Annotated in this window: 51 protein-coding genes and 3 pseudogenes (1 of these 54 running past the window's edge); 27 read left to right on the top strand and 27 right to left on the bottom strand. The window is 59.3% G+C overall.

Translation table 11 applies throughout. The annotated features are described in order from the left end of the window. On the top strand, window positions 1–47 hold the end of the coding sequence (locus GNZ12_RS30715; RefSeq protein WP_172315889.1) for an FAD-dependent oxidoreductase. Its footprint begins 1,714 nt before the window's first position; the window shows 47 of its 1,761 coding nt (coding positions 1,715–1,761); its start codon lies off the left edge, out of view; its stop codon occupies window positions 45–47. 73 nt (window positions 48–120) lie between these two features. Here GNZ12_RS30715 and GNZ12_RS30710 read toward each other — a convergent pair whose 3' ends face one another. The 6 genes from GNZ12_RS30710 to GNZ12_RS30685 form a co-directional block, all read right to left on the bottom strand. Continuing rightward, entirely contained in the window at window positions 121–1,038 is a 918-nt protein-coding gene (locus GNZ12_RS30710; protein WP_172315888.1) for a glyoxalase, read from the bottom strand. A gap of 23 nt (window positions 1,039–1,061) precedes the next feature. Further along, on the bottom strand, window positions 1,062–1,208 hold the full coding sequence (locus tag GNZ12_RS30705; protein ID WP_172315887.1) for a hypothetical protein: 147 nt from the start codon (window positions 1,206–1,208) through the stop codon (window positions 1,062–1,064). Window position 1,209: 1 nt separating this feature from the next. Then, window positions 1,210–3,102 carry an amidohydrolase gene (locus GNZ12_RS30700; RefSeq protein ID WP_172315886.1) on the bottom strand — a complete coding sequence of 631 codons (1,893 nt, stop codon included), beginning with the start codon at window positions 3,100–3,102 and terminating at the stop codon, window positions 1,210–1,212. Then, on the bottom strand, window positions 3,099–3,389 hold the full coding sequence (locus GNZ12_RS30695) for a DUF1427 family protein (RefSeq protein ID WP_172315885.1): 291 nt from the start codon (window positions 3,387–3,389) through the stop codon (window positions 3,099–3,101). The genes GNZ12_RS30700 and GNZ12_RS30695 overlap by 4 nt, the downstream gene beginning before the upstream one ends. A gap of 192 nt (window positions 3,390–3,581) precedes the next feature. Continuing rightward, window positions 3,582–4,268, bottom strand: coding sequence for a hydrolase (locus GNZ12_RS30690; RefSeq protein WP_172315884.1), 687 nt, complete (start codon window positions 4,266–4,268; stop codon window positions 3,582–3,584). 29 nt (window positions 4,269–4,297) lie between these two features. Next, entirely contained in the window at window positions 4,298–4,639 is a 342-nt protein-coding gene (locus GNZ12_RS30685; RefSeq protein ID WP_172173804.1) for a carboxymuconolactone decarboxylase family protein, read from the bottom strand. Between the two features lie 296 nt (window positions 4,640–4,935). Here GNZ12_RS30685 and GNZ12_RS30680 point away from each other — a divergent pair, with 296 nt between their 5' ends. Continuing rightward, on the top strand, window positions 4,936–5,691 hold the full coding sequence (locus GNZ12_RS30680) for a TrmB family transcriptional regulator (RefSeq protein WP_172315883.1): 756 nt from the start codon (window positions 4,936–4,938) through the stop codon (window positions 5,689–5,691). Between the two features lie 95 nt (window positions 5,692–5,786). Here GNZ12_RS30680 and GNZ12_RS30675 read toward each other — a convergent pair whose 3' ends face one another. Next, window positions 5,787–7,148 (bottom strand): MFS transporter, encoded by a 1,362-nt coding sequence (locus GNZ12_RS30675; RefSeq protein WP_172315882.1) that lies wholly within the window; start codon window positions 7,146–7,148, stop codon window positions 5,787–5,789. Between the two features lie 141 nt (window positions 7,149–7,289). After that, window positions 7,290–8,153 carry a VOC family protein gene (locus GNZ12_RS30670; protein ID WP_172315881.1) on the bottom strand — a complete coding sequence of 288 codons (864 nt, stop codon included), beginning with the start codon at window positions 8,151–8,153 and terminating at the stop codon, window positions 7,290–7,292. 253 nt (window positions 8,154–8,406) lie between these two features. On the opposite strand from GNZ12_RS30670, the gene GNZ12_RS30665 reads away from it, so the two are divergent. Together GNZ12_RS30665 and GNZ12_RS30660 are read left to right on the top strand one after the other, a co-directional pair. Further along, window positions 8,407–9,051, top strand: a complete 645-nt coding sequence (locus GNZ12_RS30665) for a DUF1326 domain-containing protein (RefSeq protein ID WP_172315880.1) — start codon at window positions 8,407–8,409, stop codon at window positions 9,049–9,051. Beyond that, a complete protein-coding gene (locus GNZ12_RS30660) occupies window positions 9,048–9,839 on the top strand; it encodes a DUF2182 domain-containing protein (RefSeq protein ID WP_172315879.1) in 792 nt (263 codons plus the stop codon). The genes GNZ12_RS30665 and GNZ12_RS30660 overlap by 4 nt, the downstream gene beginning before the upstream one ends. An 83-nt stretch (window positions 9,840–9,922) precedes the next feature. Here the strand turns inward: GNZ12_RS30660 and GNZ12_RS30655 are convergent, their stop codons facing one another. Further along, on the bottom strand, window positions 9,923–10,378 hold the full coding sequence (locus GNZ12_RS30655; RefSeq protein WP_172315878.1) for a lipocalin-like domain-containing protein: 456 nt from the start codon (window positions 10,376–10,378) through the stop codon (window positions 9,923–9,925). 596 nt (window positions 10,379–10,974) lie between these two features. Here GNZ12_RS30655 and GNZ12_RS30650 point away from each other — a divergent pair. The 6 genes and pseudogenes from GNZ12_RS30650 to GNZ12_RS30625 all read left to right on the top strand — a co-directional run bounded on the left by GNZ12_RS30650 (window position 10,975) and on the right by GNZ12_RS30625 (window position 15,908). Further along, the gene (locus tag GNZ12_RS30650; protein ID WP_172315877.1) at window positions 10,975–12,645 is read left to right on the top strand and encodes an MASE1 domain-containing protein; all 1,671 of its coding nucleotides are present in this window, start codon (window positions 10,975–10,977) and stop codon (window positions 12,643–12,645) included. Then, the gene (locus tag GNZ12_RS30645) at window positions 12,626–13,291 is read left to right on the top strand and encodes a response regulator (protein ID WP_172315876.1); all 666 of its coding nucleotides are present in this window, start codon (window positions 12,626–12,628) and stop codon (window positions 13,289–13,291) included. Before GNZ12_RS30650 ends, GNZ12_RS30645 begins: the two co-directional genes overlap by 20 nt. A gap of 407 nt (window positions 13,292–13,698) precedes the next feature. Then, window positions 13,699–13,962 carry a DUF4148 domain-containing protein gene (locus GNZ12_RS30640; protein ID WP_172315875.1) on the top strand — a complete coding sequence of 88 codons (264 nt, stop codon included), beginning with the start codon at window positions 13,699–13,701 and terminating at the stop codon, window positions 13,960–13,962. A gap of 149 nt (window positions 13,963–14,111) precedes the next feature. Continuing rightward, a pseudogene (locus tag GNZ12_RS30635) lies at window positions 14,112–14,435 on the top strand (CidA/LrgA family protein); the annotation flags it as partial. Window positions 14,436–14,557: 122 nt separating this feature from the next. Beyond that, entirely contained in the window at window positions 14,558–15,292 is a 735-nt protein-coding gene (locus tag GNZ12_RS30630) for an LrgB family protein (RefSeq protein ID WP_172315873.1), read from the top strand. A gap of 67 nt (window positions 15,293–15,359) precedes the next feature. Then, window positions 15,360–15,908, top strand: coding sequence for a hypothetical protein (locus GNZ12_RS30625; RefSeq protein ID WP_235993932.1), 549 nt, complete (start codon window positions 15,360–15,362; stop codon window positions 15,906–15,908). Between the two features lie 67 nt (window positions 15,909–15,975). Here the strand turns inward: GNZ12_RS30625 and GNZ12_RS30620 are convergent, their stop codons facing one another. Next, on the bottom strand, window positions 15,976–16,680 hold the full coding sequence (locus GNZ12_RS30620) for an SH3 domain-containing protein (RefSeq protein WP_328806086.1): 705 nt from the start codon (window positions 16,678–16,680) through the stop codon (window positions 15,976–15,978). Window positions 16,681–17,340: 660 nt separating this feature from the next. Here GNZ12_RS30620 and GNZ12_RS30615 point away from each other — a divergent pair. The 4 genes from GNZ12_RS30615 to GNZ12_RS30600 all read left to right on the top strand — a co-directional run bounded on the left by GNZ12_RS30615 (window position 17,341) and on the right by GNZ12_RS30600 (window position 20,509). After that, entirely contained in the window at window positions 17,341–17,628 is a 288-nt protein-coding gene (locus GNZ12_RS30615) for a hypothetical protein (RefSeq protein WP_172315872.1), read from the top strand. Between the two features lie 150 nt (window positions 17,629–17,778). Next, window positions 17,779–18,177, top strand: coding sequence for a hypothetical protein (locus GNZ12_RS30610; protein ID WP_172315871.1), 399 nt, complete (start codon window positions 17,779–17,781; stop codon window positions 18,175–18,177). A 221-nt stretch (window positions 18,178–18,398) separates the two neighbouring features. Next, window positions 18,399–18,800 carry a hypothetical protein gene (locus GNZ12_RS30605; RefSeq protein ID WP_235993931.1) on the top strand — a complete coding sequence of 134 codons (402 nt, stop codon included), beginning with the start codon at window positions 18,399–18,401 and terminating at the stop codon, window positions 18,798–18,800. Window positions 18,801–19,522: 722 nt separating this feature from the next. Then, on the top strand, window positions 19,523–20,509 hold the full coding sequence (locus GNZ12_RS30600; RefSeq protein WP_172315870.1) for a hypothetical protein: 987 nt from the start codon (window positions 19,523–19,525) through the stop codon (window positions 20,507–20,509). Between the two features lie 173 nt (window positions 20,510–20,682). Here the strand turns inward: GNZ12_RS30600 and GNZ12_RS30595 are convergent, their stop codons facing one another. The 6 genes from GNZ12_RS30595 to GNZ12_RS30570 form a co-directional block, all read right to left on the bottom strand. Continuing rightward, window positions 20,683–21,528: an MBL fold metallo-hydrolase gene (locus GNZ12_RS30595; RefSeq protein WP_172315869.1), complete on the bottom strand. Its 846-nt coding sequence runs from the start codon at window positions 21,526–21,528 to the stop codon at window positions 20,683–20,685. A 245-nt stretch (window positions 21,529–21,773) separates the two neighbouring features. Next, window positions 21,774–22,112, bottom strand: a complete 339-nt coding sequence (locus GNZ12_RS30590) for an EamA family transporter (RefSeq protein WP_172315868.1) — start codon at window positions 22,110–22,112, stop codon at window positions 21,774–21,776. Continuing rightward, on the bottom strand, window positions 22,109–22,951 hold the full coding sequence (locus GNZ12_RS30585; protein ID WP_328806085.1) for a class I SAM-dependent methyltransferase: 843 nt from the start codon (window positions 22,949–22,951) through the stop codon (window positions 22,109–22,111). The genes GNZ12_RS30590 and GNZ12_RS30585 overlap by 4 nt, the downstream gene beginning before the upstream one ends. After that, the gene (locus GNZ12_RS30580) at window positions 22,936–24,501 is read right to left on the bottom strand and encodes a hypothetical protein (RefSeq protein ID WP_172315867.1); all 1,566 of its coding nucleotides are present in this window, start codon (window positions 24,499–24,501) and stop codon (window positions 22,936–22,938) included. The genes GNZ12_RS30585 and GNZ12_RS30580 overlap by 16 nt, the downstream gene beginning before the upstream one ends. Window positions 24,502–24,662: 161 nt before the next feature. Further along, window positions 24,663–25,718: a glycosyltransferase family 2 protein gene (locus tag GNZ12_RS30575; protein ID WP_172315866.1), complete on the bottom strand. Its 1,056-nt coding sequence runs from the start codon at window positions 25,716–25,718 to the stop codon at window positions 24,663–24,665. Window positions 25,719–26,179: 461 nt separating this feature from the next. Then, window positions 26,180–26,368 (bottom strand): hypothetical protein, encoded by a 189-nt coding sequence (locus GNZ12_RS30570; RefSeq protein WP_172315865.1) that lies wholly within the window; start codon window positions 26,366–26,368, stop codon window positions 26,180–26,182. A gap of 32 nt (window positions 26,369–26,400) precedes the next feature. Here GNZ12_RS30570 and GNZ12_RS30565 point away from each other — a divergent pair, with 32 nt between their 5' ends. Next, window positions 26,401–27,069, top strand: coding sequence for a methyltransferase family protein (locus GNZ12_RS30565; protein ID WP_216673429.1), 669 nt, complete (start codon window positions 26,401–26,403; stop codon window positions 27,067–27,069). A gap of 242 nt (window positions 27,070–27,311) precedes the next feature. On the opposite strand, the gene GNZ12_RS30560 is transcribed toward GNZ12_RS30565, so the two are convergent. The 3 genes from GNZ12_RS30560 to GNZ12_RS30550 form a co-directional block, all read right to left on the bottom strand. Next, window positions 27,312–28,472: a hypothetical protein gene (locus GNZ12_RS30560; RefSeq protein WP_172315863.1), complete on the bottom strand. Its 1,161-nt coding sequence runs from the start codon at window positions 28,470–28,472 to the stop codon at window positions 27,312–27,314. A 352-nt stretch (window positions 28,473–28,824) separates the two neighbouring features. Next, complete coding sequence (locus tag GNZ12_RS30555) at window positions 28,825–29,136, bottom strand: hypothetical protein (protein WP_172315862.1); 312 nt, start codon at window positions 29,134–29,136, stop codon at window positions 28,825–28,827. 890 nt (window positions 29,137–30,026) lie between these two features. Then, window positions 30,027–30,497: a hypothetical protein gene (locus GNZ12_RS30550; protein ID WP_172315861.1), complete on the bottom strand. Its 471-nt coding sequence runs from the start codon at window positions 30,495–30,497 to the stop codon at window positions 30,027–30,029. A gap of 836 nt (window positions 30,498–31,333) precedes the next feature. Here GNZ12_RS30550 and GNZ12_RS30545 point away from each other — a divergent pair. The 3 genes and pseudogenes from GNZ12_RS30545 to GNZ12_RS30535 all read left to right on the top strand — a co-directional run bounded on the left by GNZ12_RS30545 (window position 31,334) and on the right by GNZ12_RS30535 (window position 33,177). Continuing rightward, the gene (locus GNZ12_RS30545) at window positions 31,334–31,885 is read left to right on the top strand and encodes a PAAR domain-containing protein (RefSeq protein WP_172315860.1); all 552 of its coding nucleotides are present in this window, start codon (window positions 31,334–31,336) and stop codon (window positions 31,883–31,885) included. A gap of 41 nt (window positions 31,886–31,926) precedes the next feature. Next, window positions 31,927–32,551 (top strand): annotated as a pseudogene (locus GNZ12_RS30540) (type VI secretion system amidase effector protein Tae4). Between the two features lie 218 nt (window positions 32,552–32,769). Next, window positions 32,770–33,177, top strand: coding sequence for a hypothetical protein (locus GNZ12_RS30535; RefSeq protein ID WP_172315859.1), 408 nt, complete (start codon window positions 32,770–32,772; stop codon window positions 33,175–33,177). A gap of 330 nt (window positions 33,178–33,507) precedes the next feature. Here the strand turns inward: GNZ12_RS30535 and GNZ12_RS30530 are convergent, their stop codons facing one another. Both GNZ12_RS30530 and GNZ12_RS30525 read right to left on the bottom strand, forming a co-directional pair. Further along, window positions 33,508–33,960, bottom strand: coding sequence for a DUF3828 domain-containing protein (locus tag GNZ12_RS30530; RefSeq protein ID WP_172315858.1), 453 nt, complete (start codon window positions 33,958–33,960; stop codon window positions 33,508–33,510). A gap of 8 nt (window positions 33,961–33,968) precedes the next feature. Then, the gene (locus tag GNZ12_RS30525; protein WP_172315857.1) at window positions 33,969–34,343 is read right to left on the bottom strand and encodes a CHAP domain-containing protein; all 375 of its coding nucleotides are present in this window, start codon (window positions 34,341–34,343) and stop codon (window positions 33,969–33,971) included. A gap of 1,387 nt (window positions 34,344–35,730) precedes the next feature. Here GNZ12_RS30525 and GNZ12_RS30520 point away from each other — a divergent pair. The 4 genes from GNZ12_RS30520 (at window position 35,731) to GNZ12_RS30505 (ending at window position 43,088) form a co-directional block, all read left to right on the top strand. Next, entirely contained in the window at window positions 35,731–37,281 is a 1,551-nt protein-coding gene (locus tag GNZ12_RS30520) for a CHASE2 domain-containing protein (protein ID WP_172315856.1), read from the top strand. Between the two features lie 47 nt (window positions 37,282–37,328). Further along, window positions 37,329–38,234, top strand: a complete 906-nt coding sequence (locus GNZ12_RS30515; protein ID WP_172315855.1) for a hypothetical protein — start codon at window positions 37,329–37,331, stop codon at window positions 38,232–38,234. Window positions 38,235–38,449: 215 nt separating this feature from the next. Continuing rightward, the gene (locus tag GNZ12_RS30510; RefSeq protein WP_172315854.1) at window positions 38,450–41,323 is read left to right on the top strand and encodes a caspase family protein; all 2,874 of its coding nucleotides are present in this window, start codon (window positions 38,450–38,452) and stop codon (window positions 41,321–41,323) included. A gap of 124 nt (window positions 41,324–41,447) precedes the next feature. Next, a complete protein-coding gene (locus tag GNZ12_RS30505; RefSeq protein WP_172315853.1) occupies window positions 41,448–43,088 on the top strand; it encodes a hypothetical protein in 1,641 nt (546 codons plus the stop codon). A 690-nt stretch (window positions 43,089–43,778) separates the two neighbouring features. On the opposite strand, the gene GNZ12_RS30500 is transcribed toward GNZ12_RS30505, so the two are convergent. The 3 genes from GNZ12_RS30500 to GNZ12_RS30490 form a co-directional block, all read right to left on the bottom strand. Next, the gene (locus GNZ12_RS30500; protein ID WP_172315852.1) at window positions 43,779–44,630 is read right to left on the bottom strand and encodes a carbohydrate ABC transporter permease; all 852 of its coding nucleotides are present in this window, start codon (window positions 44,628–44,630) and stop codon (window positions 43,779–43,781) included. After that, entirely contained in the window at window positions 44,627–45,517 is an 891-nt protein-coding gene (locus GNZ12_RS30495; RefSeq protein ID WP_172315851.1) for a carbohydrate ABC transporter permease, read from the bottom strand. Before GNZ12_RS30495 ends, GNZ12_RS30500 begins: the two co-directional genes overlap by 4 nt. Window positions 45,518–45,679: 162 nt before the next feature. Then, the gene (locus GNZ12_RS30490) at window positions 45,680–46,912 is read right to left on the bottom strand and encodes an ABC transporter substrate-binding protein (RefSeq protein WP_172315850.1); all 1,233 of its coding nucleotides are present in this window, start codon (window positions 46,910–46,912) and stop codon (window positions 45,680–45,682) included. Window positions 46,913–47,246: 334 nt separating this feature from the next. On the opposite strand from GNZ12_RS30490, the gene GNZ12_RS30485 reads away from it, so the two are divergent. From GNZ12_RS30485 to GNZ12_RS30475, 3 genes are all read left to right on the top strand, one after another. Continuing rightward, complete coding sequence (locus GNZ12_RS30485; RefSeq protein ID WP_172315849.1) at window positions 47,247–48,020, top strand: SDR family oxidoreductase; 774 nt, start codon at window positions 47,247–47,249, stop codon at window positions 48,018–48,020. 106 nt (window positions 48,021–48,126) lie between these two features. Beyond that, entirely contained in the window at window positions 48,127–49,209 is a 1,083-nt protein-coding gene (locus GNZ12_RS30480; RefSeq protein ID WP_172315848.1) for an ABC transporter ATP-binding protein, read from the top strand. Between the two features lie 83 nt (window positions 49,210–49,292). Continuing rightward, window positions 49,293–50,156 carry a MurR/RpiR family transcriptional regulator gene (locus GNZ12_RS30475; RefSeq protein WP_120306910.1) on the top strand — a complete coding sequence of 288 codons (864 nt, stop codon included), beginning with the start codon at window positions 49,293–49,295 and terminating at the stop codon, window positions 50,154–50,156. 45 nt (window positions 50,157–50,201) lie between these two features. Here the strand turns inward: GNZ12_RS30475 and GNZ12_RS30470 are convergent, their stop codons facing one another. Then, complete coding sequence (locus GNZ12_RS30470) at window positions 50,202–51,239, bottom strand: MerR family transcriptional regulator (protein ID WP_172315847.1); 1,038 nt, start codon at window positions 51,237–51,239, stop codon at window positions 50,202–50,204. Between the two features lie 255 nt (window positions 51,240–51,494). Between GNZ12_RS30470 and GNZ12_RS30465 the strand changes: the two genes are divergently transcribed. Next, the gene (locus GNZ12_RS30465; RefSeq protein WP_172315846.1) at window positions 51,495–52,760 is read left to right on the top strand and encodes a DUF3142 domain-containing protein; all 1,266 of its coding nucleotides are present in this window, start codon (window positions 51,495–51,497) and stop codon (window positions 52,758–52,760) included. Beyond that, a complete protein-coding gene (locus tag GNZ12_RS30460) occupies window positions 52,747–55,407 on the top strand; it encodes a hypothetical protein (RefSeq protein ID WP_172315845.1) in 2,661 nt (886 codons plus the stop codon). The genes GNZ12_RS30465 and GNZ12_RS30460 overlap by 14 nt, the downstream gene beginning before the upstream one ends. A 17-nt stretch (window positions 55,408–55,424) precedes the next feature. Here GNZ12_RS30460 and GNZ12_RS30455 read toward each other — a convergent pair whose 3' ends face one another. Together GNZ12_RS30455 and GNZ12_RS30450 are read right to left on the bottom strand one after the other, a co-directional pair. Continuing rightward, window positions 55,425–56,963, bottom strand: coding sequence for a Fic family protein (locus tag GNZ12_RS30455; RefSeq protein WP_172315844.1), 1,539 nt, complete (start codon window positions 56,961–56,963; stop codon window positions 55,425–55,427). Between the two features lie 225 nt (window positions 56,964–57,188). Then, window positions 57,189–57,671: pseudogene (locus GNZ12_RS30450) on the bottom strand (IclR family transcriptional regulator); the annotation flags it as partial.

Here is a 57,671-nt window from a genome sequence, read left to right as displayed (position 1 = left end):
TTCTTGCCAGCCATAAGCCGTCTGTCGCGATGGGTTGCAAGGTTTGACCGCTTCCCGTGCCGGGGAATGACACCGGGCGGCCTCGCGACCGTCATGGCGCATCACCCCGGCGTCCCGCGTCTACTGCGCAACCGCATGAATCTCGGCGATATATCCACCCGGGAACTGCACGAGCGCGGCTTCGCGCCGATCCGAAGTGAACGGCGGGACCAGCACCGTGACGCCTGCCGCTTTCGCCTTCTGCAGCGTGTCAGAGAGATTCGTCACTTCATAGCCCGTCATCTCCCGGCCGAACGGCCATGGCAACTGGCCGTCCGTCACCAGCACCGTCATCCTGCCGAATCCCGACTCGATCCGCACACGCCGGTACGTATCTCCCGGCCGGCCAATTTCGACGCCAGGCGCGTTGTGATCATCGGACACAACTTTGCCATGCGAAAAAGCCACGAAGTTGCGAATCAATAGATTGGCGCACTCCGGCGAAACGTAGACCCGGTTCTCAGGCACCGCCTGCAAAGAATCATAGTTCGGCGCCCGGTTGTGCCAGTACAACTGCATGTTGACGCCGCCCGGCCAGGAGACGATCACGTCACGTCCGATCGGATCGGGGAACGTCGCCACCGTGACGTCGGCGTGGTGCCGCCTGGACGACTTGACGGCCGTGTCGATGTCGGTCACGAGATATCCCGTGCGCTCGTTACCGAACGGATACGGAACAGGCGTCTTGAAGCCGAACACCGACACCGTGCCGACCGGCGTGAAAACGAGTTGCGACATCGTCTTGCTCGACGTGGGGGGCACCTGAAAGACGCCCTGTTGCGACTTGTGGCCGCCGAAGGTTGCGACAAGACTATCGGTGAATTTGTCGAAGTCTTCAGGCGCTACATAGACATGGGTGGTGTCGTATTGCGGCCCCACGGCGAGCTGCGGCTCCGCAACGGGCTGTGGAATTTTCGGTGGTGTAGCCGACGCGACTGACGATGCAGCGAGACAGATGATGGCAAGCGCTGTCGCTGCTAGGGAACGAAGATTACGCATGATATTGAAAGCCCTTTGAGGTTTTACTGAACACCGGCACGGCCGGAGGATTGCTTGATGCCGGCAAGGCATGTCGCCATGACGAGCGCCGTGCGTGCCACCAGCGGCAGCCGGCGCTGCGCGAGCAACGCAGCGATCCAGTGCGGATTCCTTTGGGCGTCTGTACCCATGTCAGACCGCCCAGCAGGCGCAGCCGAGCGCGCCCCAGAACGAGCGCAAATCGGACGCCGGCGCGTTGTTCGACCAGGCGCGCGCATGGTCGTGGCCATGCACGGCACACCCATTCGAGCAGCCGCACGATAACGCCGCCATCTGCTGCAACGACGCCTCGCCTTCGCCCTTCGAGTCCTTCCACGCCGCGAACCCGCCAAAGCGGCGCACGGGTGACCATTCGGGCATTGCCGGAGGTGGAGCGCTGTCGTCGAGATGAGCGAACGCCGCGCTGCCATACACAACGCGGCCGCCGACAATCGTCAGATCCGACACCGTGTGCGCGATCTCGTCCTCAGGGCAAGCGAAGAAGTCGCGGTCGGGAACGATCAGGTCCGCGAGCTGGCCCACGACGATCTGACCTTTCTTGCCTTCTTCGTTGGAGAACCAGGTGACCTTCTCGGTCCACATCCGCAGCGCCGTATCGCGGTCCAGGCGATTACGCTGCGGATAGAGGCTCAGACCGCCGACCGTCTTGCCCGTCACGAGCCACGCAAGCGATACCCACGGGTTGTACGATGCGACGCGCGTCGCGTCCGTGCCCGCCGACGTTCGTACGTTCTTCTCGAGCATCCGCGCGATGGGCGGTGTCGCCTCGGCCGCTGCCGCGCCGTAGCGTTCGACGAAATACTCGCCCTGGTAGGCCATTCTGTGTTGCACCGCTACGCCTCCGCCGAGCGCCGCGATACGGTCCATCGATCGTTCGGAGATCGTCTCGGCATGGTCGAAGAACCAGTGGATGCCATCGAGCGGAATGTCACGGTTGACCTTCTCGAAGACATCCAGCGCGCGGCTGATCGTCTCGTCATAGGTTGCGTGCATGCGCCATGGCCAGCGGTTTTCGGCGAGCACGCGCACGACCTCTTCCAGTTCATGTTCCATCTGCGGCGGCATGTCCGGGCGCGGCTCGCGGAAGTCCTCGAAATCCGCTGCGGAGTACACCAGCATCTCGCCCGCACCGTTGTGCCGGAAGTAGTCGTCGCCCTGCTTGTATTTCGATGTCTTCGTCCAGTTCAGGAAGTCCTGCTTCTCTGCCTTCGGCTTCTGCGTGAACAGGTTGTACGCGAGACGCACCGTCATCTGTCCGTCGCTGGAAAGTTTTTCGATGACCTGGTAGTCCTCCGGATAGTTCTGGAAGCCGCCGCCCGCGTCGATCACACCCGTCACGCCGAGCCGGTTCAGCTCGCGCATGAAATGGCGCGTCGAATTGAGCTGATAGTCGAACGGCAGCTTTGGCCCCTTCGCCAGCGTTGCGTACAGAATCGACGCATTCGGTTTGGCGAGCAGCAGCCCCGTCGGGTTGCCGTCGCCGTCGCGCATGATCTGTCCGCCGGGAGGCGCCGGCGTGTCTTTCGTGTAGCCGACCACACGCAGTGCCGCGGCGTTCAGCAACGCCCGGTCATAAAGATGCAGGATAAAGACGGGCGTCTCGGGTGCGACGGCATTCAACTCCTCGATGGTGGGCAGCCGCTTCTCGACGAACTGGTGTTCGGTGAAGCCGCCCACCACGCGGACCCATTGCGGTGGCGGCGTAATCGCAACCTGGCGCTTGAGCATGTTCATCGCATCGGCCAGCGACCGCACACCGTCCCACCGCAGTTCCATATTGAAGTTCAAGCCGCCACGCACGACGTGCGTATGGTTGTCGATGAGCCCCGGCAGAACGGATCGTCCCTTCAGATCGATGACCTTTGTCGCCGTACCGGCCAACGACATGACGTCGGCATTGTCGCCAACGGCCGTGAATTTCCCGTCCTTGATGGCGATCGCGCTCGCTGTCGGGTTCGCACGATTCAGCGTCGTGAAGCGGCCGTTGTGCAGAATCAGGTCGGGGGTTTTTGCGGAAGTGTTCATGAGCGGGTCTCCTCGTTGCCAGTAATCTTGCGAGCAGTCGTGACGCCGGAAATGCCGTGCTGCAATGTGCCGGATGCTGCGGTCGCCTCGTCCGATGCGCGCGACATCGCTGCGTGAATGGCGGCGGAGACATATTGCTTGCTGACGGGAACAAGCTGCTCTCCACCGAGAATGCCGAGCAGCCCGACCAGCGCAACGAGCGGCGGGGCCGGCGACCGTACGCCAATCAGGTGGTAGACGACACCGACGAGAACGCCGGCACCTAGTGAAAACAGATAGAGTTTCATCGGTTAATCTCTCTTGCAGCTTGCTCAAGACGGGATCGCTTGCGGTCGTTGCGGCTCCAGCACGGTGAAGTGGCCATCGGGCCGAATCAGATCGGGGCTGTCTTAACTGGATATCATATGTACTCCTGATGGCCGGCGGCGCCTTGCCGTACGGCCGGAATCATGACATCAGTTGAGACAGTGGGTGGCCGATTACCTGGCCGGAACTGCGGGCACGATCTCGTGGGAACCGTTGGCGCGCTGCGGCGCCTTGTGCACCATCGTGTATGCGTAGTCCACGCCCATGCCGTATGCACCAGAGTGTTCCCTGACGACGTTCATGACGGCGTCGTACGTGTCGCGACGCGCCCAGTCACGCTGCCATTCGAGCATCACCTGTTGCCACGTCACGGGCACGACGCCGGCCTGGATCATGCGCTGCATCGCATAGTCATGCCCGTCCTTCGACGTGCCGCCCGAGGCGTCTTCAACCATGTAGATCTCGTAGTCGCCTTCCAGCATCGCGCTGAGTGCAAAGGTGTTGTTGCAAACCTCTGTCCACAGGCCGGAAACCACGATCTTCTTGCGTCCATTCGCGGCCAGCGCGTCACGAACCTTCTGGTCGTCCCAGGAGTTCATCGACGTGCGTTCGAGCACCGGCTGACCGGGAAACACGTCGAGCAGTTCGGGGTAGGTAAAGCCCGAGAAGCTTTGCGATTCGACCGACGTAATGGTGGTGGGAATGCCGAATAGCTTCGCTGCCTTGGCGAGACCTACCACATTGTTCTTCAGCACCTGCCGATCAATGGATTGGACGCCGAATGCCATCTGCGGTTGTTGGTCGATGAAAAGCAGCTGGGAGTTTTGCGGCGTCAGTACTACAAGCTTGGGGTTGCTCATGATGGGTTCCTTTCAGTGTGGTTGGGTGATCAGGCTTGCTTCAGTTTGTCGATGGCATCCAGCACGTGCGTGCTGTACGTGATGGCAGCGCCGGTGTTCAGGTTGATGGCGACACCCAGCGCTTCTGCGATTTCCGCATCAGACACGCCGAGCTTGACGGCCTCTGCCGAATGAAAGGCGATACAACCATCGCAGCGCGTGGTGACTGCGACGGCCAGCGCGATGAGCTCACGCGTCTTCGCGCCGAGATGGTTCGTGTTGGCGCCCGCACCAGCGATGAGGCCAAAACCGCGAAGGGTGTCCGGCGTGCGTGTGGACAGTTCCTTGAGGCGAACATTGATGTCCTGAATCGTTTCTTTCCACTCAATCATGAGATGACTCCAATAGGGATACATGGGGAGTAGGCGCACGAGCGGGCCACTCAACCGGCCCACGGTTTGCCTCGCTTCGGATCGATGTGATTCATCGGCTCCGGGCGTCAACGAATTGACTGAGATGAATGCTAGTCGCGGCCGTGAAGCGCGTCCTTGAAATACGCTCAGATCTTGCAATAAATTCGTTATCTATTTGATTATTATGGACTTTGTGTGTACTATTCAAGCGAACGAATCGGCATGTAACGACCATCACCCCTGCCTAACGGTGGGCGAACATGAGGTTGGCGAACATGAACCTTGTTGAGATGCTCCAGGCCGCCGGCATCGACGGAAACAAGGCCGACTTCTATCTGGCCTCGCTCGAACTCGGCGAGGCCACCGTCGCTTCGATCTCCCAGAAGGCGGGCATCGGCCGCACCAACGCATACGAAGTGCTCGACCGGCTGCTCGCCGACGGACTCGTCGCGACCGTGCAGAAAGGCGCGCGCAGCTATGTGATTCCGCAGGATCCGATCGCGCTGCTCAGGCGTATCGAGGCGCAGCGTCAGCTCGTTCAGGAAGTGCTCCCGCGGCTGCGCTCAATTCACAACTCAGCGGGTGGAAAACCGCGGGTGCGCTATTTCCCGGGTATCGAAGGGATCAAGACTGTGCTCAACGAAACGCTCGAATGTCAGAGTAAAGAGTTGCGCGCGGTGATGTCTAACAGCGAGCTGTTTCAGACGCCGGGTTTTGAGGCCATCAGGGACGTCGCGGTGCGACGCATCCGTGCGGGTATCAATCTGCGCGTGATCCGCTCAGGCCCCGGCGATACGCGCGATCTGTGGCGATCGTCGAAGCGCGATCTCCGTGAACTCCGCTTCGCGCCCGCCGATTTCGAAGTGGGTATCACGACCTATCTCTACGACGACACCGTGGCCTTCGTTTCATCGCGGGCCGAGCACTACGCGCTGTCCATTCAAAGCGCGGAGTTCTTTGCGTTCGAGTGCAGTCTGTTCGAAGTGCTATGGAGCACGAGCACGCCCGATCGATCCGACAAACCCGCGTAAACCGCTTTCATTCGCACCGGGGGTACTGCGCGTCAAGGATCAACGCCCGTCGAAGTGCCTTGAATATTTAAATAGGACGGTAGCGCGACGGTCTCCTAAAGCTTGACGGAACCAAGAAGCGTTCGAGCACCTTCAGACGCCTTGAGCGTGGCCTCAAAGCGTCCCATGCCAAACATGCTGAGTGCAGCGACGATAGCGGGAACCGCTACCAGCATGAACATGATGGGCAGGCCAAGATGCATGGCTAGCAGCACTCCGCCGACCATCGAGCCCACGATCGAACCCACCCGGCCAATGCCTAGCGCCCAACTCACGCCGGAGGCGCGGCTGGAGGTTGGATAGTAGGCCGCCGCATGTGCATTGACGCCAGTCTGCGAGCCGCCGGTCCCAAGACCAGCCCCAAAGACCGCGATCACCAGCACCGGCAACGACGAAGCGATGCCGATGAGCAGGATGAACACCGCGGCAATAAGGTAGGAACTTGCGAGAACCAGACAGGGACTGTGCTTGTCCATCAGGCGGCCGATCAGCACGGCGCCGACCGTGCTGCCCAAGGGCAGCGCCGCGGCGATCAGTGCAGTCATACTCAGAGGAACGCCTGTGTTGTTAATGACCGTCGGTAGCCAGCTGGTGAGCAGGTAATACACCAGCAGACTCATGAAGAAGGTGAGCCAGAGGCAGACGGTGCCGACGATCACGCCCTTGCTGAAAAGGTTGCGGACCGGAGAGCCCTTGACCTTGTTCTCGGGGACAGTAAACGTCGTATGGTCGAGCGTCTCCTGCGGCGCGATGCGCCGGAGCGTGCGAGCCACCTGCGCTTGCATCCGGCCGGACAGCGCCAGGTACCGGACAGACTCGGGCAGAAGCCATACCAGAACCGGCAGCAGCATCAACGGCATTGCCCCACCGAATAGCAGCACGCCCTGCCAGCCATACAGCGGAATGAGCTGCGAGGCGACCACGCCCCCCAATGCCCCGCCTAACGTGAAGCCGCAGAACATGCTCGTCACCAATAGCGAGCGCTGTTTCTCGGGACCGAATTCGGATGTCATCGTAATGGCCGTAGGCATGGCTCCGCCGAGACCCAGGCCGGTCAGGAATCGCAATAGTATGAGTTCGCGCAGAGAAGTCGCGTAGGCGGACCACAGGCACATGGCGCCGAAAAACGCCACTGAAAGGCAGAGTATGGGCTTGCGCCCAAATCTGTCGGCAAGCGGACCGAAGAGGAGCGCGCCTATCATCAGACCGAAGAGGCCGCCGCCGAACACTGGCGCCAACTGAAGCGCGCTCAATGCCCATTGCTTCCTGATGGCAGGCGCGATAAATCCAGCTGTCGCCGTATCGAAACCATCGAACGCGACCGTCAGAAAACACAGCGCGACGATCAGAAGCTGATACGTCGAGAGCTTGTGCGAGTTGATGAAGTCCTGAACATCAACCGTTCTGATCGTCGCCATGGCGTTCTCCCGGCAGTCGCGGAATCCAGGCTATCTGTTCGAGTTGGGTGCCGGCAGGAAGCCTGCGCCCGCGCATTCTCAGCACGCCGTCTTCGGCAGCGTTGATGTTCTAGCGCGATCAACAATGAATCTGGTCACGCGTCAGGTTCGAAACTCCGGAATGTCTGGTTTGGCGCCCCACATGCAAAAACCGGTGGAATCGAACGGGAACTGGCGGGGGCACCAGGTCGCCTCCTCGTCCGGCCTGATCAGGCGAACGCCTGTCGAATATTCATAAGTCATTCCGTCAGGCCCCTCGAAGTAAAGAAAGACGGCGCCCGAAGTCGGATGCCGCCCGGGTCCGAACCGAATGGGTATGCCCTGTTCACGCAGGGTGTACCAGGCACGCATGAGGTCGTCGATGCTTTCAACCTGGTGATTGATATGTTGAATGCCGGCGAACGAGGACGGAAAGAGGGCGATCCTGTGATGCACCTCGTCGATCCTCAGTAGCGGTGCAGGCCCGATCCAGTCGCTAACGCGCGCATTGCACAGCGTCGTCCAGAACATCTCGTCGCGTCGGGGATCGCTGGTGCGCAGCCCCACATGGCTGAAACCGGTGATTCCGGCGTCGCGTGACGGAAAATAACGACGGCCGCTATGCAGGGCGCCGAACACCAATTCGATCTGGTTGCCAGACGGATCCCTGAAACCGATGAAGGCACGTACCCGACGTTGGTCGCACTCGTCGCGACTGCCGGCGTGTATGCGGAAACTGTTCTGTTCCAACACCGCACCCGCGTGTTCGAGCGCCTCGTTCGCGACGACATCGAATGCGATGGTATGGTCGTTTGGATCGCCCTCGAAGTAGACCAGCGTGTGATCGCGCTCATCGGAGCGCAAGTAGACCCACCCGCCCTCGCGGCGCACCAGCTGTAATCCAAGGATATCGACGGCATACTTCGTCGCGGCGTCAATGTCGCGGGTACCGAGCCGAACATACCGGAGTTCGTGCAAATTGATCATGAACGGGACCCTGCGGTTCGCTTATCTCCAAGGATAGGCGGCATTACCCCTGTGTGCACAATGTCCGTACTTGCTCGCCTTGGTGCTGCTTCGGGCTGGAGACGGAAAGAACGGCTGGCCGCTGAAGGGTTTGATGCCGCGCCTCCTCCTGGCTCGCCCGCGCGCCCAGTCAACCCAAACTTTGACTTCCTTCCCCCTGCCATACACTTGATTCGAAGCACGCTACTCGTCGCGGAGCACAAGGAGAACAACCATGACTCCCTGGGAAATCCAAGGCACCGAACTGATCACCTGCAATTGCTCATACGGTTGCCCGTGCCAATTCAACGCACTGCCGAACAACGGCTTCTGCGAAGCGATGGGCGCCATCTCGATCACCAATGGTTACTACGGCGACGTGCGACTCGACGACCTCAACATCGCGGTCGTGTTTCAGTGGCCGGGACCGATCCACGAAGGCAAGGGCAAGTGCCAGCCGATCGTCGACGAACAGGCCAGCCCGGAGCAACGCGAAGCCATTCTGAAAATCATGACGGGGCAGGACACCGAGCCGTTCGCCACAATGTTCTCCGTATTCGCATCGACGCTCGAGCAGGCATTCGATCCGATCTTTACGAAGATCGACTTCGATGTCGATGTCGATACCCGACGCGGCCGGATTCATGTCGAGGGCGTATTCGACGTTGTCGGCGAACCGATCCGCAATCCGGTAACGGGTGACGAGCATCGTGTCCGAATCGACTTGCCTCACGGCTTCGAATATGAGCTTGCCGAGATCGGCTCCGGCACCAGCCGCTCGCAAGGAAACATCGCACTGGATCTCAAGGGGACTTACGCGCAGTTCGCGCGACTGCACTTGAATAACAAAGGACCGATCCGGCATCGCGCTGCCGCATGAGCAGCATCGAGGATATCCTCGGACGTGAGCGCGTCATCACCGCGCTCGGCATTGTCGCTGTCGTCGCGTTGTCGTGGGCCTACTTGTGGACGGGCGCCGGAATCGGCATGTCCGCGCTCGAGATGACGGCCGTCGCGCTGTTCCCGCATCGACTGGCAGACGGCGGTGGGGGAATGGATCCGTCGCTGCCCACCGTGATCCTCATGTGGTGGGTGATGATGATTGCGATGATGACGCCCAGCGCAGCGCCGCTCGTCCTGTTGTATCGACGCGTATTGCGGCACCATGCCGCGATCGAGGCCAGGTCGGCCATCCCGTCGTTGTTTCTCCTGGCCGGTTACCTGAGCGCATGGCTGGCATTCTCGATCTGCGCGGCATCGCTGCAGAAGGTGCTGCAACCGACCGGCCTCATTTCGGAAATGATGTTGTGGTCGAAGAGCGCGCCCCTTTCCGCGATCGTTCTGGCCGCGGCGGGCGTCTATCAGTTCTCGCCGCTCAAGCGCGCCTGCCTGACGCAGTGCCGTTCACCCGTGAATTTCCTCACCGCGCACTGGCGTCCTGGCGTCGCAGGCAGCTTCCTGCTCGGGATGCGTCATGGCATTTACTGCGTGGGCTGCTGTTGGCTGCTGATGGCGTTGTTGTTCGTCGGTGGCATTATGAATCTCGTCTGGATCGCCGCGCTGTCGCTAATCGTTTTCGTGGAAAAAATCCTGCCCGGCGGTGAGCGTGTCGGCCGCGTGCTGGGCGTCGTGCTGATCGCCTGGGCAGGCGTCACCCTGCTGGTGTGATCGGCTTCTCTCTTCTCACACGGTCATTCAAATGACCGAACAGCACGGGGCCGCATCCGAAAACCGACTTTCCGTAGGGATATCTACTCGACCTTAACCCAGATCAACACCGACGAGCTTTCCTTGCCGGTGAGTGCGTTCCTGGCGGGCAGGGTCTTTGTGTACAAGGTCTTGCCCTCAATTCGAAACTGGCGCACTTGGGTTGTGCCCGTCCATGACTGGTTCCACGAAGCATCAACATGGTGACTAATCTTGTCGCCCTCAATGCTATAGGTCCCCGCATAGGCGACTAACCCATTGTAGAGTTCGACGCGCTCGGCCTCGGTGGGTACGAAGCTGTTAGGCGCCTTTCGCCCTTCCTTGACCAGAATGGCAGACATCCGGCAGTCAGGACCGTAGCTGAGATAACCGCTTGGATGCGCGCCGAACAACTCGGTCTTCTCGCCGGTAGCCAGGTCTTCGGTCGTGTTTGACTGTAGCGCCCACGTTCCTAGCTGCGGGCCGGTGCAATTCTGCCGCTCTTGCCCGATTGCTTGCATGCTCGAGACACAAAGCACGCAGCACACTATGACAGCAGAGTGCTTCATCTGGCCTCCCTCTGACGAAGCGGGCCCTTCACAATTGGCACGCCGTGTGGCTGGAAACTGAGTCGTGCTCTTTGGCCCCGTCCACTCCGGTCTCACGGTGCGACCTGGCGTTCCGTGTGTCTGTGGACACTGCTCTCAATCGTTTGCTGGGGCAATTAATCGCGCATGAATCGTTATAGTTCGTGGTGTTCCGTTCCAGGGGGAAACATGAATCGGGAGTGCGGTTTGGGGGCGCCAATCTCGTCATTGTCGGAATTACGCTGGTCGGAGGTGGTTATGAGTGGGTGCCAAGACTGACAAAATAACGATGCGACACTCGCCTGAACGAACTCGCCCTGTACTGCGATGACGATCCTTCGTATGCGCGATGGCGCGCAGAAGAATTCTGACGCGGCTTCATAGTAGTTTTGGTCGCCTTCATATGAGGAATGTGACCTGTGTAATCCCGGCATCAATTTCGCCATATTGATAGGTTCATCAGGATTGCTGCTTGCGGGCTGTGCCGGGACGCGTGGGGCATTGCTCGCATAGGGGGTTTGAAGCGAACCATGGCCATTATTCGGGGCGATTCCAGGTTTCGACTCTTCCTGCTCACCGGGCTTGTGGCATTGGCTTACTACGCAGGCGCAAAAGTAGGGCTTGCTTATGCGATAGTGGGCGGCGCAGTGTCTCTGGTGTGGCCCTCCAGCGGCATCGCCCTTGTTGCACTGGTCGCTCTGGGCTTCGAAGTTGCCCCCGGAATCGTCATTGGCTCCTTCCTGGCCAACGTGTCGGTGGGCGTGCCCTTGCCAGTGGCCGCTGTGATTAGTGCCGGCGCGATAGTTGCAGCCTTGACGGCAGCAATACTGTTGAACCGCGTAGCCCGATTCCAGATCACCCTCGATCGCATCAAAGACGTGTTAGCCCTCATTGCCCTGGCTGCGGTGCTCAGCACGGCAGTGAGTGCGCTGATTGGTGCGACCGCCGTATTCGGAGGGGGCTTGATGCCGGCCGCCGAATACGGCGCAGCCTTTCTGAAATGGTGGCTCGGTGACATGATGGGCGTGCTGGTGGTGGCTCCGCCCCTGCTCAGCTTGCTCGCGTATCCGAACCCCATCCGCTCGGCGGAGCAGGCCGTGGAGGCGTGCGGACTGACCATTGCGACCTTCTGGGTGAGCTACCTCATCTTCGGCGCCCCGCAACTTGCCGGACACGGCTACTATCCTGCAGCCTTGGCGATCTTTCCGTTCATTATCTGGGCGGCTCTGCGCTTCGATCACCTGGGCACCAGTCTCGCGACCTTGATGGTCTCAGTCGTGGCCATCTGGGGTACCACCCACGGCACGGGCCCCTTCGCCGCCAAATCTCCGGTGGATAGCCTCGTGAGGTGGTGCACCTTCGCGAACGTCGTGGCGGTAACCGGACTGCTGCTGGTGGCGGCACGTGCTCAGGAGCAGCGCGTCCATCGCCTGCTGCAGGCCTCCTACATCGAATTGGAACGGCGCGTAGAGGAGCGAACCGAAGACCTGGAGAAGACGAACAGTGAACTCAAGGAGGAGATCGCGCAACGCCGTCTGTTGGAAGAAGAACTGATCCAGATCGGCGATCAGCAGCAAAGACTCTTCGGCCGGGAACTGCATGACGGACTTGGGCAACACCTGACCAGCCTGGGTCTGTACTGCGCCGCCTTGAATCAGAAACTCCAGACGCAGGGCCACCCAGCCGCCGCCGATGCCGCGACCATCGTCGGATTGGTGAAGCAGTCGTCCTTGATGACCCGCAGGATTGCCCATGGCCTGGACCCGGTCGCCATTGAATATGGTGGCCTTGCGGCCGCACTGCATGGGCTGGCGGAAACGGCTCGCACGCTGAATGGCATAGACTGCATTCTGCGGATCAAGCCAGATGTAGACTTACTGGATCCGCCTACTCAGATCAACCTGTATCGTGCGGCACAGGAAGCAGTCAACAACGCGCTGAAATATAGTGAAGGCCGCCACATCTGGATCGACTTGGAGCGCGTAGGCGGCTTGCAGACGCTTTCAATCAGTGACGACGGGGTGGGCGTCGGCCCGGAACAAATGGCGCGTGCCTCGGGACTGGGACTCCAGAACCTGCGTCACCGGGCGAGTCTTCTGGGCGGCTCTTGCACGGTGGCCCGCAATGCTTTGGGTGGCACCACGGTCGCCATCAGCTATCCGATACCGGAGCGCCCAGACCATGCACGGGAAGTCGTCTAACCCAGGGCGCGCGACCCAAATCCTGATCGTGGATGACCACCCCATCATCCGGGAGGGGATGACGCACTTGCTGAATCTGCAAGAGGATCTGCACGTCTGCTGTGCGGCCGGCAACGCCGAAGAAGCCCTGGCGGCAATGGCCTGCCAGCCCGACATGGCCATTGTGGACATCAGTCTGCAATCGGACTCTGGCCTGGATCTTGTCAAGACCCTCCGCCATCGCTACCCAACTTTGGCAATCCTCGTTCTCAGCATGCACGACGAAAGCCTGTTTGCCGAACGCGCACTACGGGCCGGGGCAAACGGGTATCTGATGAAACTCGAGGCCACAGACCATGTCGTGAGCGCCATCCGCGAAGTGCTGGCAGGCAATATTTATTTGAGCGCCGCCATGCATGAAAAGCTGGCGCGAGCCCTTGCGGGTCCAAAAAAAGTGCCGGCGGGCCCAATTGCGAGCCTTTCGGAACGGGAATTCGAGGTCCTGCACCTGATCGGACTCGGCTTCAGCACCCGCGAAATCGCCGCGAAACTGAATCGGAGCGTCAAGACCATCGAGGCACACCGGGCCAACATCAAAGAAAAGTTGAATATCCGTAGCGGCAACGAACTGATGCGCTTTGCAATTCAGTGGATCGAGAGCCAATAGCGCGGAGCCCAGTCACTGACTGAATAAGGCAATCCCCTAGCCTCGTTTAGGAACAGTGCCTTATTCATGCGCATGCGGTCAGCGCATACAGTGCAGTGGTACCTGTCGGCATGCCGCAACCCGTGGACGGGGTGGGCAGTCGAAACCCAGCAACTCCACGAGGATCGCCGCCAAGTTGCAGGCGATGAAAATAGATCCAGGCTGGATGCACCAGTCCTATCCTGGAGCGGTCGCGATACAGAAAAGGCAGATGACTCGGGAATAAAGGAAATTCTGCCCGGGTATTGCAAGAGCGTGCCGAGTCCTTGCGAGAACCTTTGATGCTTTTCGAAGCGGCACGAAATCCCGGCGCAAACTGCGTGATTCGATTGGCGTCGGGCATGTCATGCACCATGCAGGAGAATATGATGAAAGCTCTGACTTTGATCCCTATTACCGCATTGGCGTTGTGCACCACGCTCGCCTATGCGGGTGACAACACCGACACATCCAGGACGGCCACCGACAGCAACGCAGCTATGACGACGGACGCAGTCGGCGGTACGTCCATCGGCAGTAGCGATAGCGGTGCCCTCCAAGGCAAGACTCGCGCGGAGGTCAAACTGGAATTGCAGCGCGCCCAGCAGGACGGCACGATGGATCGCTTGAACGCGCTCTACGGCGGGCAGTGAGCAGATGCACGGGATGCCCGACGCTTTTTGCTTACCGCAATGGTGACTATTGCCAACGGGTGAACAAGTTCTGGCATGACGGCCTCCACCCACTTTGTCGTGCTTCGCTGGTGGCTCAACGTGTGCGCGTCCGAATCGAAGGTGACCCGATGATCAAGACGTTCACGGTCCTTCTCGCCTACCAGTGCCTTGGCGAATTAATAGCCTACGCCGGGAACCTGCCGATTCCCGGCGCGGTTATCGGGATGATCCTGTTGTTAGCCTCCCTGAGCCTCCGCCCCGGCCTTTCATCCGCCATTGAGAGCGACGCTCTTGCACTGCTTAAGTTTCTGCCTCTTTTGTTCGTTCCAGCAGGAGTCGGCATCATGGTCTTTGCCGGCCGCGTGGCTCATGACCTGATCCCGATAGCCGTGTCCGTTGTTGTGTGTACGGCGCTAACAATCGTCGTTACCGCGCTTGTCGGCCAAGGCTTGTGCGCTTTATGGCCCCCGCGCGCTGCCCCCGTTGCACCGCTGACAACACCGTCTGCATCGCCGCTCCATGCCGACGGAAACACGGCGCCTGCGGCTGCCGACCTGGCGAAGGTTGAACCATCGTGAACGTTCATCAGAACATCGCGTCCGCGTGGGGATTTCTCGGAACAACACCGCTTCTTTGGCTGACCCTCACGTTCCTCGCGTACGCAATCGCGCAGGTCGTCCACGGTTCGCTAGGAAAAAGTGCGCTCGCGAATCCCGTGTTAATTGCAGTAGCGCTTTTGATACTTGCCTTGCGTGAATCGAACACATCGTATGTCACCTACATGCAAAGCGCCCAGCCCATTCAATTTTTGCTCGGACCGGCAATCGTCGCGCTCGCTATACCGATGCACCGACAATTGCCTAAATTGCGCCGGCTAGCCCCGCAGTTGACTGGCGCACTTGTGGCGGGGTGTGCGACGGGCATCTCATCGGCCGTTTTGATCCCAAGGCTTCTGGGCGCCACGGGTCAAATACTTGCCACGATTGCTCCGAAGAGCGTGACGGCAGGCATTGCTATCCGTATTTCCGAGAAAATCGGCGGGTTGCCGTCGCTGACGGCCGTCCTTGTGATCATGACCGGCATCACGGGCGCGGTGATTGGCAGCGGCCTTTTGATGTTGATTCGCGTGTCGAGGCATGACCTGGGTGGCTTCGCACTGGGTGTCGCGTCCCATGGAATCGGCACTGCTCGTGCGTTGCAGATGAGTGAAGAAGCCGGCGCCTTTGCAGGCCTCGGGATGGGCCTGAACGGCATTCTGACGTCCTTTGTCCTGCCAATTATTTATCCAATCCTGAGCGGTTTTTTCTGACGAGACAGACCCACTTGCGGCGCGCCGTGTCCAACCCTTATGCATCGCATCGCGCACGAGGTTCGGCATGACACGGCGCAAATCGAAGATCGGCTGTCCACTTGAACATCGCTTGGACGTGTGGCGCTTCACGCTTACGTTTGCGCTGACACTTGCCTTGAGCGCCTGCGTTCAACCATGGGATCGCTTCAAGGCCGGCGAGCCGGAATCCGCCGTGACTGCCGCGCTAGGCCAGCCTAAAGAAACGTATGACCTTCCGAATGGCGGCAAGCGTCTGATGTGGCCGACGCAACCGATGGGCGAAACCACCGTCGCCGCGGATATCGACGCGGACGGCAAAGTCGTCGACGTCCGCCAGGTGCTGCAGCCGTTGGAGTTCTATCGCGCGGAGCCGGGAAAATGGACCCGCGCGGACGTGCTCGTCAATTTCGGCCGTCCCGAAGAAACGATGTACCTGCCGCTCGTCAAGCGCGAAGTCTGGAGCTACCGGTACCAGGAAGACAATACGTGGTACCAGCTCTTTCACTTCTATTTCGACGACGCAGGCGTGTTGCGTTCGACGCAAAAGAGCCCGGACCCGCTTCACGATCACGCCGACGATCATCCGTCGAATTGAGCGGCATGGGCGCCTGGCGCGTTGCCATGCGATCGCGAAGCGGTGGCGGGCGAAAAGCGTTCAATCGCTAATGGTTATCCTGCGGATGATTTCGGTCTTCATTGCCGCCGCGCGCCTCGCCGCCGTGCTCACCGGACGGACCGCCCGGGTGCACGGCAGCCTGTCCCTGAGGAGCGCCCTTCATTTGCCCGGGTGGCTGCGCAGGCCCGTGCGCGTATCCCGGCTGCGGCTGCACCGGCCCATGAGCGTACCCCGGCTGGGGTTGCGGCTGCGGGCCGCCGTGCATGACCGGCCTCGGGTTCATAGCCGGACCGCCCGCCGCCGGCGGACCACCATGCGGCGGCGGACCGCCCCGCATCGGCGGCGGATGATTCGCCCACCGGTCCCGGTCGTTATACCAAGGCTGGCCGCGATAGTAGTGATCCCAGTAAGTGCCGAACGAGAACGCCACGATCGGCAGCCCGATCTGCACGCCGTAAGTCATGATCGGCACCTCGGTACCCTGGTACGGATAGTCGAGATATTCGCCGTAGACCCAGCCGCGCAGTCCGGGCGCTCCGACGTCGCACCAACTGTAGTCATCAACGCAGCCGTACACCGTGAGCTGCGCGCTCGGCGGCACTTGCGCGACCACCGGATAGTCCCCGGACGGACCCGCATAAACGTCCACGGGCTGATTCGTATACGCCAGCGATTGAGCGAACGCCGCGCCGGACAGCGCCATCAGGCAAACGCCTCCCGCGATGGCTCGAATGACGATTTTCTTTTGCACGATTCCTCCCTCGGAAAGAGCGGCCCATGCATGAGGTGCGCTATTCGTTTCGTTCCGGCCATAACGGCGCGTCGATAGCAGGGCCACATTGCTTGGACAAGCCTGGTGGCGTTTGAATTGCACCCGACTGTCTGCGCAATTACGGTTTGTCAGCGTTCTTACCGTTTAGCAATATTCGTGCTTGAAGATATCGTTCGCCATTGCTCGCTTCAAGACAAAAAACTTCGTTTGTAACAGCGGTCGAACCATTTTTTTCATCATTAAATCTGAGGATCTTGGCTGCGCAACAGGCAGCGGTACTCTGCTGGAGTCAGCGCGCGCCGGCCGCGTTTGAGAATTTACAAATTCAAAAATTTCTTACAAAAATGCTGATGCGTTGAATCCTGCCGGCGCTAGCATGGCTGACAAGTGGAGGTCCCCGTGTGCGCCAGTGACGAGTCCAGCGAGCACCCTCTCTGCTCCGGTCCCACGATAGAAATTCTGGCGCGCATCGTGGAAACGCCTAAAACGGTATCGACTGCGCGGGTTCGATGTGCTTCCCGCTCCACCACTAAGGCACCCAACCGGACGAAACAGACCAAGGAGGTTTTAGCGATTACGACGTGACGAATCCATGCTTCGTCTTTTCGAATTTCGATTAGCTAAGTATCGGAGGTAATCATGGAGTTCGAGTACCGCGGCTGGGTCATTGACGCGACCCCGGATTTCTTGCTGGGTCAGTTCTTTGCGCACGCGCGACTGATCCGCGCGTCGCCTGATGATGATGCGGACGCTGAAATGCACATCGAGCGCAATCTTGCCTGGTTCGAAAATCAGGACGATGCGATCCAGGCCGCGTATCAGTGCGCGATTGTGTGGATCGACAAGCACAACGGGAGCATCGCCAGTACGGACGCTGATCCAGCGGTATCGCACAACGATCTCCCGACCGAGACTCCGGCCAGATGAAAAACCGGTATACGTCATGCCGTCACCAGACTAATCGGAGAATGACATCGGTCCCAGCGTTCAAGTTGATCTCAACGCTCCGGCCCATCCGGCAGGATGGGCCGATCTTTATTCGCTAGCGCAGACTCAGGTGGCAAAAACGCCGCTGCGATGTATCGCCTGATCGGCTCGGCCCGCATGGCCGGAATTCTTGAAGCGCCGAATTCGTTTCGCACTATCCACGATCGATGGGTGCCGTTGAATGTGAGGCACGCAATTTGCTGTTTTCCCGATGACCGGCTGAAGTCCATGGTGCTGCTAATCCGACGACCAGGTCCGGGTTCTAACCAGTCCCAGGAGGAATGGGCGATGAAACTCACCAGGAAACACATTGCAATCGCGGCGTCGGTCGCACTGCTGGCGATGGGTACGCCCGGATGCAAACGGGCGGATAACAGCACCGATGCCGGCAGCGCGGCGACAGGGGCTAGCGGAATGATGAACAACCCTGCATCTGCCGGAGCCATGAGCCCGGATAGCGCGGCAGCAGCGTCGGGCGCAAGCCAGTGACAGGGCAACTGGGGGTGGCCCGGAGGCGTCACGCACAGCACAGTGCCTAGGCTGTATTCCGCAGTCGTACATGACATCTCCGGGAGACCCACATGCATTGGCAGCTGAAATCTGCAACGGTGAACGCGACATGTGGCTTGTCATGGCTGCCTACGACGAATGAGATTCCGAGGACCGGATGAGGCTTGCGTTAAAGACGCCGTCCTCTCCGGATATGCGGGATGGTGCCAGCTCTGTTTTCCGTCCTGAGACTGCCATCCCCATCGTGGCTCGCGATGTGCTGCAAGCCTGAAAAGCAGACCGGGTTGCGGGCTACCGAAACGTGGGAGAAGACCATGCCATCTGGAGCAAAACATCCCTCCGCTGTAGATCTGGTGCGTTGTCAGATTGAGTATTTCGTTGAACTGGCGCGGGCCAGTTCGCACATTGCCAGTACGCAGTCATTCGCCACGCAACGGGCAGCGATCGCCGAAACGTTTAGTGAATTTGTGGAGTGCCACGGAGCGCAGGATTTTTCTGTGTTCGTTGAACTCCTCGCTCGTCGCCTCGAGGAAAGGCGGAGTCCCGAAGCTGCGAGCGCAGTTCGCAAGGACCTGCTCTTGCAGCTCAACGTAACGCCGTAAGCTGGACGCTGTATCTCTGCGATCGGCGTGTCCGGCAAGCTCGTCAACGCAAAGGGCTGGTGCAATTCCTGCGTGAAGGAGGCGTGACAGGGGACGGCCGGACGCCGCGGGTGCGGACAAACACGGAGCGAGCGCCGGTCCGGTGAAGCTCCGATCCTACGAATCCTTGTAACTTTTACTGCCAGCAATGAACCACACTCCCGCCCCACGACATCGTCCCGCACTGATCGTCGTGCCTGGCGTCCTCCGCGATTCCGGTGGCTTTGCGGACGGACTTTGGACCCTGTCAGTTCGCTGCCAGACAGGGTAGCTCCGGGTCGCCACGCTGTGGCAGTTGATTCGACCGTACATCTCGCACTTGGTACGGACCCGCGCACGTTCTGACCGCAAGGCGGGTTTTGAGGAACTCAGTCTGGTCTTTGCCGGAACGCGGGACGAAACGTTACCCGCGATGGTCGACTACCTTGCCACCCAGTCAGGGGTGCTCGATGCGTGGTTCGTTCCATGAACACCCTTGCGGGTGTTTCCATTGACGACGCCTGATGAGTCTCGGTCTGGAGATCCTGGTTGACCGGTCGCGTCAAAGGTTACTGTAGGGAGGAGTATGAGACGCTGCGGTAAAGCGTAATCGCGCTGCGACGACCGCACAGTGAAGGTAGCGCCCGGAAAAGCCGGAGCCTGCCAAATGGATGGAAGAACAGTGTTGACCCTTCAGGAGCAACGTGAACTTTTTCCCCTGCACGCTGGTTTATGTGGATCTCGATGCGCGCCCCGGTCCCAATGCAACGAATCGCGACCCTCTGTCGTACGTGAACCAGGCGATCTGCCTGAACAACAGTTTGCGGCAGATGGGCATGCCCACGCTGACCATCATGAGCAACGCACCCGCCGAAGTCGCGCGACGGCTCGACAGCATCGCACCGGAGAAGCGTCCGTCGCTGATGAGGTTGAACGCGACCATCGAATTGTCGAAGGACACACCGTTCTATGCGGCGCATTTCAAACTGGATCTGCTGGACCAGGTCGCCGGCGCGTTACCCGCCGACACCATGCTGCTGCTACTCGACACGGATATGGTGGCGATGCGGCCACTCGAGCAGAAGCTGATCGGGCGATGCGCTGAAGCAGGTCTCGGCGCGTTTGACATTTCCGATCAGGTATTTCCGGCGTATGGGAGCGAAAAGGTTGTCGCCGATCTCGAAATCGTCGCGGGCCAGCGCTTCAGGAATCCGCGCTGGTACGGCGGTGAGTTCCTGCTGGGCACACCCGAGGCGCTGCGCCGGCTGGTGCTGCGCGCGCGTAGCACTTACACGCGATATGTCGGTGAAATTGACCGGTTGGGGCATCACGGTGACGAGGCGTTTATCTCGGCGACACTGAACGCGCTGGCCGATGAAGGACAGGGAATTGTCGAGGTCGGTGCTTACCAGGCGGTAGGCCGCCATTGGCCTGGCAATAATTATCGCGATCTGCGGTGGTTTCGCGCCTGTTCGTTCATCCATCTGCCGGGCGGCAAGGCGTTGCTTGAGAAAGAAGCGCGTTCTGCCGGATTCGTGCCGCAGCGCTTCTGGCGCCGCGTGCAAGCGGCGCACTTGCGTGGCCGCGCGCGCTTTGCCTTGAAATGGATCGCCCGCGCTCTGGGAGTCGAGCGCCTCGTGAAGCGTTTTGCTTGTACGGTGCGTCGCCTGAAGGGCCAGACAATGCGGTAACAGCTGGCTTGCTTGATCGGTTTTTCCGCCTGGATCAACACAATCTCCTCGGAAGCCGCCGTTCACGTGGCACTGGCATAGGTAACAAAAGCGAGAAAACCGTGTCTGACTGCCAATCGCCTAGGGAATTTGCTCCTCCAACGCGGCACTGCGATCTACTTACCGGGAAAGTCTCAGTCCGCTTTTACCGTATCGAGAAACGCTCGCAGTTCGCGCTGCATAGTCGCTGCATCCAGAATGATACTTCCGCCATGTCCGGCGAACACGCCACTGAAGCTTTCGTGAACGAGTCGCTCGAGGGAGCGAAGTTGGGTCGACCAGTCGTACCAGCAGGCGTCTCGAAAGGCATGCAAAGCGTGCCTGCGGAAATCCCAGCACAGTGAGTCTCCAGAGAAAAGGGCGTGGTTGATGAGGAACATGACGCTTCCCCGTGTATGTCCCGCCATCGGAATGACCCGAACGCCCGGCAACATCTCATGCGCCAGATCACCCGTGATTACGTCAGTGACGAACGGAGCGCCATCGGCGTCCTTTGCATGGATCCAGACGCGGGCGCCAAAGCGCTTCGCATAGATGCCCGCGTCCGCGACATCGTCGCGGTGGGTCAGCAAGATATGATCCAATCCTCCGGCTTCCGCGATCCAGCGCTCGAGGTGGCCGGACCAGCGCGGCCCGTCGATCATCAGACGCAGCCCGCCTGCAACCGTGATGTAGCTGTGAGCGCCGTACGAAGAGCGGGCGTTATACCCGAGCCTCCACACGCCGGGAGCCAAGGCTTGCGGGAAGAGGCCTGTCGGCGTCTTCAAACCCTTTGGCGGCCGAACGGCAGCCACCGGACAAATGAGGACGCCTCGCCACGCATCTTCTGTTTCTTGTTCACTGGCAGGCTGGTGAGCAAACGCCGAAGCGCCGTTTCGCTCGATGAACAGATTGGGAGCGGCCGTTCGAACCGCGCCGCAGTTGAAGCAAGCTGCGCTTACGTGCCAATGATCGTCGACATCACCTTTGTCTTCCACCATAGCGCGCTCCCGGCTGATATTGGGTAGACGGTTCAAAGATAGCATCTTTGCGCGATTGAGAATTAAGGTGCGTTTAGTTTGCCCTCGCGACGACACGCGTTCTGGATTCGCTCCACCAGCAGCGCGTTGGGCCGCTTCGGGTCGCTATGTGGATATTTGCATAGCGACCCCGAGCGGACCTTCGCAACGGCTGATCGATCGAACGAAAACGGTCACTCTAGCCCGCTCCCCGATGGCGCGAACATTTACTGAACGACCGCGACGAGATATAACCCGCCCAAAATCAGCGCGACGCCGAGCCACTGCGCGAACCCAATGTGCTCACCGAATACGACAATCCCCGCGACATAGACCAACACGAACGTCAACGCGGTAAATGGATAAACGACGGTAAGCCTTGTCTGGCTCAGCGAGAAGATCCAGAGCAGTGTTCCGACACCGTAGCAAACCAGCCCGAACACTATCCACGGGTTGAAAAACTCGACGAGCGCCTGTTTGCCGTCGGCCCCCGCCTTGAGCGCGACCTGCCCGATCGCGGCAAACAACACCCCGGCCAAAATTGGCAGATAAATCGAAATCCTCACAACCCGACCTCTTTGTTCTTGAGTCTGCTCACCACGAGCCGGCTCTTCATGACGGCAATTTCCGTCTTCACGCTCACCGGCAGCCATCGCAGCAGCATTTTTCTGCACTGATACGTCAGGGGCGATACGTCCCTAACCCGCTCGTCCCTATTGACGACCGTCGTCGCGACTAGCGGCGAAAGCCGTTCCGCCTCGCTGACATGGGCAAAAAGTAGAATGTTGTACCGGTACCAGGGCTCGACGTGCTTGTCCCCCCCGATCAACGGGCGGACGAAATCGAACAGCACGTAATCGTGTTTCGCGAACAGGTAGCGCCAGTAATCGTATCCCTGTTCGTTGATGTGATTCTCACCGCCCTGGCCTGGCACCGCCGCGGAAAACAGGACGCGTTTTCCGTGCCGAACCAGATTCTCGACGAGGACATTGCTGCAGCTTTTCGGCACGTGCTCGCCCACCTCAAGACACTGGACGAGATCGAAGGTCCGGCCGAGATCAAAGTGCTTCGAGATGTCATTCGGGAAAAAGTGACTTTCATCGAACATCAGAACTGAGCGATCGACATAATCGCCGTCGATGCCAACGACGTCCTGCATGCCGAGCTCGCAATGTACGCTGAGCCACGCGCCCGCGCCACAGCCAACGTCCAGGATGCTACCCGGCTGCAATTCGGCGTTCACTTTCGGCAGCACGTATCGCGCGGAGCGTATCGCCCCCTCACGCTGATAGCGATAGAAAATCTCGTCGTATTTACGCGCCTCGTCAATTCCATTCGATTTGAATAGCATCGCATTCATTCCCTGAGTTTGCCAACGTCTGCCAGATTTCACCCGCGGCGACACGATTGCCTTTCATAGACCGACCAGGTGCCCACCGTTTTTACTAGCACGACCGGACAGTCCGGATTGGCAAAGAATCCGACAGGTATCGGCGACGTATGCCGAACGAAGAAGTACCGGTACATCCAGCCCTGGTGCCGGTACCAGTCGAACGTCGCGGAGAGCGGCTGCGGCGCCACATCCGCAGGCCCGACGGCAGGAAGCCGATCCAGCCGGTACCGGACGATTTGCGGCGGGAACCAGGCGGCATTGAAATCGACAAGCCCGTGGTGATCCGCCTGGTACCAGAGCGCGAAGTTGTCATAGACCACGGGGTTGTTCGCCGCGGGACTATTTAGGTTGAACGTTATGTTCAGGGCGCGCTGGGCGGGCTCGACCTCCGCCGCGATGGTATCGAAATCGGCGCTTTCGTCTGCAAAGCGCATCGCGCGCATGCCCTGCGCGCCGAGGAAGGTTGCGCAAACGGCTACTAGAGCAATCTGCGTCCACACCCCAAGGCGGCGATCGTCCCCGCGCATCTCGTCGTCACGCTCGGCGGACGAGAAATTCAAGGCATAAAAGGGGAGAAGGAACAGTGCGAACCGATGAAAGAGAAAATTAGTGTTCATCGCGAAAGCCGGGATGCAGAACCATCCCAGCACAAAGACCGCGAGCGGCACGAAAGCCATGCCGTTCCGGCTCCATCGAGCGCCCATGCAGAAAGGGGCCGCGAACATCAGCATGGTGACGGCCAGCATCCACACGTTCGGAGTGATCCCCCACGGATAGGCGATCGCACAAAGAAACCGTATCAACGGATTCATGCTCCATAGCACCCTGTACGGATACATTGGCGCCAGGTCAACGTCGTGATGCGAGAGCGCGTACACGCCGCACAGCGCGGCGAGTGCGACGTACGGCCAGACCGACCATACGATCCGCCGCCAATCGCCATGATTGCGGACCAGCAGGAACGTACCTCCGATCGCATTGACGAACACGAACAGTAACCCGTGTGAGAAGAACACTCCGATGTCAGCAAGGAGTAGGACTGCCCCCCGCCGCCAGGAGGGCTGCTCGGCATAATCGAGCGCGATCAGGAGGAAACCCATTCCGATCGGCGTAGCGACGAGATACGAAAAGAACCCGTATTCGTATGCGAAGCCGAAAAATCCTGGCACGCACAGCCAGTCCAGACGCTCGTCGGCGTGGAACCGTCTTCTCAGCGCGACATAGGTGGCGACGAATCCGTAGAAGGACAGCGTCAGCACGAGCTTGAGCGCTGCCCCGACCGGCATCAGGAACGACAGAGCAGTGGCCAGCCCGTAAGCGAGCACGTACGGCGTAAACAGGTTGATCCTGAGTAGCTGGTCCCAAGGCGACTGGCCAAGCAGCAAGTCGTGCAGCGCCGCAACTTGCGCCGCATGTTGCGGCAGATCGTCCATCGGCGGATGTGGGGCGAGCCAAAAAAGTACGCCACCCGCGATGATGGTCACGAAAAAAAGCGCGCGGAACAGGCGTCTCGTCATATCGCTGGGCCATGCACGTGGCCTACTTTGATCCAGGATCTCCATGGAACTCCTCTTGGTCGTCCAGCCATTGCCGTTTGCCCGATTCCGATCAGGACGATCGCACGCCGGTCGGACGGCGGCGGCGCTTGCTATGAAGCATTCAAATGACGGTGGCGTAACACACGTGTCAGGGCAGCCCGGCGCGCCGCCGCTTGCCCGGCTACCTACGATGTCTCGTACGAACGCTGCCTGGCGGCCTCGTAGTCGTGTTCCGCGCTGACGGAACGCATGGTGCCGCTGTCGGGAAGTGAACCGCCCGGTGAGGCGGACGGCCTTGTGCGACGCTGCAGTGTCTTCTCGACAATGAAGCGGGGACGCTGTTTCGTTTCCGCGTAGATCTTCGCGATATACCCACCGATCACGCCGAGAAACAGCAACTGCAGTCCGCCGAGGAAGTACATCGGGACCACGGTCGATGCCCAGCCGGGCACGCTCCGATCGGTCAACAGGCGGATGGACAGCGCCCAGAGGCCGAACGACAGCGACGCCAGCGAGAGAACCCCGCCCACGTAGGTGCTCCACTGTAGCGGTTTGGTCGAAAACGAAGTAACGCCGTCGGAGGCGAGCATGATCATCTTGATCAGCGGATACTTGCTTTTGCCCGCGAAGCGCGCTTGGCGGTCGTATTTGACGATCGCGGTATGGAATCCCAGCAGCGGGACGATCCCGCGCAAGAACAGGTTGACCTCGCCAAAGCCGCGCAATTCCTCGATCGCGCGCCGGCTCATCAGCCGGAAATCCGCATGGTCCTGCAGTACATTGACGCCGAATCGGCGAAGCAGTCGGTAATAGCTGCGCGCGCTGAATCGCTTGAAAAAACTATCGGTGTCGCGGCGATCCCGTACGCCGAAAACGATTTCGGCGCCGTTGCGGAATTCGGCCATCATCCGGGGAATCGCGGCGAGATCGTCCTGAAGGTCAGCATCGAGGCTGATGAGGACGTCACCCTCGACGCTCAATAAGCCCGCGAGCAACGCGTTCTGGTGGCCATGGTTGCGCGAAAGCTTGATGCCGTGCACACGCGGGTCGGTGGTATGGAAGCCCTCGATCAGCACCCAGGTGCGATCGAGCGAGCCGTCGTCGACGTAAGTGATGCTGCTCGACGAATCAATCATCCCATCGACGACGAGCTCTTCTAGCAGCGCCAGCAGGCGCCGCGTAGTCTCAGGCAACACTTCTTCTTCATTGAAGCATGGAATCACCAGATTTAGCCTGACCATACCCCCACCCCGAATTGATTATTTGGGCCAGCGTTTTGGGTCGCTTTTCCCTTGTAGTGCAAATCCATGGTGCGCCGAGTCGTAAGCGGATGCGCGCACCTGCTCCTGTTGTTATCTGGAAGTCTCCATGGGCGATGTCACTCGCGCCAGACTTTGCTCGTTACAGCGTCCTGATGGTCTGTAGCGTGTTGACGCAAGGAGCGGGCCACCCTTGAATTAACCGAGGCGAGCATCTCAAGCCGAGGGGCCGCGACTGTTTCAAAGGCCCATACCGGCACAAATCGTTTCAATCTTGTAACACTCCTGAGCGAAAGCGGCGCACCAAACCGGTCGACTGGGACGCTCCAACAATGCGGTTTTTGTTGCCTGGCGCGTGACGGCGGAGTTCATTCGCGATATGGACGCGAGCGTCCAAAACGTCGCAAAGTTGAGGACAAGGCGTAGTGCCGCGAGCGAGCGAGCTAGCGGCCGGCGTCGCGAATATCGCAAACCGCGGCGGCGCACCGTTCGCGCCGGCTTCGGCGCAGCGCCGCGCCGTGTTCGCGTAAGGCTCCGCGCGCACTCTTGCTCTGCACCACCGTTCCCATCACAATTGCGCTCGCGTTATCGCAATAGCTGTCCGTAACGGGGCTGCCGGGATGGTTCTTCATGCAGTCCTTCCGGAAGTACTATGCTTTGCGCTATGAACAAGAAATTGATTCGCGACAGTGTGTTTGGCACACTTGCATTCTTCGCCCTCGTATTTACGCCGGCGTGGACGTTCAATTATTGGCAGGGCTGGGCGTATCTCGCCACGTCCATTGCGGCATCGCTTCTCTATACGATCTATCTCATCACATACGATCCGGCACTCCTGGCTCGGCGCCAGAAAGTGGGTCCGTCGCATGAGAGCGAACCGGCCCAGAAAATCATAGTACTGTTTATCATTGTGGCGTTTGTCGCACTTGTCGTATTGCCACCGCTCGATTGGCGATATGCATGGTCGCCCGTGCCGTGGTATGTATCCGTCATCGGCGATGCGCTCGTAGTGTTCTCATATTATGTGTTTTATCTTGTCTCCAGCGTCAATAGCTATGCGGCTGCCAATGTGCGCGTGGAAGAAGGGCAGAAGATTGTGGACACGGGCGTGTACGCATGGGTACGTCATCCAATGTATTTTGGCACGCTGTTTCTGATCGTCGGTACGCCGCTTGCGCTTGGCTCGTGGTACACGCTCGCGCTGACACCCGTTCTTCTGATTGTTCTCTATTTCCGCATAAAGAGCGAAGAAAAAGTGCTCGTTCGCGACCTCGTCGGTTATGTCGAATACCAGAACAAAGTGAAATATCGCTTGATCCCGTTCGTTTGGTGACAATGACCATGACAACACTTAAAAGCATTCGAGAAGCGGGGCTCCGGCGACACGACAGGTGTTGGATCTGATCGCGGTGGCCGCTTTGAAGTAAATGGGGGGGCGTATCGTATCGCTGTGTCTAGCCGGGTGCCGCCACGTGCGATTCGCATAAGTGCGCTGTGTCGGTGCCTTGTAGTGGCGTGTACCGCGGCGCTAACGGGCGGCCGCGGAGAAGGCCGGGTTCTATCTCGAGCGGCAGTTCACGTGAAGGTCCACAAAACGCTCCGATCCGTCAGTTTCTTGCTCATGTCCTTGGCGACATAGAACGATGAGATGGTAAGGACGCCCTCATCGATGCGGCCGATCACGTAGAAGTTATTGCTGGCACCGCTGACGTAAACTGCGCCGCGCTCCATGAACACCGCCACGCTTGTCGGGCTGGTCGCCATAGCCAACGCTTTGTCGCGGTACAAGATGCTGTACTTTGATACGAACGAATGCATCAGGCGGCTGCCGGGCTGCTTCAATTCCTCGTTCATGTACGTCAGGAACTCCTCGATCTTGCCTGCTGGGAGGAGTTTCGCGCTATTAAAGCAGCTCAGTGCCTGGAGTTTCTTGGGGCCATTGGAAACTAGATCCATCGTTTCGAGCGTGATTTCGATACGGAGCACGTCCCACCACTGAACACACTCCTTTGGCCAATCCAGCGGCTTCAAGCCAGCGTTGAGCACATGCTTCTTAAAATGATTAACGATATTGGTGGCAATGCTCTTGTCGGCGGCATCGCCGCGGCCCCATCGACCGAATCCACGAAACTTGCTGTTGGGCGGATGGACGCGGATGAGCTGCTGGAAGTCAGCACAGGTGTCCTGGGTGAGGTTGACCAAATTGATGTGGTGGCGGTGCAGTGTGGCAATCAACAGGTACATGCCGCCAATGGGGCGGCCCTGCGTCACCCAGGCTACACGACTGTCGTACAGCATGAAAATGGCCTGTTCACCGTGCGCTACTCGGTACGCCTTGAAGGCGGGCTCATCGCAGACGCGCGCGTCCACAATCTCCGTTAGGATCTGAACCAGAAGCCTCGGATCATCGGTCTTTCTGGAGGCGCTCTTGATATTGATCCATTTGCAACAAAACACTCGGTTGAAACGAAGGAGCCAGTTGGCTCGCGCCATCTCCTGTTCACCCTCGAGGCCCGGTACCTGAGTACCCAGGAAGTTCAGCAGATCGAAAAACCTCGCCAAGCGATCCTTTGCCGGGAAGTTATTGATCAACAGACCGAACGCGTCGCGATGACTCCAGAACGCCTCACCCTGCCGTGTCGACTTTGGGGTGAGGAATTTCGCCACCGCTTCTTTCGATAGAGCGAGTTTCTTTTCGCAGAAGTCAACGATAGCACTTTGAAGCGTTGGGTCCATTTGATGCTCCCATGCTCGTCACGAAGCCGCGATGCTCAATCGAGTGCGGACGCCTCGTCGTTTATCTCGCACTAGAACGACTCCTGCAAAACGAATCTTATCTTAAATGAGAATGTCGATATCGGAGTCGAGATGAGACGGCCCTGATTTCGGAAAGCGGACAATCGCGGCCGGCCGCATTAACTTTTCCTACAGTCGCTGAACTGTGTCGGCAGTCGCTGTTATTCGATCACCCTACGGGCATGCAACCAGTCGGTGTGCCTCAAGCCGCTGCCAGGAAGCGGTCAGGGAAAAACAAAAGACCGCTGTCCGTGAGGGCAGCGGTCTTTCTTACGGTCATCTTTAACAACGGTTATTGGCCGGCGGCCGGCGACACTACGCTCGGGGTCGCCAGCGTGTTGTGACTCCCGGGAAGGTTGGTGAGGGACGTCGAGCTATTGTTCGTGCTATTCGGCAGGCCCGAGTTCGGCGACCCGGCGCCCATGCCGCTGTCCGAGTTAGTGACGCCAGGCGTGCCGTAGCCGCTCGTTGCATTGGCTGGCGACACGGCGACCGGCGACACGGTGGTCGGGGTCGCCAGCGTGTTGTTGCTCTGTGCATAAGCGCCGCCCGACAGCGTGAGTGCGGCGACGGCCGCGATTAATGTGCTGGTTGCCTTGTTCATGACCCGTTCCTCCTTGTTTGGACTGGAATTTCGACGCAAACGATCCATTCGTATTTTCCATAGCGGTCGTTGTACGCTTGGCTCGTGGCGATCAAACAAACTCGCGCGACCGTTCGCAGTGGTGCACGTGACGCAAACCACAGATCGCCGCTCAGGGCTGGCAACGAGACACGTACTGCATTCCTGGAAAGAATCTACGCCCGCCTAAGGCCTACGTAGGTGACCGGCACCTCGTTTATGCCCACGAGATCCCAAGTTTAGGAAAGCGGCCGCTGATAATTAAGCGCGTTGTTCGCAAGGGTGAATTTCGATTTTCGGGGTTACCCCTAATGGGTTCGGGTCCCCAATCTGAGGCCGGCGTGGTTCGTCATTGCGCGGCCGCGAACGTGCTGAAAAAAAACCAAGCAGTGGCCCCAAGGGGATTTTTCTGGTGTGGATTCAATTCAGCACGAATATCCCAAGCGTTTCCAATCCAACGATCTGTCATCGTTGACGCGTCGAAGAAGCTCCTGTGCGATTACCTCGCACCAGATCAAGGCCTCTTCCGCCGACCCTGCCTCGATAAATGCGCCAGTCGACGATTCGTAGTCTTCGATCAGTCCGCGCTCAAATAGCTCACGCGGCTCAGGCTCGTGGTATTGGAAAATGACGAGATATTCGTGCGCCATGCCGTAAGGAAAGGATTGACGGTTTTCCCGGACGCTGTTCGTGCGAACGGCGTCGAGACCTGCTATCGATGTCGACGATCTGCGCACCGATGTCGAACGTCTGAAAGTGTTTAGATTTATAAGACGCCTGCCCACATGTGCCTGTGGCGCTCGCCCATGCCCGTGGTTGAGGGCAGGCATCCTACAAACCTGAACAACTGAAGCCGCTCGCCTTCTCGATGTTTAGTGTTGCACAGGAATGGGATGTTGGGCAGCGTCGGCTTCTACGCTCGTCTCGGCTTTGGTTGACGCTCGTTTGCGCTGAACGGGCTCCGTGGTTGCCGGCGTTTCCGTCGCTATCTTTGATGCCTCTGCAAGAAGGCGCGCAGCGCGGTTCGCGGTGATGCGGCTTTGAGGGATGCCCTTCGCATCGAGCGCGATCACCTGGTACAGTTCACGATCGCACTCAAGCTCCTGCTGATATTGCTCTGCCGTGTCGACAAGCAATTCAAGCATCGTCTGTTGACGTCGCCTTTCCTCACTCGTGATGGCAGGATTCCTACATATCGAGGACGAAAGTGTGACTAGCGTGTTGAGTTGGCTCAACTGCCGGTTGCATAGATCGAAGGTGGAGAGCGCAAGCTTTTCGTACTGGAGCGCGTCGACAGGCGGGCGTGAAGCGGGTTGAGATTGTTTTGTAGGTTTGCTGCTCATGGTGCGACCTCCCTGATACATCTCGAATCGCCCGACACTCGCTTGCAAAGTGGGTGAGCGGGCACGAAGCGGGTTTGGAAGACCGGGATCGTAACGAACCGGCGAGCCTTGCGGCTCCCCCACGACGGCCCGCCCATAGAAATGTAGACGTGCAGAAGCAGACGCACGCCCCGCCTGGGCGGGGGTGCGGTTACGATCACAGGCTTCCATACCTGGCCGCCGGGTGTTTCCCGATGGCTTGATAATTATAAATCAGAGCGGGCGGGTAGTGTTCAAGTGGGTAGGCTAAATGGTCGGCTCTGGCCGATTAGACAAGGCATGGATTGCCTTCGTAGACCTGTTACGGGGCGGCGCCGTTGCCGCGACAAGTGCCGCCTCAGGTCAACGATGATTCGAACGGCGTGCTCATCTTCGTTGCTTGTCTTCACTGCCATGGTCCGTACTCAATATAAGTTTCTTGGTGCCGGCGTGGTTCGCGGGACTAACGCGCGCGGCGTCAACATTGATGCACGTCAACCCCTTTAATGGTTTGTGACTTATCTCGTATCCGACTCCACAAACAAAGCTAGGCTTTCAGGAAAAGTTTGTTCGACCCTGAAGGAGGCCGGCGCATGAAGCAAGACTCAACCAACGAAATCACGTATCTGCTCGTCACAATCGGCTCATTCGCCGAGAGAGGCGGACGTGTCACCACGGCGACGGGAGGTTCCGCCATCGCGGGTCTGGGCATGGCGGCTCGGGCGGGCGGTTGCCTCGAATCACCACCAATGCAAGCGGCCAATACTCGGTGCATTGGGACGATGACGCGTTAGCACGACAGAGCGGAGCGAAACCGGATGACTATCTTTTATAGCGTTGTTGAAGACGATCCGCTAGACAGCGGTGGAAACAGCAGAGTCATAGACGGTTTGGCTGACAGCACGATCGAGGGACACGACGGACGCCACAGACGGCAAACGTTCCTTGGACATAAAGCATGGTGCGACCGCTGTAAGAGTGCCGGGGAAATCGTTGCTGCGGCCGGATGTCGTGACAGCCTGCGCACGTTCGATGGCACCTTGGGCAGATACGAGGCGCTAGGCGATGACAAGGTGCTTTGCAACTGTCCGTCCCCGCCTCGCATCATTCCGGTCTACGGCCGCAGGTCAATGATCATTGACGATACGGACGGCGTGAGCAATTGGGCTGCCGCTGCGGCGTCCCGTCAATCCTCGGGTGAGTCGAAGGATTTCGATGAACAGGTGCGGTCCGTCGTTCGTGGCGCAGTCCTGGCAGGCTATCCGTACTTCATCAAAACGGCGGACGGCCACACGTCATACGGCCGAACCGATGCCGATGGAAACCTGCCCCGCATCGAGACACAGGAAGCCAGGGACTACACGGTCTAACGGGGCGATGACGCCCTTGCGAAACAAGAGGGGAACTGACAATGCCGAACAAACCGACTGTGGTTCGAACCAACTCGACACCCGGTTCCATCAAGGTAATGGAACTGAAAGTGCTGACGTTTCAGGAGTTGTGGGACAACTATCCATCGGGAGACCCCTATGACGATCCAACCGGGGAATACAAGAATCAATGCGCTATACGGATGAGTGTCACGTTCCACCGGGTCGGAAGCGAAATGAAGTCGTTTTCGCAAAAGCTGGTTAAGCCGATGCCTGGTAAGGCTACGCTCGGGCGAATCCTACTCGACGGCAAGCCCACGGCTACCCGTGCATATGAGTTGGGCGAATGGTTACGGCTGCGTCCATTCGCTGGACTTCCGAACGCAGAGGACATTACGGGCTCAGCTTGGGAAGCAAAGGTCAAAGGTCGAACGGGCATCATTCTCTTCTATGGGTACTGGCGACAAGAGGGCGACTCGCCGGCCAATCTGAGTGGCGGCCATATCGACCTTTTGGAACGGAACACGATTGACCATAAGTGGCCCTATAGACTCTATCGCGACCATTAGCAGACGATTCGGCTTCAATTCTTTTGCTTCGGGCACTCCGTTCGGATTTTCTGATTTGCGCCAATCGAAGCAAATACTGTTTTGGGAAATCAAGTGAAGAGACTAGCCGCGCTCTTGGTGTTCGCTGCGACGGGGACATTCGCTGGAACGATTGCCGCTTGCGTGGTGCTTACCTTCGCGCCGGTGTGTGGATACGACTGCGAAAATCGGTCATTCGCGATATGGTTCCTCATAACCGTCACGTGTTTCACAGGGTTCATGGTGTTTGGGTACTTGTTCACGCGCGGTGCTCGATTGAGCTTCAGAAGAGTGTCCTTGGTCGCTGTCTCCTTGACGACGACCGTACTGTTTGGGGCGATCTGCTTTTATGTAATCGACCTTCACAGACATTACGCGGATGCCGAAGCCGCACGTCCAGTAAGCGCAAACTTCGATTTCATGCGCATGTCCATAGCGACGCGCGACGTGCAGTCGTACACGAAGGCGGAGAACGGGGCGGTGAAACCGCTCGCCGTCATACCTCAATGGGAACGATGCGCGCTAGATGGTGCGTGGTGCGATACGAAGCCGAGGCAAGCGCATCTGCTGTGCAAAGCTGGCGTGGTCTACGTCAATGAAGCTGACTGGTCAGCGTTCACCCTTATCCCCAAAGAGAATCTTCGCGGATCAATGCCTATGAAGTCGATGAACCTTTGCGCCCCTGACAATATTCCCGATAACTGATTCGTTGCAATTCTCGTTGGTCGTCATCGTGCAGAAAAAAGGCGTGGTTGCTCGCACCCTTTTCATTGCTGCGGTGTGGTGGCCACTAGTGGTCGTCAGAGCTGCGCGGTCACCTTCGCAACAGCACTTGGAGATGATGCAGATGTGAAGCAGTGTGCCTCCGAGTATTCCGCCACCAGCACCTGCGAAAAGAACCAGCTCACAGCTTGGTGCTTATAAAGCAGGGTGAGGGCGGAGCAATCGACTCGGCGAGCTAAATGGTCGGGTTTGGCCGATTGGACAAGGCATGAATCGACCTGCAGGTCGACGTAACCGCTGGCGTTAGACGGTCTATTGATAATCGAGTGTGTCATCGACTTTGGTGATCTTCCAGCCGTCGCCTTGCTTGCGCAGAAACACCAACACGCTGATCTTGTCTTTCGAGCCGAACGTAACAGGAACAACAGCGACATCGCCGAGCATGATCGCCTGATGTGTTGCGATGTTGTTAGACCAGTCCTGTTCGTCGTAGTCCTGCACCTTCGTGAAGTAGTCGCTGTCGCCAGGTAGCCTGTTATGGCGGTAAGCGCTTCGAAGTCTGTCGACCGTCGCTTTGGTCACGTAGACATAAATGCCTTTGTCCAACAACGGATATGTATCTTTAGATTCCAACTTGATATACCAGGTGTAAAACGCTTTCGTGCTTGCGTCAGGAGTCGCGCTTTCCGCGAACGCCCCTTGCTGGAAAAGCAACCCGCCAACCAGCAGCAATACCGACACGGCGAGGGTCAATAGCTTCTTCATCTTTCGTCTCAGTTGTGTCGATAAATTTTGTATGCCGGCTGTGATTGTCGATAAGCCGCCCCCGGATAGAAGCCTTGCGGGCCAGGGTGCGTTTGCTTGAAATCAGATACCCATATGGAGCCGTCAAAGATCGCCATGTGCCCTGCAGGATTTCCCGGGGCTGGCTGTATCACAATCACATCGCCTGTCTGCGGATCGCCAATCGCTTGACGAAAGCCGACGGCCTCAAGAAGTGGGCCGTAGTCTTTGGCGTAGTGTGCATGGTGCAAGGAAATTCCTCCCGATTCGATCGCCTTGCGCACGTGCCTTGCACAGTTGCCAGTGCTGTGTGATTCCGCATGGTTATCCGCATAGGTCGCTGCGGAAGATTTATCGAACGGCATTTGCATCTCCCTTGAAGATTTAGTCGGCGCTCGCGTTGGAACGCTAACACATGGGATTCGTCGTTGTTGTTAAATTCGGGCTGGAGCGGCAATGTTATGCCAGTTGCATTGCGCCAAGGACTGTTAATGGCCGGCGTCGCCGAGGGTGTTCGTTACCTCCTTCGGAAGCCGCGGCGTTTCGGTGATTTCCGGTGTGAGACTGATGACCTTAATGGACAGCTTTGGAAAACCGCAGTTCGACCGAGTGCGAAGCTTGTAACAGGCCCAAATCCTCGACATTCATCATGGTGTCGTAGCGGTTAGCGACGTGGACCAGCCGTTCGATCCACATCGACGATGGACAAACGCTACAAGGCGATCGTTTGTCCGAGTCGAAGGGGTGCCACTATCCGTAGGCAATGGCTGATGAAGAGGCGGTGCGGGCCGCCCGGCCAGCGGTTGGTCATCGGCCATAACTGCCATTCGTCGCGGCAAGATGATGTCGGTGAACGTCCGCTGACGAGCGGGTTCGGCATCGGACAGTACCCGCCCAAGACCGGTGTCTGGCGAACGACTTGAAATCGCCCCGGAAGCGGCGATCCTGTGAAATTCGAATTCTGAAGGAGCTTCCCTCGCGCATTTTGGTGAAGACTAGGAGAGCAGCGACGCTCGAACTCGTGCGCGAGCCTCCCGAGACGATGCACGCCGCCGCGATCGATGCGTTCGGCGGCGCCCCCTTCGATCGCCCCCGGTGCCGGTACCCTTCCGACAAACGCCAGTGGAATCTGACAATCGCGGGCAGATTCCGTCAATTAAGTCGATTGGATTGCTATCGTGGTGCAGGGTGATTGCCCGGAAACTCGGGATGCTGACAAAAGTTGCGCCTAACGTTTCGTTCCTGAATCATTTTTTGCGAATTAGCCCTCGGCACTGATCGTGCAGGTGCTACCCGCGTGGCATGGCATCGAACGTGCATGCACGGTCTGCGCGCAATGCGTTCGGATGCAGACCCTCCTCGTCAGTAGCGAGAGCGACGATTCCTTCTGGGAGGAACCCGAGGTCCGACGTGGGGCGTTCACCGAGGGGTTGATCGAAGGGACTCGGCGACCAGCGACAGGCGGCCCGCGAAGCTACCCGCTGGGTCACCTACAAAGGACTTGGACGCATGGATTTCGAATCGCGTGCCCGTGACCACGCACGACAGGCAAACTTCGCGACTGACGAGATACCACCCTCAGGTCCTCGATGACTTTGCGCTGGGAACCAGATGACAGACCCCACAAATGAACAGCACGTCGTCCGGAAGGCGGAGCGCCGCGACATCAAGGCACGATTGACTGCTGCCCGTTCTGTCTCACGACCGCGCTGGAAACACATCAGGAGAAGAGGGCGCGCACGTCCCAGGTGGGTGAGACGCTGGTTCATCGGCTTCGCTTTAGGGTGCGCAATCGAGGCGGTGATTCACGTTGCCGGACACACATATCAGTTTGGTCCCATAGTTGCAGCCCAAAACTGGGGGCTGGATGTTGTGAACCGCTTGAACGTTCGCCACTGCTCGATACTCGGCGCTTGTCCCGAATTCGAGCCTCTCGAAAATCGTCCGATGCTGGTGAGAATTGATGACGAAACGTGGCGAAACCCAGCTTGGGGTGGCGGCGAACCCAATCGCGCGCCGCAAACGGAACTGGGCACACTTGTGGACCACGCGTTTCAGCTCGGTGCGCGGCAGGTGGTCGTCGACATTGCGGTGGAGGACAGGGGCTCCATCGAGACGACCTCTTCCGGTCGTGGTGATCCTTCTGATCTGGACCGCTATGAAGATGGCCGCTTTGCGAGTAGCCTAAGCGAGTTAGTGACGAAACCTTATTTCGAGCCGAATTGCCACGATCGAAAATTGATTGTTGTTCGCTCAGAACGTCGGCCATTGCCTCAAGATGCAGACGCCTTTCTTCCGGAGTTAAGGCAATCAAAATCGATAGATCGTCTCATTGCCAGCTCTGGCGGCCGGATCGTCGCTGCGGCTCCTTACTTCGAGGTTAACTCTGATCAAGTTTTGCGCGAATGGGATTTGTTCAGAGTCGTTTGCGAACGAGGGTCGAGTTCAACGGTTCAAGGGACATTGCGAATAGTGCCCTCGGTGCAACTGCTTACACGCGCGAACGAGTTGAACATTCGGAGCGATGTCGTCGAGCTCGCTAGCGGGCTTCCTTGCGCGCCGTTTCCGGCGCTTGGTGCCAGCCAATTGACTGCATCAGACCTTGCGCAACGTTCCTGCGAATTAAAGCAGACTCTAGACGGTCAGTCGGAAGCCAGCGGAGCCTGCGGACAAGCCGGGCATGGCGACAGTTCTATTGGGCTGAAAAAGCGGTACTGGGAAAAGATACGTGAGGCGTTCAGTGCAGCGGGCGCCCCAATAGGCGAATTGCCGGACGCGGGGGAGGTAGGGAACCGAATTGTGTTTCGCTACCCGCCTGACAAGATGGATATTCTGCCGGCGCTGCCACTCCTGAATTTCTCCGCCGAGTTCATGCAGCAGTGGCGGGATCAGGTTCAAGGTCGAGTGGTTGTCATCGGGCAAACATTCGAGGAAGCGGGCGACAAATACTATACGCCGCTCGGGCGCATGCCGGGCGCACTGGTGCTGGCCAACGCGATTGATTCGATGGCCGAGAACCAGCTCATGAGGGAGCCCAACACGTACGTCCTCTTATTTGTAATCTTGACAATTTTCGTGGTGAGCTTTATATCAGCAACGGTCAACCCACTTATCGCTACGACAGTTGCGACTTTAGTCGTGATTGTTGTGTCCGGAGGCGTCAGTTTCCTGTTCTTTTCACACGGCGTCTGGCTCGACTTTTCGGCACCGATCATCGGTATCCAGATTGAGCGATGGATAGAGTCTATTAAGGAACGGCGGGAGCTCAACCGCCTGACCAAATCGCATGATAAGCATAACTGATTTTTGCGGATTGTGAGCAGCGGCCTATTTTTGTGTTGGGAGGCATTTTGAAGCACGTTGACATTTCAAGCAGAGGCCGCCAGCTCAATCTTCTCGTATCGGCGATCATGTTGCTTGTATCGGAAGGTAGTAGTGCAGCACCCTTCGCGGCGTTCGTCCAGCCCGACCCTGCTACATCGACTCCACCGTTTGAGGCTATCAAAGTCCAACGAGGTGAAAAGACTATCAACCCGAATTCTCCACTACAACCTTGCGACAAAATAACTTTCCTTGCGGCCAATACCAAAGTGAAGAGGGTATTGATCACCACAGTGCAGGGCGGAAAGAATATCCAGCTTGACGCAACCCACCCTTCGGCAGAGATTTCGTGCGAAAAGGTCGGACTCACGGACGTGGCAATTCAGCTGTGGAAAGATATTTCCGGCGGTGATCGGGCGACATATTCCGTGGCAACCCTTTCTCGTGGCGATAAGTTCGGCTTGCCTATACTCAGTAGCGAGCGCTCAAACCTCGTGGCATCTGGGAAAAGGTCATTTTACATTGCGTGGACTGGCGGTACGTCTCCGTTCCGGCTGGTGCTGAGAAGCGCCATTAACGGAGAGACCATTGCCAAAGTGGACAATATCCAGGCTAACAACGCTCGAACGCCTGAGTTGAATCTTCAACCCGGCCAGTACAGCCTCTCAGTGTTCAACACTCCCACTGATGGATCGCCACCTGAACTGCGTGAGGACAACCTGTTCGTGGTCGACGTGTCGGAGTTGCCGCCTCCACCCCCTACGTTAAAAGCAGCCAAACTGAATCAAGCCGAGACGGAGTTGCTATACGTGTATTACCTGGAGGGACAAGGGGACGGCCGATGGGCATTCGAAGCTATGCAGCGCGCCGCAGCGATCGAACCCGCAACGCCTGCTTCGACTGATTGGCTTAAGCGATATGGAGGTGGGCAGTAGTAGGCTGCAGGGCCGCGTTCTGGTGAATATATTGATTCATCCAATTTCAGGAGGCCGACAAAAATTGCAATATCCGCAATTCAACAACGTCTGCGAAAAATATTGGGTGAGTCATGTGCTCTCTTTCACGTTTAAAATTTCTGCGAGTCATCGCGAGTGTTGCACTCGCTTCATCATTTGCAGTCTATGCGGGCGAACCACCTGCCGAACCGATATTGCGCATCAACCCCGGTGAGCATACGGGGGTGATTCGAGACATCGCCACGGACAGCGCCGGGCGTTGGTTGGTCACTGCATCACAAGACAAAACGTCACGAGTGTGGGATGCGCACGACGGACACCTGGTGGCAACTTTGCGCATCCCGATCGGTATGGGTAACGAGGGCCAACTCGATGCGGTAGCACTCTCGCCAGATGGCCAGACGGTGGCTCTGGGTGGAATTACGCAATTCAACCGCGGATTAGACCAGGTAGCTAGCGACGGTATGTCCATTTACCTTTTCGACCGAGCCAGTGGTCGGCTGCTACGCCGTCTGACTGGGTTACCTAGAAACATCATCCACCTCGCCTTTTCTCCGGATGGGCGCACTCTGGCGGGAACACTTGCCAAAGGGGGGCTGCGCGTGTTTTCCGTCGCCGATGGGCGGCTGATCGCAGAAGATGATGATTACCGCGGTCCAAGTTATTCAGTCCATTTCAGTGCGGACGGACAGCTGGTGACGACCTGCTTTGACGGCCTGCTGCGCTTGTATCACTTCGATGGGGTACGCCTGACATTAATTGCCAAACGTTCCGCCCCTGGCGGCAAGCTACCTGCTGCCGCGCGCTTTTCGCCGGATGGTTCGCACATCGCAGTGGGTTTTCTCGACACCACCGCCGTTAACGTGCTGGACGGCCGCGATCTGTCCTTCAGTTATGCGCCCAACACGGTGGGGATAAGAATGGGGACCCTTGCAGGGTTGATTGGCATCGCATGGTCGAGCGATGGTGCGAGCCTCTATGCAGCTGGGGATGCAAAGAAAGCCTTTAACGGACAGGAGCGGCAATACATCCGACGCTGGAGTCGAAGCGGTGCCGGCCCGGTGCAAGATTGGCCTGTTACAAATGGAGCCATCACGTATCTCGTTGCGCTACCAGATGGGCGTCTGGCATTTGCTAGCGGGGATTCGTCCTGGGGCGTGGTCAATGCGAATGGCATGCGCCAAATCTTCCATGCTCCGGCGGTGGCGAATTTTCGCAATATCCAAAGCGGCTTTACCTTGTCTGCTGATGGGACACGGGTACGTTTTTGTTACGAACAAGGGGGCAAATCTCCCGCAATATTCGACAGCCTGAATGGTTCCTTCTTGCCGGTGGACACCACTGGACTCATCCCGCCTCAGATCACAGCCCCCGGTTTGGAGGTGACGGGCTGGAACGGTACCTCGTATGCGGCCCCCACATTCAACGGCTCACCGCTCACGCTAAAGCCCAACGAAATGGCGAGCAGCCTCGCTCTGTTGCCAAGCGGTGATGGTTTTGTTTTAGGAACGTTGTTTTTCTTGCGTGCCTATGATCGCAAAGGCAGGGAACAATGGGAACAACCCGCGCTTAGCGGAGTACTTGCGGTGAACGTCTCGCAGGACGGGAGGTGGGTGGTAGCGGCTTATGGTGACGGTACGATACGGTGGCACCGCGCCTCGGATGGTGCGGAGCAGCTAGCGTTTTACCCGGACCCCGATAAAAGGCGCTGGGTGATGTGGACGCCATCTGGCTATTACCACGCCAGTCCTGGCGCTGAAGAGCTGATTGGCTGGCATGTCAATCGGGGCAAGGATCAGACTGCTGACTTTTTCCCCGCCAGCCAGTTCCGCGACCGGTTCAACCGTCCGGACGTCATCGACCGTGTTCTCGTCACCTCGGACGAAGCCACTGCCGTGACACAGGCCAACGCCGCAGCTGGCCGGCGCGAGCCCACTATTTCGGTCGCAAAGATCTTGCCGCCCGTGGTGGAGGTCGTCTCAGCACCCGAGCGCTTTGCCGACACTACCGTGCCGATACGTATCCGGGTGCGAGCGCCGGCTGATGCGCCGGTCACCCGGCTGCGCGTGCTGGTCAACGGCGCAATCATGCCCAGCCCACGTGCGGCCCAACTCGTGGACTCAGATGGCTCGCAGGAGCTGACTCTGGTGCTTCCGCCCAAGGACAGCGAGGTGCAAATCTACGCCGACAACAGAAATTCAACGAGTTTGCCGAAGACGCTGGTCTTGCAGTGGGCAGGAGACCGCAAGGTGTTCACCGTCGGAAAGCAGGGTACGGGCAAGGCTCAGAAGCCCAAGCTATGGGTGCTCGCCGTGGGCGTGTCCGCCTACAGCGATCCAAGCGTGCCGCACCTCAGTTATGCGAACGCCGATGCCGAGGCATTCGCCGCCATGCTCAAAGCTCAGCAGGGCAAGGCCTACAGTGAAGTGGAAACCAGGGTGCTGACCGACGCCCAGGCTACTCGTGCCAATGTGCTGGCCGGGCTGGACTGGATCAAGGCGCAGGTGGCAGCGGGAGATGTGGGTATGGTGTTCCTGGCCGGCCACGGCTTCACGATGGCCACTGACCGGCGCTACTACTACGGTGCGGTGGATGTGGACCTCAAGAGACTGACTGACACAGGGGTCCCCTACAAGGCCATCCAGGACGCGCTGATCGACTTTAACCTGAGGGGCGACGGCACCCGAGCAGTGTTCTTCATCGACACCTGCCACGCAGGTAATGCCACCGGCGCCACACTGAATGCGACGGTCAAGGCCAGCAATGGCGATGCGCTGGCAGGAGAGCTGACGCGCACTGAGAACCAGGTGCTGGTTTTCGCCAGTAGCAAGGGTGACCAGTCCTCTTGGGAAGAGCCCGAATTCCAACATGGGGCGTTCACCGAGGCGCTGATCGAGGGGCTTGGCGCGCAGTGGCAGGCCGACCCTCGCGCTACGGGTCGGGTTACCTACAAGAACCTGGATGCGTGGATCTCGGATCGTGTGCCCGTGCTCACCCAAGGCAGGCAAACGCCGCGACTGATGACACCACCTGGAGGCATCGATGACTTTGTGTTGGGAACCAAATGACCGGCGACCGCTGACCAACGAGGGAACGCGGGATCTTGATGCCGTGATCGAACTGATCGATTGGTATTGGCCATGATCCAGGCTTTCCGGGCCGAGGGCGCAAGACTCCCGTTAACGGGATGCCTTGAACGTCCGCACGGCCGAGGCCCTGCCAATCGTCGAAGCGACGTGGAAGGCGGTTGTCTATGCAGAAGCAGAGGATCCTGATTGGGCACGACGTTTAACGCAAGAAGAGGCGGAACTGGCGGCAAGATATGCGTTCGTCGAGTTGAATGGTTATCCACACTGGATTGCAGCGCTCGTCGATGCTCATGCGTCAACGGTCGAGCGCGTCGTCGGCAGTCAAGTTGACTTTGATTTGAAAGAGGACTTGGGACAAGAACAATGGCATTCGATGTCGCTTCAAAGTCTCCGATATGGTCCTTTGCAGCTTGCGCGGCTTCTCGCTCCACGACTCGTCCATTGGCTAAAAAGACCTGGCGAGCAACTGATGCAAAACCGCCACACCACGGTCAACGAAAGCAAGCTGGATCACGTCGTCAGCGTGTTGATGGCGGGTGGCGATGATCCGACACTGAAGTTCTTAGAGAAACTGGCGCTAGAGCAGGTTAGACCTTCCGAATACGGGAGTTTCCTCCTCTTTTGGTTGCCTGTGCTTTGTGCAGTAAATCCGGAGCGCGGCATGGCGGAATTGTTAACCATTCTTGATGGCTTACCGGTGGAGAAAGACGGGGTTGCTGTCCAGGCGATTGGCAGTCTCTTTCACGACCGACGCTCGAAAGGCGTCGTGGAATGGCGTACAGAGTTGACTGTTGAGATGTTGCTGAAGTCGACGATTGCAATCCACCGACACGTACGCTCAGAAGACGACAATCGGCACGAGGAAGTGTATTCGCCCAACTACAGGGATGCTGCAGAAGATGGGCGTCGGTACGTTTTCGACGCGCTCATGCAGGCGGAAGGCGCGGAGGCACTGCGCGCAAAGCTAAGCCTATCGCAGAATCCGCTGTTTGCTCATCTGCGTGACCGCATTGCTGCAATAGCGCAAGAACTCGTAGCCACCGCGCTTGACTCTCAGGTTGCCGAGGTATCGGAACTTGCAGCGCTTTTTGCCGGGAAAGACCTTCCGCCGAAGACGGGCACCGATATGGCGCAGTTGCTGGTGGATCGGCTCGACGATTTGCAGGATCTGATGCTTCGTGACGCGGGTCCACGGGCGGCATGGGCCGTAGTGAACGACGAAAACACTCTTCGGCCCGCGATTGCCCGAGAACTAGAGATTGCGGCCCGAAGCGCGTACACCGTTGACCAGGAAGCAGTTACCGCCGATGGGAAGGAAACAGACATCAGGCTGCGGTCCATTTCAGGCCAACAAGCCACAATTGAGCTAAAAATTGGCGAAAAGTCTCGCTCCGCAAAAGTGCTGCGTGACACGGTCGAAAAGCAGCTTGTTTTGAAATACATGGCGTCGAAGTCCGCTAGGACTGGCTGTCTCCTAGTCACAGTTGCAAAGCCGAACAGGCATTGGCTTCATCCCGATACCAACACGCACATCGACCGTTTCGAGTTGCAGGCGCTTCTTGACGCTGCAGCTCAAGCAGCGCAGGAGAAGCTCGGTGGAGACGCACGAGTATTGGCTCGCGTCTTGGACCTCACTCCGCGACTCATGACGGAGGTTGAAGCAGCAGGTAAGGCCCCCGCGGCGAAACGCCGATCCGGTAAGCCAGCAAGAAAGACAACGACGAGCGCACGTCGCACAAAGTAGACGTGACGACGTCCTCGGTCCGACATTTTGTCTCACCCGGCTCCCGTAGCGCAGGCAGAACTTTCTCTTCGCCCCCGAGACGAGGTCAAGGGAGGCGAGGGCGAGGCTCAAGTGCGACACCTCGACGGACTGGGTCTACCGTCTGTGCGCGTGCCTCCCGTAGCCGAGGCTTAAGGTGGCATTCCCGCCGTCCCGCCAACCGAGTCGAGCTCGCCTCTTGCAGTGCGAAAGAGCAAGCTGGACACCTTCGAGCGTCGACGACATGCATGCCGCCGGCGCCAACCTAGTTTGCATGCCTTCAGTTGACCAACGCAGAGTTTATGACTGAGCTGGCGCTCTTGGCCTACAGAGTCATGTTGATATGAAAGAGCGCGAGAATTCCTATTCGTCGGCGCGTGAAACGCGCCACTCCTCGGGCATGACGATGCGCGCCTGAATGCTGGCGTGCTCCTCGATCAACGTACGCGGGCGCAAAGATACTTCGAGGGACACAAGCGGGTCGGGTCCTGCCGATCCAAGTCGGTAGCGCAGAAGTTCACCACGTCCGCCAGTTCTTCGTCAGCTCATCGTCCCACAGCAGCCGCTGGTTTCGCATTCGACAAATGTCGGCTAATGCCGATGACCTGTCAGATCAAGTCCCGGCTAATACAGATGAGGCCGTCGCGTTGGACCAGGCCCCGCGCCCAATCCTCACTTCACCGCCCCCAACGCCAACCCTTTCACCAGGAACCGCTGCAACCACGCAAACACGATCGAAACGGGCAACGTCGCACAGAGAGTAGCGGCCATCACCAGATGCCACTCGACGACATACTTCCCGGCGACCATATCTGTCACCTGCACAGTCAAAGTCTTATTCTCCGGCGACCGAATCAACGTGTAAACGACAGCAAACTCATTCCAAGCATTAATAAAAGTAAAGATCGCAGTCACAACAATCGCAGGCACGGCAAGCGGTAGAAAGACCTTAAAAACAGCCCTCGTCCTCCCACACCCCTCCAACCAAGCCGACTCTTCCAAATCCCTCGGCACCGTCTGAAAGTAAGAAGACAACATCCAAACCGCAAACGCGATATTGAACGCAGCATAAGAAACGATGACCCCGATCTTGGAGTCAACCAGATTCCTATCCCCATAAGGAATCATCGCAGCCAGCCGGAACAAGCCAACAACCAGCAAAATCGGCGACAACATCTGCGTCACCAGCAGAAACTGCGAATACAACCCTTTCCCACGAAACGGAAACCTCGCCAACGCATAAGCCGCCGGCAAGCTCACAGCCAACGCCAACGCCGTCGACAGAAAGCTAATCACACAGCTATTCCTCAGCGCGACACCAAAATTCGCCGCAACCCACATGTCCGAAAAATTGCTCCACTGCCAATGCACCGGCAACCACCTCGCCGGATAAACAAAGATCTCCGTAGCCGGCTTCAACGCAGTAAACAACATCACCGCAAACGGAAACAGCACCGCCACCATGAGAGGCGACAACGCCAACCAGCACCACAACGAGCGCTTCATCTTGACGCTAAGACTCATGACGCATCCCCTTCTTTCGCGGGCTGCAGGCGCAGATAGATCATCGAGAAAACGAACAGCATGACGAGCATGATCAGCGACACCGCCGCGGCTTCGCCGGGACGTCCCAGCCGGAAACCAAGCTCATAGAGATACGTGACGAGAATATGCGTGCCGTTATCCGGCCCGCCTTGCGTCATCACCCAGATGATCGGGAAGGAATTGAACACATAGATCACGTTCAACAGAATCGTCATGTTGATGAACGGCCGCAAGAGCGGCATCGTCAGCTTGCGGAACTGCTGCCAGGCACTGGCGCCATCCATCCGCGCCGCTTCATAAATATCACCCGGCACTGACGACAACCCGCCCAGCAGAATCGTCACCGTAAATGGAATCGACACCAGAATGCCAACCGCGATCTCCACCGGAAACGCGAGCTCCGGCGTCGCGAGCCAATGTATCGGACCGTTGATCAACCCAAGCCGCTGCAACGTGACGTTGACCATGCCGTAGTCATCGTTGAAGGCCCAGCGCCACACTACGGCGGTCATCGTCAGCGAGACGGACCACGGCAGCATCACAATCGTGCGCGCCACGCCGCGTCCATAGAAATCCTGATTCAGTATCAGCGCAACCGGAACCGAAATCAGCACCGTGCCGCCCACCACGCACACGGTCCAGACAATCGTTCGTTTGGCAGCAGCGAGAAACGCGGGGTCGGTGAAAATCGTATAAAAGTTCTGCAGACCAGTGAAGTCACGAATCGCGCCGAAGCGCGACACCTCATGCAGCGATTGCCACACGATGTTGAAAATCGGATAGCTGATGATAAAAAGCGCCAACACCAGACTCGGCGCAATCAGCAACCAGGGCGCTTGCAGGCGCGAAGAAGCGGAACGGCTCATGCGTGCTCGATCGTAAGACGCGTCCCCATTTAAAAGGCGGGCGCGACGGGATGGGCCGGATAGTGCATTACGTGCGTAACGGGTATTACAACCGAAACGCGCGCCGCCTTCGCAACGGCGGCGCGCGTTCCGTGTTCAGCAAATCACTACGAGACTACGCGATCACTTACCGAGCGACTTGTTCGCTTGCTCCGCCGCGGCATTCAACGCGTCAGCAGGCTTCGCCTTGCCCAGGTAGATCGATTGCATTGCATCGGTCACGGCCTTCGCGGTGTCTTCCCAACCGGTCACGGTCGGCGCAAAGTGGGCTGTCGGCAGCAGCGCGACGAACGCCTTGGTATCCGGATCGTTGAACGCCGGATCGGTCGCCTCAGCCTTGGTGGTCGGCAGGAAGCCTTCGGTCGTCGTGAACTCGACGCGCGGTTCCTTCGTGAACAGGTAGTCCAGGAACTTCCAGGCCGACTTCTTCACCTTCGAGTTCTTAAACATCACGATCGAGTCCGTCACCGCATAGGTGGCGTGCGTCGTACCCATCGGGATCGGATCGATGCCGTACTTCAGGTTCGGCGCTTCCTTCTTGATCTGCTTGGCGAGGAACGGTGCGGAGATCATCATCGCGACGCGGCCCTGCTTGAACAGGTTCTGTACGTCTTCGCGGCTGTAGCCGGTCACGCCAGGCTGCGTCAGGCCGTCGTCGATCATCGTCTTGTACAGTGTGGCCGCCTTGATGCCGGCCGGCGAATTGAACGCCGCCTTGCCGTCCTTGTCGACGACGTCGCCGCCGTTGGTCCACAGGGCGTAGTAATAGTAGACGTCGGTTTCGATTTCCTTGCCTTGCAGACCGAAGCCGGCAATGCCCTGCGCCTTCAGTTTCTTCGACGCATCGATCACGTCATTCCACGTTTTCGGGCCGTCGGGATAGCCGACCTTCGCGAGCAGATCCTTGTTGTAGTAGAGCGCGCGTGCGGAAGCAGCGATCGGCAGGCCGTACACCTTGCCGTTGATTTCGCCCGGTGCGAGGAACGGGCCGATGAAGCGGCCCTTGAAGCTGGCGTCCATGTAGCCGTCGAGCGGCTCGGCGACGTCGTCCTTCACGAAGTCGAGCAGCCAGCGCGTACCGACAATCGCCAGGTCGGCGTTGGCGCCGCCGGAGATGTCCGTTTGCAGTTTCTGTTGCAGCGTGTCCCAGTTCACGTCTTCGATCTTGATCGTCGTGCCGGGATTGGCCTTCTCGAAGTTACGGGCCATCTTTTCGAAGTACGGCGCGGTCGCATCGCTGTAATGCGCGACCGTCACGCGGACCGTGTCGGCGTGAGCCGCGACGGCAATACCTGCAAACGCGAGCGCCACGGCAACTTTGCCGAGCGCGAGGGAAGCACGGGCATGCAACGACATTTCTCTCTCCTGTGTCGATCGGAGTTAGTGCTCAGCACTTACTCCGGTCCCATCCAACGATGGTGGGGGGTGGTCTGCTGCCGTCGCCGGCCGCTTTGGGTTAAATTGTTTGAAAAAATCCTACATGACGCAAAATAGCTTGTCACGTAGGGTCTGCCATATTTTTTCTTAGCCAGTTTTGTGCATAAGATGCTGTAAAGAAGGGGTATTCTGCATTACGCGAAGTCACGGATACCCAATCTTTTGGATGACTAGACAACTGCGCGGCGTCATGTTTGTAGGAAATTTACACGCTAAACGGGCGCTGCAACGAGGTTCAGGAGCGAGGGTAGACATGAATCGTGTGGTGTTGGTGACGGGCGCTTGCGGCGGTATCGGCAGCGTGTTGTGCAAGCGCTTTGTGGAGCAGGGCGATACCGTGCTGGCGCTCGATATCGACGCGGTCGCGCTTCACGGATTGGTGACGCAACTCGGCGCGACGCATGTCACGCCGATCGCGGTCGACCTCGGTGACGCTGCCGCAGTGCAGCAAGCGGTGGCCGAAGCGGTCAAGACACGCGGTCCGGTGGACGTGCTGGTCGCGAACGCGGGCGCCGCTAAAGGTCTGACGCTTGCCACGACCGACGCCGCCAGCTGGCAACGCGACATCCATCTGAATCTGAACGGCACGTATCACACGGTGGAAGCGGTGCGCGCGTCGATGATCGAACGGCAGAAGGGCGCGCTGGTGCTGATCGGGTCGGTGAACGGCATGGCCGCGCTCGGGCATCCGGCGTACAGCGCGGCGAAGGCGGGTCTCATCAGTTACACGAAAGCGCTGGCGATGGAACTCGGCCGCTATGGGATTCGCGCGAACATCGTGTGTCCGGGCACGGTGAAGACGCAGGCATGGCAGGCGCGCGTCGACAAGAATCCGCAGGTGTTCGAAGATCTGAAGAAGTGGTACCCGTTGCGCGACTTTGCGACGCCCGACGACATCGCCGATGCGGTGCTGTTCCTCGCGTCGCCGATGGCGCGCGTGATTACGGGCGTCGCGTTGCCGGTCGACGGCGGGCTGATGGCCGGCAACCGGTTGATGGCGGAAGAACTGACGCTTGAATCGCTTTGAATGGATTTGATTCGCTTTGAACTGCTTTGACCCGATAGCGCAGCGTGTTGTTTGCTCGATGAAGCAAGGCAGCACGTCCGCATGACAGCACGACGATGAGGACAGCATGGCAGCAGTGCAACTGAGCGGCATCTTCAAACGCTATGGCGACACGCAGGTGGTGCACGGCATCGATCTCCACATCGACGACGGCGAGTTCGTCGTGCTGGTCGGCCCGTCGGGCTGCGGCAAGAGCACGCTGATGCGTATGGTGGCGGGTCTTGAAGAAATCAGCGGCGGCGATCTGATGATCGGCGGCACGCGCGCGAATACGCTCGCGCCGCAGCAGCGCAATATCTCGATGGTGTTCCAGAGCTACGCGCTCTATCCGCATCTGTCGGTCTACGAGAACATCGCGTTCGGGCCGCGGATTCGCAAGGAGTCGTCGGCGAGTTTCAAGCCGCGGATCGAAGCCGCTGCGAAGATGCTGAACCTCAGCGGCTATCTGGATCGTTTGCCGCGAGCGCTGTCGGGTGGTCAACGTCAGCGGGTGGCGATGGGCCGCGCGGTGGTGCGCGAACCGTCGTTGTTCCTGTTCGACGAACCGCTGTCCAATCTCGACGCCAAACTGCGCGTGCAGATGCGCACCGAAATCAAGGCACTGCATCAGCGTCTGAAGAATACGGTGATCTACGTCACGCACGATCAGATCGAAGCGATGACGATGGCGGACCGCATCGTCGTGATGAACGCGGGCCGGATCGAGCAGGTCGGCCGTCCGCTCGACCTGTACGACCATCCGGCCAATCTGTTCGTCGCCAGCTTCCTGGGTTCGCCGTCGATGAATTTTGCGGAAGGCGTGTTGGTCAATCGGGCGCAAGGGCAGGGCCTCGCGTTGAAACTCGATGACGGCGGCGAGATTGTGCTGGAAGGCACGCCGGCGTCTGCAGTAGTCGGCGCAAAGGTCACGCTTGGGGTGCGCCCGGAGCACATCGAGACCATGGCGCCCACGCCGGACGCCACCATGGAAGTCGAAGTGGTCGAGCCGACTGGCGCGGAGACCCACTTGTACGGGAAAATAGGCGGCAGCACGTGGTGCGTGACGACTCGCCAGCGCTCGAAGATCGAGCCCGGTCAGCGCGTCACGCTGCGCCTGCCGGCCGAGCATATTCATCTGTTCGATACGGAGAGTGGACGCAGGCTCGTCTGAACCGCGTGTTGCCGCTTGATCCTGCTCGCGCTGATTGAAGCTGCGACGCAACGCGGATTCATTTAACCCTTAAGGAACACCGGGTGTCCGCACCGAACTTGATTCCCCACATCCGCGGCGCGCTGGCCAATCTGCGGCCCGCCGAGCGCAAAGTTGCCGAGATGGTGCTGAGCGACGTCGACTTTGCGATGCGCGCGAGCATCACTGAGCTCGCGCAGCGCGCGGAGGTGTCCGAGCCTTCCGTCACGCGCTTTTGCCGCGCGATTGGTGCGCATGGTCTGCGCGACTTCAAGATGCAACTGGCGCAGAGCGTGGCGGGCGGGGTGCCGTATGCGTCGACAGCGGTTGCGCGTGATGATGACGTGCAGACGTTGATGGGCAAGGTGGGTGAGGCTGCAGTCGAAGGGATCACGCATGCGTGTGGTGCGTTGGATCCGGCCGTGTTTGAGAGCGCGATTGCGGCCTTGTCGAGCGCGGGGCGGGTTTTCTTCTTTGGCGTGGGCTCGGGGTCGGGACTCGTTGCGCAAGATGCGGCTTTAAGGTTTTTGCGGCTGGATATCGCGGCTACGGCGTTTACCGATGGTCATTTGCAACGGCTTTACGCGGGGCTGATGGAACCGGGTGATGTGGCGTTTGCGATTTCACATTCGGGACGCAGCGTCGAAGTGAATGAAAGCATTCAGATCGCCAAGGAGCGTGGCGCGACTACGATTGCGCTGACTAATGTCGGCTCGCGGCTGGCGTGGTTGGTCGATATTCCGCTGCTGCTGCGCGTGCCGAGTCCAATTGATCCGAATACGCCAGGCGTGTCGCGTCTCGTGCACCTGTGCATCATGGATGCGCTGGCGATCGGCGTCGCGTTGAAGGCGGGTCCGAAGACGCTTGAAAAGATGCGGCACGCGAAAGCGCGGTTGTCGTCGCATGAGCCGGAGGCGGCAGGGGATTGACCCGGATGGTCCGCTTCAGGAACCCTGCGACGAAAGCGTGAACCGTTACGCTGCTTGAGAACGGTAAGCGATCATGCCCGCCGTCCGCGCGCGAACTTCCGGCGAGGCTAAACAGGTCGCAACGGCCTCGTAGCCCGGCGTGCCTGGATAGGGGGCGACGAGCGTGGGCGGGCTGTGATTGGCTGGGCACAGGATAATGGCTTCATCAGGGCCGATTGCTGCCAAATCCAGGATTGTGGAAGAGCGCGTCATCAGAAACAGCGGGCGCCCGGCTACTTTGGCACGTTGACGCAGATGGATGATCAAGGCTTCCTGCGTGGCCTGATCCAGCCCTTGCTCCACCATATCGACGACCAGGACGGCTGGCCCTTCGGATTCCAGGCCGACGAGCAGGGCGGTGAGGGCTTCCGATTCCGCCGCGCCTTCATCGATGAGCCACGCTAGCGCCTGATCCACTCGCGATTTGAGCGCCGGATCCGTTTCCAGACGGGCTACGGTCACAGCATGTCCATCGTGTATCCGTTCGAGGCTCAGGAAGGCGGCTTTCGGTAGTTTCTCAGCCAGGCATAGCGCCAGCCGTGTTTTGCCGCTTCCCAAAGGACCGATGATGTAGTTCAGCGGTCGGATTGCGCGCAGTTCGAACCGTTCGCCACCCCAAGGCCACGGGAGTTCAAACGCCGTGCTGAATTCGGCCGAGGGGTTCAGCAGGCGTGCGAGTTCGCCGTCGGCAGGCGCCTGACCTCGGGCAAGATCAGCCCGGAGCCCCCTGACTTTGGCAATCGTATTCACGAGCTGGCGAATTCCAGCTTCAAGTGTCGCCTCGTGCGCGGCCAAGGCGGGTTCCAGACTCTGAGGGTCGCCTTCCAGCACTTGTTCCACTTGCGCGAGGCTAAGGCCGAGTGCGCGCAAGGCCACAATTTCTGCCGCACGAACCATTTCGGTAGGGCCATAGCTCCGGTAGCCGGCCGCCGTGCGTTCCGGCGTCACCAGGCCTCGTTGCTCGTAGAGTCGCAGGGCCTTGATCGAGACGCCGAGCTGCTTTGCCGCTTCGGACGCACTTAAAAATGCGGTGAAACAACGCATGAGTCACCTCTTCGTTTGCCGACCACGCACATCATGCAGTTGGCCCTTGGGGACGAGTCAACAAGATATTTAGCGTGGGGCATTGCTTTCACGTCATCGTTTTACAACGAACAGCGCGCACCATAAAATCCGCCGGATACGCTGAACCCGCAAATGCACCGCGCATGGTCAAAAGACCCTCGAAGGGAAAAATGAAAAACTACTCGCTTCAGCCGTGCTCTGTCTGCGTTTGCCGCGTTCCCAAAGCATTGAATTATGAATGACGACGGTTCAGCACCGGCGCGGCGGCGACTGCATGGCGGGCTCGCTGCCTTTGCCGTGCCGCTGCTCGTGTTGTTGCTGACGCTCGTCGGCGCCTGCGGCAAGCCGCCAGCACCGTTGTCGAACGACGCCTATATCTGGCAACGCAAATGGACACCTTCCGTCACCTCCGCGATTGAATACAGCAGCGGCTTCGTTCAAACGTGGCACGTGCTCGCCGCAGAGAAAGACGCCAAAGACGACTGGACCATCGTCTCGCCTGATTGGGCGGCGCTTACCGCAGGGCACGCGCCCGTAACAGCCGTCATCCGGATCGAAGGCCAACTCGACGATCTCAATACGCTGCCGGTCGCGCGCATCGTCAAGCTCGCCGCCGATTGGAAGCAACACGGCGTCACGCTCGCGGCCATCGAAATCGATCACGACTGCGCGACATCCAGGCTCGCCGCGTACACGCGCTTCCTCTCCGCGCTACGTGCGCAACTCGATCCCGCCGTCAAACTAACGATCACCGCTTTGCCCACCTGGCTCGACAGCCCGGCGCTCGACGCGCTGCTGGCCCAAGCCGATGAATCCATCCTTCAGGTGCACGCGGTCGTGAATCCGACGCAAGGCCTGTTCGACCCGACGCAAGCGCGCGCATGGCTGGGCGCATTCGCGCAACGCACGAAGCGTCCGTGGCGCGTCGCATTGCCGACCTACGGCTCGCGCGTGACATGGGGCGACAACGGCCGCGTGGCCGGCATCGAAAGCGAGCGTCCGATGTTGCTCGCGAACGGCTTCACTCAAGGGGTATCGCATGAACTCGTCGCGCAACCGGAGCAGATCAGCGCCTTCGTCACGCGGATTGAGCGCGACGCGTTGTCGGGACTCAAGGGCATCGTCTGGTTCCGCCTACCCACCGACGCCGACGAACGCGCCTGGAGCCTCGTCACCTGGCGTGCAGTGCTGACGCGCGCGCCGTTAGCTGCCGCGATTACCGCCGACGTGCGCACAAGCGCTCAGCAACCGGGGCTATACGACGTGTCGCTCGTCAGCGGCGGCAATGCCGACGCGCCACTACCCGCTGTGGTGCGCACCGATTCCTCATGCGAAGCCGCCGACGGCATCAACGGCTACGCACTCGACTACGACGCGCACGGCATGCTGCTGCGGCGTGTTCAACCCGGCTTGCTGCGTGCGGGAATGCGCCGCGACATCGGCTGGCTTCGCTGCGGCGAAGTCGAAAACAAAAAGGTCTCTGTTCATGTTGAACCGTAAAACGCTTGCGCTCGGTGGCGGGGTCGCGTTGTTGGCTGGCGCGGTCATCGTCCATGCCTGCGGACCGTTCTTTCCGCTGCAATTGCTCGACAATCGCGCGGGCACGCTGTCCGGTACGCCGAACAATTCGTTTTCGTATGAGGCGTCGTATCTCGTGACGCCGGGTGACCATCTGCAGGCTCCGGAAGCCGCAAGCGTGCCGGCGGGGCAACAGCCGGTCGATCCTGCCACGGCGGTGTTGGCCGGTCTCTCGCCAGAACAGATCGCCACGCTGGCTGCGATGGCCAAGGCCGCCGATGGAGATGCGGCCTATGCAATGGGCGCAGGCGTGCCGGAAGCACAACGGCTCTATGCTGCCGCTGACGTCGATTTCGGGCACGCGCTGGCGGCCTGTACAAGTACCGAAAGTGTCGCGTCGGATGCCCCTGCGTCCGGGGCAAACGCAACCGCTGCAAATGCGGCAGCGTCCAGTTCTCCGCCAGCTACCAGCGCGGCGAGCACGACTGACACTCCCCAACCCACCTGCGCCGCACGCGAACCGCTACTCAGCCGCGCAGCCACGCGGCTCGACGCGATCCTTGCATTGGCCGCCTCAACCGGCGCTCCACGTGCGGTAGCCGCCGCAACTGAACTCGCGGCCATCGCCCAGGCCCGCGCGGACAACTGCACAGGCGGCGACGCCTGCGCCGCCCTCACAGCAGCATTGCCGGCAGCGTACGCAAGACCGCGCACGCTCGCGGCGAACGGCGCCCCCGATCCCGAAGGCCTCGCGGTGGCCAGCTTCGGCGACGAAGCGCTCACCTTTCTGCACAACAAGGAGAGCGGCAAGCAATGCGACTACCGCAGCTTCCTGAATAACACGTCGTGCGCGGCGGCGATCGCGCCGGCGAATCTCAAACACGCCATCAACCTTTACGCGCAGCAGGCGGCTCGCGGTGGCAACAGCGGCTTGCAATCCATGCGCTTCATCGCGGCGTGGACGCTCGCCGACAAGGCGCGTGTCGCGTCACTGATCGACGATCCGGTCGCGCAACGTCTGCTGGTCGCGTATGCGCTCGCGCGGGAAGGCGACATCGTCAAGGACCAACCGGCGAGTGCGTTCGAATACTACGGCGGCTACGACAACAGTTACGGCCCGACCGGCTATGCCGATGCCGCCCGCGGCGACAAGGGCATCAAATCCAACCCGGCTTTAGTGTCGCTGGTCGAGGCGATCCAGCAACGCGGCATCGATCATGTCGCAGGCGCCGACCGCCTCGCCGCGCTCGCCTATCGCGTCGGCCGCTACGATTTCGCTAGTACGCTGGTGGCGCGTGAACACAGCGCACTCGCAAGCTGGGTGACCGCAAAACTAGCTTTGCGCCGCGGCGATACGGCGGCTGCTGTGCAGGCGTATGCGCAAGCATCCAAAGGTTTTCCGGTCGCCGATTCGAGTGTCGAGCCTGCCGGCGCGCAGTTGATCAAGGGCGAGCAGGCGGTGCTGACACTGTCGCGCGGCCAGTATGTCGAAGCGCTCGGCTACCTGTTTGACGCGGCGTCGCGACGGGATAACACCGGCGGGCAAGACGACTCCGTCTCCGATGTCGCGTACGGCAGCGACATGGCCTATATCACGGAACGCGTGCTCACCACCGACGAGCTGAAGCACTTCGTCGACTCGCGCGCACCTGCATCGGCGCTCCCGCCGACGCCATCGCCCGATGCCGGTGCGGGCGCCTACTACGCCTTGCACCAGACCACCGCCGATACCTTGCGTTATCTGCTCGCGCGCCGCCTCGTGCGTGACGGCCGGATCGACGAAGCGCTGCCGTATTTCCCCGCCGACGACGATCCGCGCTACAGCGCCTTCAGTTGGGAAGGCGGCCAGACGACTCGCAAGCAATTGCAGCTTCGCAAGCTCGCGCGCGACTATGCGGCTGCGCTGGACGAGGCGCAGCACGCGTGGACGCGCACGAACCGCGCGCGCGGCTGGTTCGACGCGGCGACGCTCGCGAAGCAGTCCGGGATGGAGTTGATGGGCTACGAGCAGGGACCGGATTTTTACGACATCGACGGTGCGTTCGCCGGCGGATCGGGGCGCTCAGGCGTCATCAGCGCGCGCGTGGATCGAGCTTCCGATGCTGGCGCGGCCAGGGCGGCTGCGGTACCGGACACGCCGGCGGCGCGCGCGGAGGTGGACCTGGCTGGACCGTTCGTTACCGCCGACGAGAAGCACCGCTATGCGGCCAGCGAGAGCAAACCGCTGACGCGTTTTCACTACCGCGAAATCGCCGCCGACTACATCGTCAAAGCGGCGGATGGGTTGCCACCGCGTTCGCAGGCATTTGCCGCCGTGCTATGTCGCGGGACGGACTGGATGCACAACGACGATCCGGCGCGTGCGCGTGGTTTTTATCAGCGGTATGTCAAGGAGGGGGCTTACGTCAACTTCGGCGGGCCGTTCGGCACGCTGTGCCCGGAACCGGATTTCCAGGCTGCGGCGACGTTCACTTATACGCAGGCGTGGCAAAACGTGAAGCGCGATACGGGGCGCAACAAGAAGCGCGTGGCGCTGATCGGGTTGCTGATCGCCGCGGGTGTGATCGGTGTGGGGGTGTGGCGTTATCGGAGGGGAAAAGCGCGGCGTACCGATGCCAATGGCAAGTGATCTTGCTTCGGCGGGGGCTAGCGATTGTTCTCATCTGAAAATGCTTCGGTGACAGCCTGCACGATTTGCGCGCTCAACTCCGGCCGCTCGTCAAACAGCGGATAGCGCTTGCGCAAGTTGTTCGACACGCTGTTTCCGTTCTGCCGGACGCTGCGAATGATGCTGTCCAGATCGTTGTCCGGCGCTTCGAGAAAATCCTTGATGGCGCGCCGTGCTGAGTCGTTGGCGTGCAGAAAGCGCGCCTCGGTGCGCATTTCATGCGTTAGCGTCATGTCGATCACGTCAGCCAGATAGATGACGTGTGCGGTCAGATCGGGATAGCGCCAGGCGGGCAGCGCGTCGTCATACGCGCGAAAGTGCAGGTTGTATTCGACACCGTCTTCCGCGATCTCGGTCCTGCCGAACGTGTACTGGTCCGCATAGTGTTTCATCAACGGGCGCGAAAAACGTTCGAGCACTTTGTCGTAAGCGGCACGATCGCGCGTGCTGTGGGTGATCGTGGCGGATACCGGCAAGATGATTGGCGCAGGCACCGCGCCGTCGCGACGCAGAATGTCGTTGATCAGGAAGCGCGAAATGCGGCCGTTGCCATCGGCCATAGGGTGGACATAGACGAAGCCGAACGACGCCGCGGCAGCACGCACGATAGACGCCCCCCCTTCGGTGCGTTCCAGAAAGCGGCTAAGCCCTGCGAGCATCGTTTCGATGTGTTCCCAATGCGGCGCGATGTAGTCGACCACCGGTTGATAGCGTGCGATGTGCCCCACATACACCGGGGAGCGGCGGATGCCGTAACGCAGGGCCGACTGCCCCAGGATGCCGCGTTGCAAGACGCCGAGCGTTTCGGCGTCGAACGGATTCGCATGCTGTCCGCATTCGCTTTCCATGACCGCGGCAAAGCGGCGGATTCGATCCTCTTTGTCCTGCTCGTGTTCGATCAGAAAGCTCGCGCGGCTCTCTTTGACCGTCAGCCAGACGGCGCTGCGCAAGATCAGATCGATGCCATAGGCCGCTTCCAGTTCGGCAAGCGGTGCGGCAAGGTCGTAAGCTTCGGCGCGCTGAACCGCTTCGACACGTCGAATCACCGGGCAAAAATCCCGATTGCCTGGCAGGTTGTCGCGCACACGCCAACGCGCGTTGTTGACCGGCGTGCCTACGACGAAGTCCTCGGGATTCAACGCATCCACATAGTTTCCCCGGGAGATGCCCGGCGCGTTTAACGGCTCCGGCATCAACCACTCATAAAAGAAGCAGGCGCGGCGGGCATACGCGCCTGTGGGTTCGCGGGCGATCCATGCCTCCAGTTCGTGGCGCACCGGTTGCAGCGCATAGAGTCGCGCGATGAATTCCAGGTGAATGCCCTCGTGCCGGAAGGCGAAAGTCAGGTTGTCGGTCAGGCTGGCGGCCGGACGATAGCGTTCGGGGTAAACCTCGCGGCGGATGTCACCGTCGGTGGACGTTGAGCGAACCCGGCCGATTTCACTTTGAACGGCGAACGGGTGGACCGGTACGACGCCGTACGTGTTGGATAGCCATTGATAACCGATCTGCGGCATGATTTTCGATCCGGGGTGGCGGGGACGCGCGCGAGGACACGTTGTTTCGCTCAGTTTTGCGTAGTTTCGATTACTCGGCTCGCAAAACGATTACAAAACGCGTATTTTCTGGAAAAACGATTATACGGCGTCTGCGCTTCATTTCGATTACTGGGCGCGTAAAACGATTACAAAGTGCCAGTTTTTTTGGAAAAACGATTACTTATCCCTTGTTGAGGCAGCTTTTCAGGCCTCGCCTGCCACCGCCATCCACCCAAACCGCCGCGACAACCTCTGGGTGGCGGCGCGCAAAGTCTGCGCTGGGCCGCCCGCGAGTTCGCTGTCGAAGCTGCCACTCGGCCCCATCAACGCGAGCACCAGACAGATGCTGCCGGTGTGGTCCAGCACCGGCGCGGCCAGGGTGTCGATACCCGGTACGGGCCGGCTCAATGCGGTGTCGATGCCGTCGGCGCGGATTTGTGCAAGGCGTTTGGCGTAGGCCTTTGTCAACTGCGGTAGCGACGGCGCGGCGTCTTTGCGACTTGAGGCCGTTGCTGGACCTTCAGCCGCTGTTGCCGCCCCCACAAAAATCTCTTCCTCCTCAGCCCCCGCCAGCCGCAAATGATCCTGTGCCAGCAGACCATGACGCACATCGTCCGCGACATACGCGGCAAACACCCGCCCGATCGCCGTATTCACCAGCGACATTACCGTGCCGACCCGCACGCT

It is taken from the genome of Paraburkholderia solitsugae (assembly GCF_013177695.1).
GTDB classification, from domain to species: domain Bacteria; phylum Pseudomonadota; class Gammaproteobacteria; order Burkholderiales; family Burkholderiaceae; genus Paraburkholderia; species Paraburkholderia solitsugae.
This window is presented reverse-complemented; position numbering and strand designations above follow the sequence as displayed.

Excerpts from the sequence above, each read along its gene's own strand:
- GNZ12_RS30695 (WP_172315885.1), bottom strand. The coding sequence starts at position 3,389 with ATGAAACTCTATCTGTTTTCACTAGGTGCCGGCGTTCTCGTCGGTGTC.
- GNZ12_RS30530 (WP_172315858.1), bottom strand. The coding sequence starts at position 33,960 with ATGAAGAAGCTATTGACCCTCGCCGTGTCGGTATTGCTGCTGGTTGGC.
- GNZ12_RS30655 (WP_172315878.1), bottom strand. The coding sequence starts at position 10,378 with ATGCAAGCAATCGGGCAAGAGCGGCAGAATTGCACCGGCCCGCAGCTA.
- GNZ12_RS30470 (WP_172315847.1), bottom strand. The coding sequence starts at position 51,239 with ATGCGTTGTTTCACCGCATTTTTAAGTGCGTCCGAAGCGGCAAAGCAG.
- GNZ12_RS30550 (WP_172315861.1), bottom strand. The coding sequence starts at position 30,497 with ATGAGCAGCAAACCTACAAAACAATCTCAACCCGCTTCACGCCCGCCT.
- GNZ12_RS30525 (WP_172315857.1), bottom strand. The coding sequence starts at position 34,343 with ATGCCGTTCGATAAATCTTCCGCAGCGACCTATGCGGATAACCATGCG.
- GNZ12_RS30680 (WP_172315883.1), top strand. The coding sequence starts at position 4,936 with ATGAACCTTGTTGAGATGCTCCAGGCCGCCGGCATCGACGGAAACAAG.
- GNZ12_RS30690 (WP_172315884.1), bottom strand. The coding sequence starts at position 4,268 with ATGAGCAACCCCAAGCTTGTAGTACTGACGCCGCAAAACTCCCAGCTG.
- GNZ12_RS30640 (WP_172315875.1), top strand. The coding sequence starts at position 13,699 with ATGAAAGCTCTGACTTTGATCCCTATTACCGCATTGGCGTTGTGCACC.
- GNZ12_RS30480 (WP_172315848.1), top strand. The coding sequence starts at position 48,127 with ATGGCAGCAGTGCAACTGAGCGGCATCTTCAAACGCTATGGCGACACG.
- GNZ12_RS30705 (WP_172315887.1), bottom strand. The coding sequence starts at position 1,208 with ATGGGTACAGACGCCCAAAGGAATCCGCACTGGATCGCTGCGTTGCTC.
- GNZ12_RS30570 (WP_172315865.1), bottom strand. The coding sequence starts at position 26,368 with ATGAAGAACCATCCCGGCAGCCCCGTTACGGACAGCTATTGCGATAAC.
- GNZ12_RS30665 (WP_172315880.1), top strand. The coding sequence starts at position 8,407 with ATGACTCCCTGGGAAATCCAAGGCACCGAACTGATCACCTGCAATTGC.
- GNZ12_RS30675 (WP_172315882.1), bottom strand. The coding sequence starts at position 7,148 with ATGGCGACGATCAGAACGGTTGATGTTCAGGACTTCATCAACTCGCAC.
- GNZ12_RS30485 (WP_172315849.1), top strand. The coding sequence starts at position 47,247 with ATGAATCGTGTGGTGTTGGTGACGGGCGCTTGCGGCGGTATCGGCAGC.
- GNZ12_RS30660 (WP_172315879.1), top strand. The coding sequence starts at position 9,048 with ATGAGCAGCATCGAGGATATCCTCGGACGTGAGCGCGTCATCACCGCG.
- GNZ12_RS30615 (WP_172315872.1), top strand. The coding sequence starts at position 17,341 with ATGGAGTTCGAGTACCGCGGCTGGGTCATTGACGCGACCCCGGATTTC.
- GNZ12_RS30710 (WP_172315888.1), bottom strand. The coding sequence starts at position 1,038 with ATGCGTAATCTTCGTTCCCTAGCAGCGACAGCGCTTGCCATCATCTGT.
- GNZ12_RS30565 (WP_216673429.1), top strand. The coding sequence starts at position 26,401 with ATGAACAAGAAATTGATTCGCGACAGTGTGTTTGGCACACTTGCATTC.
- GNZ12_RS30670 (WP_172315881.1), bottom strand. The coding sequence starts at position 8,153 with ATGATCAATTTGCACGAACTCCGGTATGTTCGGCTCGGTACCCGCGAC.
- GNZ12_RS30580 (WP_172315867.1), bottom strand. The coding sequence starts at position 24,501 with ATGGAGATCCTGGATCAAAGTAGGCCACGTGCATGGCCCAGCGATATG.
- GNZ12_RS30490 (WP_172315850.1), bottom strand. The coding sequence starts at position 46,912 with ATGTCGTTGCATGCCCGTGCTTCCCTCGCGCTCGGCAAAGTTGCCGTG.
- GNZ12_RS30560 (WP_172315863.1), bottom strand. The coding sequence starts at position 28,472 with ATGGACCCAACGCTTCAAAGTGCTATCGTTGACTTCTGCGAAAAGAAA.
- GNZ12_RS30610 (WP_172315871.1), top strand. The coding sequence starts at position 17,779 with ATGTATCGCCTGATCGGCTCGGCCCGCATGGCCGGAATTCTTGAAGCG.
- GNZ12_RS30700 (WP_172315886.1), bottom strand. The coding sequence starts at position 3,102 with ATGAACACTTCCGCAAAAACCCCCGACCTGATTCTGCACAACGGCCGC.
- GNZ12_RS30685 (WP_172173804.1), bottom strand. The coding sequence starts at position 4,639 with ATGATTGAGTGGAAAGAAACGATTCAGGACATCAATGTTCGCCTCAAG.
- GNZ12_RS30455 (WP_172315844.1), bottom strand. The coding sequence starts at position 56,963 with ATGCCGCAGATCGGTTATCAATGGCTATCCAACACGTACGGCGTCGTA.
- GNZ12_RS30605 (WP_235993931.1), top strand. The coding sequence starts at position 18,399 with ATGGTGCCAGCTCTGTTTTCCGTCCTGAGACTGCCATCCCCATCGTGG.
- GNZ12_RS30500 (WP_172315852.1), bottom strand. The coding sequence starts at position 44,630 with ATGAGTCTTAGCGTCAAGATGAAGCGCTCGTTGTGGTGCTGGTTGGCG.
- GNZ12_RS30595 (WP_172315869.1), bottom strand. The coding sequence starts at position 21,528 with ATGGTGGAAGACAAAGGTGATGTCGACGATCATTGGCACGTAAGCGCA.
- GNZ12_RS30645 (WP_172315876.1), top strand. The coding sequence starts at position 12,626 with ATGCACGGGAAGTCGTCTAACCCAGGGCGCGCGACCCAAATCCTGATC.
- GNZ12_RS30545 (WP_172315860.1), top strand. The coding sequence starts at position 31,334 with ATGACTATCTTTTATAGCGTTGTTGAAGACGATCCGCTAGACAGCGGT.
- GNZ12_RS30575 (WP_172315866.1), bottom strand. The coding sequence starts at position 25,718 with ATGGTCAGGCTAAATCTGGTGATTCCATGCTTCAATGAAGAAGAAGTG.
- GNZ12_RS30650 (WP_172315877.1), top strand. The coding sequence starts at position 10,975 with ATGGCCATTATTCGGGGCGATTCCAGGTTTCGACTCTTCCTGCTCACC.
- GNZ12_RS30495 (WP_172315851.1), bottom strand. The coding sequence starts at position 45,517 with ATGAGCCGTTCCGCTTCTTCGCGCCTGCAAGCGCCCTGGTTGCTGATT.
- GNZ12_RS30555 (WP_172315862.1), bottom strand. The coding sequence starts at position 29,136 with ATGAACAAGGCAACCAGCACATTAATCGCGGCCGTCGCCGCACTCACG.
- GNZ12_RS30625 (WP_235993932.1), top strand. The coding sequence starts at position 15,360 with ATGACACGGCGCAAATCGAAGATCGGCTGTCCACTTGAACATCGCTTG.
- GNZ12_RS30465 (WP_172315846.1), top strand. The coding sequence starts at position 51,495 with ATGAATGACGACGGTTCAGCACCGGCGCGGCGGCGACTGCATGGCGGG.
- GNZ12_RS30460 (WP_172315845.1), top strand. The coding sequence starts at position 52,747 with ATGTTGAACCGTAAAACGCTTGCGCTCGGTGGCGGGGTCGCGTTGTTG.